The following is a 56,992-nucleotide window of genomic DNA, read 5'->3' on the forward strand; positions in this document are numbered from 1 at the left end:
CTCATAGTCGGCCTGGCGGGCGTGGTCGGCGGGCACCCCGGCCGGGAAGCGCCGGGCCAGGCCCCGGCGCACCTCGGCCCGCAGCCACGAGTCCTCGGTCTCGCCGTCGGGCACCGGGAACCGCGGCATGAGGTCGCGGTGGGCGAACACCGACGCGTAGGAGCCGATCCGCTCGGCGATCTCCAGGGTCGCGTCGCACGCGCCGGGGACCTCGGCGTCCCACAGCCGGCGCATCTCCTCGGCGGTCTTGAGGTAGAAGTCGCGGGCGTCGAACTTGAACCGTTTCGGGTCGGCGAGGGTCGTCGCGGACTGCACGCACAGCAGCGCCTCGTGCGCGTCGGCGTCGCCGGGGTCTGTGTAGTGCAGGTCGTTGGTCGCGACCGGGGTCAGCCCGAGCCGCTTGCCGAGCCGCAGCAGGTCCTGCCGGACGCGGGTCTCGATGCCCAGGCCGTGGTCCATCAGCTCCAGATACAGGTTGCCGGGGCCGAAGATGTCGCGCAGCTCGGCGGCGGCCGCGCAGGCCCGTTCGAAGTCGCCGATGCGCAGCCACGTCTGCACCTCGCCCGACGGGCAGCCGGTGGTGGCGATGACCCCCGGGGAATACTCGGCCAGCAGCTCCCGGTCGGCGCGGGGCTTGTAGAAGTAGCCCTCGATGCTGGCGCGCGACGACAGCCGGAACAGGTTGCGCAGCCCGGAAGCGTCGGTGGCGAGCATCGTCAGGTGCGTGTAGGCACCACCGCCGGAGACGTCGTCCTCGCCGCCGCCCGCCCAGCGGACCCGGGTGCGGTCGCTCCGGCGGGTGCCGGGGGTCAGGTAGGCCTCGATGCCGAGGACGGGTTTGATCCCGGCGGCGACCGCCTGCCGGTGGAAGTCGTAGGCACCGAACATGTTGCCGTGGTCGGTCATGGCGAGCGCCGGCTGGCCGAGCCTGGCCGCCGAGGCGAACAGCGGCCCCAGCCGGGCAGCCCCGTCAAGCATCGAATACTCGGTGTGCACGTGCAGATGTACGAACGACCCCACGTCGCAGAACCTATCCCCGGGGTACGACACTTTGCGAGACTCGCAGCATGATCGACCGTGACCGTCTGGGCGCACTGCTGCGCCGCGAGCGAGCCGCCTTCGCCGACCGTAACCCGCGCTCCGCGCAGGAGTACGCGAAGGCGGGAAACCTGTTCGGCCGCGTGCCGATGACATGGATGAACAAGAACGCCGCCGGCTTCCCGCTCTACCTGGCGAAGGCCCAGGGCGCGACGCTCACCGACATCGACGGCCACGAGTACACGGACTTCTGCCTGGGTGACACGGCGGCGATGGCCGGCCACGCGCCGCCGGCGACCCGGCAGGCGGTGCAGGAGCAGTTCGCGAACGGCGCCTGCGCCATGCTCCCGACACCGGACGCCGCGTGGGTGGGCGAGGAGCTGACCAGGCGGTTCGGCGTCGCCCAATGGAGCTTCGCGCTCACCGCGACGGACGCCAACCGCTGGGCGATCCGCCTGCTGCGCGCCATCTCACAAAGACCGAAGATCCTCTTCAACAGCTACTGCTACCACGGCTCCGTCGACGAGTCACTGATCGTGACCGGTGACCAGGGGCCGCAGAGCCGGGAGGGCAACGTCGGCGCCCCCTGCGACGTGACCCTGACCAGCCGCGTCGCGGAGTTCAACGACCTGGAGGGCCTCGCCAGAGAGCTCGCCCACGGTGATGTTGCAGCGGTACTGATGGAGCCCGCGCTGACGAACATCGGCATCGTGCTGCCCGAGCGCGGATACCTCGAAGGCGTGCGGGAGCTCACCCGGAGGTACGGCACGTACCTGGTCAACGACGAGACGCACACGTTCTCCGCCGGCCCGGGCGGCGCCACGAAACGGTGGGGCCTGGAGCCGGACGTGGTCACGATCGGCAAGGCGATCGGCGGCGGCATCCCAGCGGCGGCGTACGGAATTTCCCAGGAAATCGCCCAGAAGCTCGATGAGATGAACGATCTGGACCTGGTCGACATGGGCGGCGTCGGCGGCACCCTCGCCGGCAACGCCCTGTCGATCGCGGCCACCCGCGCCACCCTGGAACACGTCCTCACCGACGAGGCGTTCGCCCGGATGGAGTCCCTCGCCCAACGGTTCGAGGTCGGCGTCAGGAGCGCCATCGACGCCCACCAGCTGCCGTGGTCGGTCAGCAGGCTCGGCGCCCGGGTCGAGTACCGCTTCGTGAACCCCGCGCCTCGCACCGGCACCGAGTCTGCGCAGGCCGCCGACGCCGACCTGGAGGACTACCTCCACGTCTACCTGGCGAACCGGGGCATCCTGCTCACCCCGTTCCACAACATGGCCCTGATGTCACCGGCCACCACCGTCGCGCAGGTGGACGACCACGCCACAAAGTTCTACACGGCGATCAGCGAGCTTCAGCGCGCGTAGGGATCCATCATCACGGCCGCCGCCCGCAGCCAGGCCCGCTTGGTCGCGGGCGCCAGCATCGTGTATTCGATGTTGGAGCCGCTCTCCAGGGCCGGGTCATAGGGCACGACCACCACGGCCCTGGTCCGGGTGCGGAAGTGCCCGGCCAGGTCGTCGATGAGCGGCGTCGGGTTGGGCGTCGGGCAGGACAGCAGGGTCACCGCGTTGGCGACCAGCTCGTCCATGCCGGCCTCGTCGAGCAGGTCGAGCATCCAGTCGGCGGTGAACGCCGCGTCCTCCCGGGGGACGCTGGTCACGACCAGCTGGTCCGCGGCCTGCAGGACGGTCTGCCAGTTGGGGCTCTCCACGTTGTTGCCGGTGTCGACGCAGATCACGTCGTGGGTGCGGCGCAGCAGCTCCAGGACGCGGCGCACCGTGTGCGGGTCGAGACGCTGCGCGAAGCGCGGGTTCTCCTCACCTGCCAGGACGTCGTACGACCCGTCGGACGCATGCCGCAGGTAGTCGTCGAGCTGGTCATACAGGTCATACCCGGCGGTGTTCTCGACCCGGACGAGGTCGGCGATGAGGTGCCGGATGGTCCGGGCGTGCCGGGCACTGCCGGCGCGCAGGCCGAGGGTGCCGCGCAGCTCGTTGTCGTCCCAGGCGATGACGCCCTTGCCGCGGACGCTGCCGATGGTGGCGGCGGTCAGCACGGTCGCGGTGGTCTTGTGGACCCCGCCCTTCGGGTTGGCGAAGGCGAGGACCTTCGGCTTCGGGATCTCCTGGCGCAGGACCTGCACCATCTGCTCGGTCGGGTCCGCCGGGCGGGTCTGATATTCCACCTGGGGACCTCGACGAGTGTCATAAGGGTCGGCGCGACGGACCGGCGGGGCGTCGGCGAGGGGGCGCGAACCGTTGGGATGCATTGGCTCGTCATCGTAGGGCCGCGCGGGCGGATATGGGGCGCTGGGGCGCTCGAACCTTCCGTCGTAATCCAGATCACTCGGGCTTGACCGGCCGAGCAACGCCCGGTCCAGCAGCGAGCGCCAACGGGCGGGCGGCTCCGACGACCTGTCCCACCTGGCATCGGCCCGCTCTGCCACGCTGGCCCTCCCTCACACCGCAGCGTCCACCCGCACCCCAGGCTACGGACCGAACACTCTTCGGACCACACCTGCGCGAGCATCCCCTGCATCAACTGTCCGACAGGCCGACGGGATATCCCCTCAAGATGCGACAGGCCCGGCGAGCTGGGTCTGCTCGGGCAGCGGCGGCAGGAACACCGTCCGGTCGAGCCGGCGCAGGTCGGTGATCGGGTCGACGGCGCGGGTCTCCGGCCGGGCGGCGACGGCGCGCAGCGCCGCGGGTGCCGCGTAGATCACCGCGGCGTACACGCATGAGCAGTGCTCGCGGTATGCGGTCGCCTCCTTGTCCGCGATGATCGCCCCGTCGAGGTAGACGGCCCGCACGTCGCCGGGCTGGTTGGCGGCCTTGTCCAGCAGCTGCCGGTAGTGCGCCGCCTCCTCGGTCTTGCGGGCGGCGGTCGCATCCATCGCCTTGATCACATCGGAGGGCACGTCGTAGGCGCCGAGGCGGACCAGCTCCGTCTGCTCGCCCGGCAGCGGCACCCGGGCGAAGACGCTGGACAGCGCGACACCGGACAGCACCGGGGTCAGCCGATCGGGGCCGAGATAGGCGGTGAACGAGACCAGTGCATACACGGACTGTTCACCCGAAAGGGCGGTGAGCTCGTCGGCGGCGCGCTGCACGTACACCGGGATCGAGCCACCCTCGTCGACGCCGACGCGCAGCACGTCGCCCAGTGAGGGGTCGCTGCGCTGGTGCTGCTGGGCGCCGTGCACGACCAGGAGGGTCGCTGTGACCGCGACCACCGCGATCACGGCAGTGAAGACGCGCAGCCGCACCGCTCCCCGGAAGAGCCGGGTGAGGACATTGCCAGCTGCGGGGAGCAGCCGCTGGTCGAGCCGCTGGAAGAAGTTCATCGCGCTTCGAGCGTCGCACAGGCAAGTTGCACGGGTCTTGACAGGGTTCCCAGTGAAGACTATCTATCAGTAAGGTTTCCTAATAGAAAGGTGTCCTCGTGAGAGCTCCCGCCATCGCGACCGCCCTCGGTGCCGCAGCCGCGCTCGGCGCCGCCGTCGCGCTCGTGGTCACCGCCCCCGCCCAGGCGGCCACCACGCTCCCCGCCCACGTCTTCGCCCCGTACTTCGAGGCGTACAACGGCGACAGCCTCAACGGGCTGTCCCAGCAGTCCGGGGTCAAGCACCTGACCCTGGCCTTCGTCCAGACCGCGACCCGCGGCTCGTGCACGGTCTACTTCAACGGCGACACCTCCATGCCGATCGCGTCGGGCACGTTCGGCGCCGACATCGCCGCGATCCGTGCCCGCGGCGGCGACGTCATCCCGAGCTTCGGCGGGTACGCGGCCGACAACGGCGGCACCGAGATCGCCGACAGCTGCACCGACGTGAACCAGATCGCCGCGCAGTTCCAGAAGGTGATCACCACGTATGACGTCACCCGCATCGACCTGGACATCGAGGACAACTCGCTGACCAACACCGCGGGCATCGACCGGCGCAACAAGGCGATCAAGCTGACCGAGGACTGGGCCGCCGCCAACGGCCGCACCGTGCAGTTCCAGTACACGCTGCCGACCACCACCACCGGGCTCGCCCCCAGCGGCCTGGCGGTGCTGCGCAACGCGGTCACCAACAACGCCAGGATCGACTTCGTCAACCAGATGACGTTCGACTACTACGACAACCAGCCGCACCAGATGGCCCAGGACACGATCACCGCCTCCAACGGCCTGCACACGCAGCTCGGGCAGCTGTGGCCGGCCAAGACGGCGGCGCAGCGGTGGGCCATGATCGGCGTCACCGAGATGATCGGCGTCGACGACTTCGGCCCCGCCGAGACGTTCACCATCGCCGACGCGACCACCGTGCTCAACTGGGCCACCCAGCAGGGCATCGCGGCGCTGTCGTTCTGGGCGCTGCAGCGCGACAACGGCGGCTGCCCCGGCGGCGCGGCGGCCGACAACTGCTCCGGCATCCAGCAGTCGACCTGGCAGTTCTCGCACATCTTCAACCCGTTCACCAGCGGCGGCGGGACGACGAGCCCATCGCCCAGCAGGACACCGAGCACCAGCCCGAGCACCAGCACCAGCCCCAGCACCCCGCCGCAAGGTGGGCTGGTGAACGGCGGCTTCGAGACCGGCGCCCTGTCCCCGTGGACCTGCTCGCAGGGCAGCGGCAGCGTCGTCGGCGCCCCCGTGCACGGCGGCACGAAAGCACTCAAGGCCGCGGCGTCCAGTTCGGACACCGCACAGTGTTCGCAGACCGTCGGGGTGTCGGCGAACCGCACGTACACCCTGAGCGCCTGGGTCCAGGGCAACTACGCGTTCCTGGGCGCGACCACCGGCACGGGTGACGTCAGCACCTGGACACCCGGCGGCTCGACGTGGACGAAGCTCACCGTCACGGTGAACACCGGTAGCTCGACCTCGATCAAGATCTGGCTGCACGGTTGGTACGGCCAGGGCGCGATCTACGCCGACGACGTGACCCTGGTGTGACGCTGGTGTGACGCTGGTGTGACCCTTGGCTGAGGCCTGACCGCCGCTTACGGAAGGCAGCGGTCAGGCAGCGAGCATGTCGAGGGCCTGCGCCAGATCCGACGGGTACTCGCTGACGAACGAGACGTACTCGCCCTGGCGCGGGTGGATGAAACCCAGCTCCCGGGCGTGCAGCCACTGCCTGGACAGCTTCAGCCGCGCCGACAGCGTCGGGTCCGCGCCGTAGGTGACGTCGCCGACGCACGGGTGCCGCAGCGCGGAGAAGTGCACCCGGATCTGGTGGGTCCGGCCGGTCTCCAGCTTGACGTCGAGCAGGCTCGCGGAGGGGAACGCCTCGATCGTGTCGTAGTGGGTGACGCTGGGCCGGCCGCCGGAGACGACCGCAAACTTGTAGTCGTGGCCGGGGTGCCGGTCGATCGGGGCGTCGATCGTGCCCCGCAGCGGGTCCGGGTGTCCCTGGACGACCGCGTGGTAGCGCTTCTCGACCTCGCGTTCCTTGAACGCGCGCTTCAGGGCCGAGTACGCCAGCTCGCTCTTCGCGACGACCATGAGACCGGTGGTGCCGACGTCGAGCCGGTGCACGACACCCTGGCGTTCGGCGGCGCCGCTGGTGGCGACGGTGATCCCCATCGCGGCGAGGCCACCGATGACGGTGGTGCCGGTCCAGCCCGGGCTGGGGTGCGCGGCCACGCCGACCGGCTTGTCGACCACGACGATGTCGTCGTCGCTGTGCACGATGCGCAGGCCGTCGACCGGGGTCGCCTCGATGACGACCGCGGACGGCGGCGCGGGCAGGGTGACCTCGAGCCAGGCACCGGCGGCGACCTTGTCCGACTTGGCGCGGACCTGCCCGTCCACGGCCACGTCGCCGGCCTCGACCAGGCCGGCGGCGACGGTCCGGCTGAAGCCGAACAGCCGCGTCAGCGCCTGGTCGAGCCGGGTGCCGTCGAGGCCGTCGGGGACCGGCATCGATCGGGTCTCACGCATCCGGGGCGGTGTCCTTCCCCGTGGCGCGCAGACCGTCGCGGCGCCGGCCGGTGAACTCCAGCAGGATCGCGAGGGCCACGCCGACGGTGAGCGCCGAGTCGGCGATGTTGAACACCGGGAAGTGCCCGGCGTGGTCGTCGAGGAAGCTGAACATGTCCACCACGTGCCCGTGGAACGGCTTCGGCGCCCGGAAGATCCGGTCGCCGAGGTTGCCCGCGGCGCCGCCGAAGACGAGGCCGAGGGCGATCGCCCACGGCACCGACACCGTCGTGCGGAGCATGACGAGGAGCCACCCGATGACCGCGGTGGCGATGATCGGGAAGACCCACGTCAGGTCGCTGAACATGCTGAACGCGGCGCCGCTGTTCCGCGCGTAGATCACGTAGATCAGGCCGCCGAGCACTTTTACCGGCTCGCCGTGGGCGATGACGGAGGTGGTCCACTCCTTCACCGCGAGGTCGATGCCGATCACCAGGACCCCGACGATGGCGAAGAGCCCCCAGGCTCTGCGCCGGTTGCCGCGAGGGGTGGTCGTGGTGATGTCGTCCTGGGTGGTCAGCGTCGCTCCTCCAACTGCTTACAGGTGACGCAGAGCGTAGCGGACGGGAACGCGGCCAGCCGCTCGACGGGGATCGCGTTGCCGCACTTCTCACACCAGCCGTAGCCGCCCTCGTCGAGCCGCTCGAGGGCGCGCTCGACCTGGTTGACCCGCTCCAGGATGTTGTTGGCGAGGGTGATCTCCTGCTCGCGCTCGAACGTCTTGGTGCCGGTGTCGGCCTGGTCGTCGCCGGCGGAGTCGGTGAGACGGTGCTGCTGGAGCTCGGCGATCTCGACCAGGGTCTGGTCGTGCTCCGCCTTGAGCTCGTCGCGCCGCTCGATCAACGCCACCCGGATCTTCTCGGTCTCCGCGGCGGTGCGCGTGCCACGGGCGGCCTTCGCGACGGCCGCCTTGGCGGCGGCGGTCTTCGGTTCGGCGGTCTTGGCCATCGTGGCTCCCTTGGCCGCACGAGCGGCGATCGGCGACGTGTTGGATGTGGTGCCTGAGCCGCCCGCGTCGTCCGCAAGCCCCCCAGTGTTGCCGCGCTTGCTCTGCGCCGACGTGGTCATGTTGCTGCTCCCCCGAGCCGCCGCTTGCCGAGTGCCGCGTTTCTGTGCTGTTGTCACAGTGGTCACTCGCGTCACATCAGCGGCGTCATCCTGCCCGGCGGTGCTCGCGGACGTGCCTTTCGGCATGCCACCCGCTCGCTCGGCCATGGCTCCCCCAGATGCAAAATGGGCGCGCGACGCGCCGTCGCGCACTCCAGTGGCTGGCAAGAATACGGAATGTACACGCGTCCGACAAACATGCCACACGCATTCCGACCAATTGGATCAGTTATTGGCGCCGATCCTCGCCATGTTCGGCAAACCAGCGGGCAAGTCTTCCTCGCCTGCTCACCGCCCGCAGCCGGCGTTCCGCCGCGTCTCGCACCTGCTCCGTGGCCACGATCAGCAGACTGTCCCGGGTCTTCAACCGTGTCTGGGGCTCTGGAACGAACGCGCCGCCGTCGCGAAGCACCAGTGTCACGACCGCGCCGACAGGCAATCGTAGCTCGTCCACGTGCACGCCGTTGAGCTTCGAGCCGGCCGGGACCTCCAGTTGCAGGAGGTCCGCGCCCATCCGTTCGAGGGGCGCCGACTCGACCTGCAGGTCGGTGGTCTCGCCGGGCGCGGTCACGCCAAGACGCTTGGCGACCGGTGGCAGAGTCACCCCCTGCACCGCCGTGTACACCACCACCAGCACGAACACCACGTTGAACAGGGTCTGCGCGCCGGGCAGTCCGGCCGACAGCGGGATCGTGGCGAGCACGACCGGGACCGCGCCGCGCAGCCCCGCCCAGGACAGGAACGCCTGGTCGCGCCAGCCGAACCGGAACGGGGTGACGCTGACCAGCACCGACAGCGGCCGGGCGAGGAGGATCAGGACCAGCCCGACGACCAGGGCCGGCACCACCGCCTTACCCAGCTGGCTGGGTGAGGCGAGCAGGCCGAGCAGCACGAACAGGCCGATCTGGGCGAGCCAGGCGAGCCCGTCGGCGAAGCCGAGCATGGCCCGCCGGTGCGGCAGGTGCGCGTTGCCGAGGACCACGCCGGTGACGTACACGGCGAGGAAGCCCGAGGCGTGCGCGACCGAGCCGACCGCGTACGCCAGCACCGTGAGCCCGACCGCCGCGAGGGGGTACAGGCCGGCGGACGGCAGCGCGGCCCGGCGCAGCGCCCACGCGCCGCCGAGTCCGACGACGAGCCCGATCACGGCGCCGGCGGCGAGCTCGTAGCCGACCAGGCCCAGCTGCTGCCACCACGGGTCGTGGCTGCCCTCCGGCAGCGACAGCAGCACGACGAGGATCACCACTGGGGCGTCGTTGATGCCGGACTCGGCCTCGAGGATCGCGGCCAGCCGCGGCCGCACCGGCATCCGGCGCAGCGTGGAGAACACCGCGGCGGCGTCGGTCGAGGAAAGCACCGCCCCGTACAGCAGCGCCTGCTGCCAGCCCACGCCGAGCGCGTAGTGGGTGATCACGCCGACGACGGTCACACTGACCGCCACGCCCACGGTCGACAGCACCACGGCCGGGCCGAGCACCGGGCGCAGCGTCGACCAGCGCGCCGTCAGGCCACCCTCGGCGATGATCACCACGAGCGCGCAGATGCCGAGGGTGCGGGTGAGCTCCGCGTTCTCGAACTCGATGCCGAGACCCGCCTCGCCGATCACGACGCCGAGCAGCAGATAGACCAGCAGGCTGGGCAGGCCGAGGCGGACGGACAGGCGCACCGCGCCCACGCAGACCAGCAGCACCGCCGCACCGATCAGCAGCGCCAGGTTGAACTCGTGACTCAACGGGCAGGGTCCATCAACGCGGCGATGGCGGCGTCGTGTCCCGAGGGCAGCTCGACCAGCTTGTCGCGGCTGGCGGCGCCGGCCTTGAGCCGCAGCGCCGACGGCCGCAGCCGCAGCGCGCCGGCGAGCGCCCGCAACGCGGCCTCGGTTGCCTGACCGTCGACCGGCCGGGCACCGACCGCGACGATCAGCGCGGGGCCGTAGGGGCCGGCGTGGCTACCGCCGACCGCGGTGCGCGAGGCACCCGGCTTGACGCGGATCGCGATGGTGGGCATGGTTCATTGTGAAGGTTCACCCGATCGAGGGCGATCGCCCGGACCGGCAGGCCTTCGGCGGCAACCGACCAGACTTTCGCCTCCGGCGATGCATGGCCCACCTTGACTACGCTCGGTGCCCGCGCCGTGACGCCATTGGAGATCGATTAGGCGGCGGTTGCTACGGTGATGAAACCGGATGCCGCCGCCCGACGTGTGCCGCCGAAGGTGCCTGCCCGTCCGGACGATCGTCTGAAGGCTTATCGGTCCCGGGCAGTCGCCCTCGATCGGAGGGCGTGACCGGCAAGGACCGCGTCGTGCCGGACCAATCGCCCCCAGTCGGACGCGAGCGCCAAGCGTGACCGGGGAGGACCCGCGTCGTGCCGGGGCAATCGCCCTTGATCGGAGGCGGGCGCCAGGCGTGACCGGGGAGGACTCGCGTCGTGCCGGGCATCGCCCTCAGTCGGAGGCAGGCGTCAGGCGCGACCGGCAAGGCGGAGGCGCGAGCGTCAGGCGCGACCGGCGAGGACCGCGTCGTTGGGCTCGCAGACGCTGCACGGGGTGAAGCCGAGCTCGACCGCCTCGCCGATCGGCAGCGGCTCGCTCTCCCGGCCGAGCAGGTGCACGCAGCCGCGCACGTGGTAGCGGGGACGACCGTCGATGACCAGCACCTCGTCGGTCATCGTGGAGACGCGGGCGATGTCGGCGGCCGACGACGGCTGGATCGGCGGCTCGTCCTCCGGGTCCTCGTCGTCGTAGTCGTCGCCGTCGACGGACCACTCACCGGCGGCCGCCGACGGGTACTCCTCGAACGGGGGCACCTCCGGCTGCTGCGGCGTGGCGCGCTCGTCCCCGGGCTGGTCGCGCACGGGCGGCATCATCGCGGTCTCGTCGACCGGCGGGAGGTTGGCGTCCGAGCGGGCGCTGCCGCCCAGGCGGGTCGCACCGCCACGGCCGTAGGTGGTGCCGCCACCGGCGGTGGAGCGGGCACCGGCGCCGACCGGCTGGCGGGTCTCCCGCGCCACGCCGCCGTCACCGTCCAGGCGCGACTCGAACGGGTCGTAACGCTCGTCCGAGGGCACCTGGCGGCCGATGCGGCCGGCCCGCGCCGACCGGGCGGCAGCGGCCTGGCGCCCACCGACGATGAGTGCGACCGCTGCGAGGAGGCTCGCCCCGATCGACGCCACCAGCAGGGCGTCGGCACCTTGCAGCAGGCCCACCACGAGCAGGCCCACGGCCACGACGATCAGCAGCAGACTTCCGACGATCACGGCCTACCCCTCCGCATTGCGATCCAGGCACATGGTGCACACATACCCGGGCGAGTGTTGTCTTTCGCCCGTACAACGAACGAGACGCCGGATAGCGACCGGCGCCCCAGCCGAAATCGGCTGGGGCGCCGCGTGTCGCATTGACCGGCGTGTCGGATCAGTGCTCTGTGCTGGTCACCTGCTGGACGGGGTCAGCGTCCGGCACCCTCGTAGCCGCTGGACAGACCTGCCGTGGCGAGGCCGGCACCGCCGGCGGCGGCGCGGGTCGCGCCCTCGTTGCGGGCGGCCATCTCGGCCTCCAGGCTCTGCTCGCGGCCGGTCAGGTCGCGCAGCTGGCTCTCCAGGTAGGCCTTCAGGCGGGTGCGGTACTCCCGCTCGAACTGCTTGAGCTCCTCGATGTGCTTCTGCAGCGCGGTGCGCTTGGCGTCGAGACCGCCCATCGCCTCCTGGTGGCGCTGGCGGGCGTCGCGCTCGAGCGCGTCGGCCTTCGCCCGCGCGTCGCGGGTGACCTCCTCGGCCTTGGTGCGGGCCTCGGACAGCAGCTTGTCGGCCTCGCGGCGGGCGTCGGACACGTGGTCGTCGGCGGTGCGCTGGGCCATCATCAGGACGCGGAGCGCCTGCTGCTCGCCGTCGCCGCCGACCGGCCCGCCCTGGGAGCGGATCTGGTCCAGCTCCTGCTGCATGCCGCGGGCGGCCTGCTCGGCGGACTGCTTCTCCCGCTGGACACGCTCGAACTGCGTCTTGAGGTCGGCGAGCTCCGAGGCCAGGCGCGGGTCACCGCCGCCGCCGGGACCGGCGGGGGCACGACCGCCACCACCGCGTTCGAGCTGCGCACGCAGCTCGTTGTTCTCCTCGATCAGCCGGGCGAGCTCGCGCTCGACCTCGTCGAGGAAGGCGTCGACCTCCTCCTCGTCGTAGCCCCGTTTACCGATGGGGGGCTTCTTGAAGGCGACGTTGTGGACGTCGGCCGGGGTCAGCGGCATCGAAACTCCTCGGGTCAGTTGCGGCCGCGTGGCCGCCGATCGGGGCGAGTCACGAGAACACCTCGATCAGTTGCCTTACCACGACGTTCATCAGCACGAACAGGATAACCAGCAGCACAAGCGAAGACAGGTCCACGGCCACGGTACCAATACGCAGCGGACGGATCACCCGCCTCAACGCTTTGAGCGGCGGATCGGTGACGCTCCACACCACTTCGAGCGCTGCCGCGGCACCCCGGCCCGGTTGCCAGCGGCGGCCGAACTGCATGACGTAGCCCATCACAAAGCGCGCGAGGAGCACCACCAAGAACAGGTAGAGCAGCAGATGCACGATCTGCAGGGTGATGGACACCACGGCCGTTGAGTCCTCGCATCAGTTCTGGTTGAAGAACCCGCCCTCGGCGATCTTAGCTTTGTCCTCAGCGGTGACCTGGACATTTGCCGGAGAGAGCAGGAAGACTCGGTTGGTCACCCGCTCGAAGTTACCACGCAGGCCGAATACGAGTCCTGCCGCAAAGTCGACCAGTCGCTTCGCGTCCGCCTCGTCCATTTCGGTGAGGTTCATGATCACCGGGTGGCCGTCACGGAAGTGCTCGCCGATGGTGCGGGCCTCGTTATACGTGGTCGGGTGCAGCGTGGTGATGGCGTAACGACGGTCCTCGGCGTCTTCCTCGACCACGGGCCGCTCCCTCGTCGACGGCTGCGGCGCCAGCGCCAGGTTGTCCCGTGTCGGGTAGCTGACGGTCGTGGGCCGGGTGATCGAGCGCACGGTGCTGCGGCTCGCGGTCGCGTCCCGCTCCGCCGCCGACAGCCGCTCGGATGCCGTCAGGCGCTCCGAGGCCGCCAGGCGCTCGGACGCGGTGAGCCGCTCCGACCCGGCGAGCCGATCGGACAACCGCTCCGACCCGGCGAGGCGGTCGGACAGCCGCTCGGAGCTCGCGAGCCGGTCGGCCAGCCGGTCCGACCCGGAGAGGCGGTCGGACGTCATGCGGGCACGCGGCGCCGGCACTTCGTCGACGTCGTCGTCGTCGTCGGCGAAGTCGTCGCCGTAACCCCGGTAGTGACGGTCGTCGTATCCCCGTTCGTCTTCGTCCTCGACGAGTCCGAGCCATACGCCCGCCCTGCGCAGAGCACCCATGCGCGCTCCTCCGTCCACCGCCATGCGGCACTTCCCCCCGTTGCCGGTGCCACCGATCACATGGTGTTGCACCGCCCCGCCGGCGCAGAACCACACCCGTGTAGTTTTTCCGTTCCCGCGGCCAGGCTACCCCAGCGGGGGTCGATTTCCGAGCAATGCGCTACCGACACGGACATGTGTCGAGCCGTGTGAAATCGCCGATTCGAGGTCGTCGCTCATGCCCGCGGAAATCCAGTCCGCGCCTGGAAAGGCGACGCGCAACCGCGCGGATACGTCGGCGAGTCGCGCGAATGCCGCGTCCGGTTCCCACCCCAGTGGCGCGACCGCCATCACACCTTTGAGTGTCAGAACGGGGCTGGCGGCGATTGATTCGGCCATATGTTCGATAATTCCGGTGACTGCACCGCCGCGATGTTCGTCGTCGTCGAGGCTCACCTGGACGAGCGCGCCGAGCGGGGTCTCGCGTTCGGCCCGGACCGCGGCGTCCACGAGGGCGTCCACCAGCCGCAGGCTGTCCACCGAGTGCACCACCGAGGCGTAGGAGACCACGGAGCGGGCCTTGTTGCGCTGCAACTGCCCGATGAAGTGCCAGCGCAGGTCCGCGGGCGCGGCAGCGGCCTTGGGGGCGGCCTCCTGATCCCGGTTCTCCCCCACGTCCAGGACCCCCAGTGACGCCAGCCGGGCCACGTCGGCGGCGGGGTACGTCTTGGTGACCGCGATCAGGCTCACCTCGGCGGGGTCCCTGGAAGCAGCCTTGCAGGCCGCGGCGATCCGCTCCCGGACCGCGGCGAGGTTGCGCCCGATCTCCTCGGTCCGTGCGTCGCTCACGTGGGTCCTCCGAACACGAGCATGTGGGTCCTCCGAACAAGAGCCGAAACGAAACCGGGTGGGTCCCGAGGGACCCACCCGATTCTTTCAGGCGCCGTTCTTGAGGAAGTCCGGCACGTCGACGTCGTCGAACAGCACCCGCCGGGGCGGCGGCGGTGCCTGGCGCTCGACCGGCGCCGGCTCCTTCGGCTGGTGGTGCGAGCGCGGCGGGCGGGCCTCGACCGGCCGGTAGGCCGGCGCGCCGCCGTCGAACCCGGCCGCGATCACCGTGACGCGGACCTCGTCGCCGAGCGCGTCGTCGATGACCGCGCCGAAGATGATGTTGGCGTCGGGGTGGGCCGCGTCGGTGACCAGCTGTGCCGCGTCGTTGATCTCGAACAGGCCGAGGTCGGAGCCACCGGCGATGGACAGCAGCACGCCACGCGCGCCGTCCATGCTCTGCTCCAGCAGCGGGCTGGAGATCGCCGACTCGGCTGCCTCCACGGCACGGTTGTCGCCGCGGGCGCTGCCGATGCCCATGAGAGCGCTCCCGGCCCCGCTCATGACGCTCTTGACGTCGGCGAAGTCGAGGTTGATCAGGCCGGGCGTGGTGATCAGGTCGGTGATGCCCTGGACACCGGACAGCAGCACCTGGTCGGCCTGCCGGAAGGCGTCCATCATCGAGATGCCGCGGTCGCCGAGCGCCAGGAGCCGGTCGTTGGGGATGACGATGAGCGTGTCGCACTGGTTGCGCAGCTCCTCGATCCCCGCCTCGGCCTGGACCTGGCGGCGCTTGCCCTCGAAGGAGAACGGCCGGGTGACCACGCCGATCGTCAGCGCGCCGAGCTTCCGCGCGATGTTCGCCACCACCGGCGCGCCGCCGGTGCCCGTGCCGCCGCCCTCGCCGCACGTGACGAAGACCATGTCGGCACCCTTGAGCACCTCTTCGATCTCGTCACGGTGGTCCTCGGCGGCGTTCTTGCCCACGTCGGGGTTGGCGCCCGCGCCGAGCCCCCGGGTCAGTTCCCGGCCGACGTCGAGCTTGACGTCGGCGTCGCTCATCAGCAGGGCCTGGGCGTCGGTGTTGATCGCGATGAACTCGACGCCCTTGAGGCCAACCTCGATCATGCGATTGACGGCGTTGACCCCGCCGCCGCCGATGCCGACGACCTTGATGACCGCGAGATAGTTGTGCGGATGTGTCATCGGACTGCCTTTCCTTTCGAGGTTGGCGAGCGCCGATCCTTCCCGGAGCCGTCGAACTGGTGAAGCCCGACCCCGCGACGGGCGGCGTCCGCCATGCAGACGCACTGGATGCGGGTCCCGCAAACCCTCACCCTTTACTAGAGGCTTATAGTTATGTCAACTAATGCCTTATCGCAAGGTAAGGGCCCGACTGTCGCGATCCAAGGACCGCCGCCCGGCGTGTCGGCTATTCGCCCACGATGCCGTCGACCAATTCCCTAACGGCGTCGAGGTGCCCGTTGTGACGGGCGGTCTCCTCGATCATGTGCAGAAGCACCCAGCGGACCGACACCTCGGCCCCGTGCCGCCGCCCCAGGCACACCGAACCAAGATCAACATCGGCCAGCAGCGCCCGCGAACGGTCGCACTGGCGACGGTAGGCGGCAAGCTGACCGACGAGCGTCGCGCCCGGGCGGCGGCGCCACTCCAGGTCCGGATCCTCCGCGGTCCACTGCGCCGGCACGGCGAGTCCCGCGACGATCTCCTCGAACCAGTACGACTCGACGGCCGTGAGATGCGACACCAGCCCGGCCGCACTGGTCAGCGACGGCGTCGGCAGCGGCGTGCGCCACGCCGACGACTCGGCCAGCCCCGCGCACTTCACGTGCACGGTCTCGCGGTGCCAGTCGAGCCAGCCGAGCAGCAGCGACCGTTCGTCACCCACGTACGGCACGTCGACGCGGCCGCTCATCGCTCCAGCACCACCCCGGGCGCGCTCACGTCGAGGGTCTTGCCGGGTTCGATCTTCGTGAACTGCAGCACCCGGATCTTCGCTTCGTTGTCGGCCGCGTCGCCCCAGACGACGACGCGGGACTCGGTGAGCTCGAGCCGGATGCGGGTCGGCGCGTCGGCGACGAGGGCCGTCATGGTGTCCCGCAGCCACGCCGGCAGCGCCGCCAGGACGATCAGCGCGGCCTTCGTCGCGGCGTCGCCGGGCCCGGGCGCGGCGAGGCGCAGCACGGGCAGCCCCGCCGGCGCCGAGCCGACCGGCAGGTACGCCACGCCGCCGGCGTCCAGGAGGGTGAAGCCGAGCGCCCGCGGCACCGCGGCGATCGCGGTCCGCTCATGGACGGCGAGCACCAGGGTGCGCGGGTAGTCCTTCGACGCGGTCACGGTGCGCACCGGCGGCAGCGAGCGCACCCGCCGCTCGACGGCGCCCAGGTCGAGCCGCGCGAGCGGGGTGCCGGCCGGGACCGCGGCGGCAGACCGGACGTCCTGGGCGGTGAGCGCCGACACGCCGGTCACCCGGATCCCGTGGACCCCGAGCGCCGGCGTGGCGTACACGATGGCGACGACCCCGCCGAGCAGCCCGACGACCCCCAGCCCGACCAGCCACGACAGCAGCACGCGCAGCCGGTGCTGCCGGGCCCGCTTCGCGAACCGCCGCTGCGAGGAGCCGGCGGGCGCGGAGCGGGGCGCGAGGACGAGCCGCCAGCCGCGCGTGGGGGTCAAGGGCGCCTCAGTCCTCCTCGGGCCGGTTGTGCCGGCCGACGTAGCCGGCGCCGGCGTCCTTGAGCGCGGCGAGGAGCTCGTCGCCCATCAGGGAGATCGGCGGCGCGCCCATCGTGACGACGACGTCACCCTCCTGGACGCGGGCGACGACCTCGCCGGGCACGTCCTCCCACGACGGCACGAACACCTTGCGGTCCTCGGGCAGGTCGACGGCCGCGGTCAGCGCGACGCCGCCCTCCCCCGGCTCCCGGACCTCGCCGGGGCCGAAGACCTCCATGATGATCGCCTCGTCGCCCAGGGACAGCGCCGCGGCGATCTCGGCCTGGAAGTCGCGGGTGCGGTACATCCGGTACGGCTGGAACACCACGATCAGCCGGCCGCCCGCGGCCACCTCGCGCAGCGTGCGCATCGCCGCGTCGATCGGGACCGGGTGGTACGCGTACTCGTCGTAGATCCGCACCCCGGCCTCGGTGCCCTTGAACTCGAAGCGCCGCCGCACGCCGGGGAACGTGGCCAGGGCCTCGATCGCCGACTCCGCGGAGATGCCCAGCCGCAGGGCGGTGAGCAGCGCGCCGGCCGAGTTGAGGCCGAGGTGGGCGCCGGGGACCGGCAGGTACACCTCGCCGAGCGGCACGCCGTCGTGGTGCGCCACGTACCGCACGCCCTGCGCGGACGAACGCACCTCGGACAGCCGCAGGTCGGCGTCGGGGGCGGTGCCGTAGGTGACGACGTCGCCGCCGGCGGCGCGGACCCGCACCGCCATCCGCTGGGCGCCGGGGTCGTCGGCGCAGGTGACCACGAAGCCGCCGGGCTCGGTCCGGGCGCAGAACTCGACGAACGCGTCCTCGAGGCCCTGCAGGTCGCCGTAGGTGTTGAGGTGGTCGGCGTCGATGTTGGTGACGACCGCGACGTGCGGGTTGTAGAGCAGGAACGACCGGTCGCTCTCGTCGGCCTCCGCCACGAACAGCTCGCCGCTGCCGTGGTGGGCGTTGGAGCCGACCTCCGAGATCTCCCCGCCGATCACGAACGACGGGTCGAGGCCCGCGTGCTGGAGCATCAGCGTGATCATCGACGTGGTCGTCGTCTTGCCGTGGGTGCCGGCGACCGCCACGCTGCGGCGCCCCACCATGGTCGCCGCGAGCGCCTCGGAACGGTGCATGAGCCGCAGCCCGCGCTCCCGGGCCGTGACGAGCTCGATGTGGTCCTTGGGGATGGCGGTCGAGTAGACCACCGTGTCCACGCCGTCGAGGTTGGACGGCCGGTGCTCGCGGAAGATCGTGCCGCCGAGCGCCTTGAGCGCCGCCAGCTGCGGCCACTCGCGCAGCTCGCTGCCGGACGTGGGGATGCCCCGGGTGAGCAGCAGCCGGGCGAGCCCGCTCATGCCGACCCCGCCGACCCCGACCAGGTGCACGGTCCCGAGATCCTCAGCTGTGAGCTGGCTCATGCTCCGACCACCTTCAGCAGGTACCGACGGAGGGCCTCGTCGCCGTCGCGGCGCCCGTAGCCGGCGGCGGCCCGGCTCATGCCGGCCAGGCGCGCACCGTCGCGGACGAGGGGCACCACGGTGTCGGTGACCCACTGCGGGGACAGGTCGCCGTCCTCGACGATCAGGCCGCCGCCCGCCTCGACCACCGGCAGCGCGTTGCGGCGCTGCTCGCCGTTGCCCCACGGCAGCGGCACGTAGATCGCCGGCATCCCGACCGCGGCGGTCTCGGCGCAGGTCATCGCGCCACCTCGGCACAACGCCAGGTCGCCGGCCGCGTATCCGAGCTCCATCTCCGACAGGAACTTGACCTTCACGTACGGCGCGGGCAGCCCGCTGGGCACCTCGACGTCGTCGTTGCGGGCGCCGATGATGTGCAGCACCTGCACCCCGGACCCGGTGATCTGCTTCGCCGCGCCGGAGACCGCCAGGTTGATCGACCGGGCGCCGGCCGACGCGCCGAAGACGAACAGCGTCGGCAGGTGCGGGTCGAGGCCGAAGTGCGCGCGGGCCCGCTCCCGCAGCGCGGCCCGGTCGAGGGTGGCGATGCTCTGCCGCAGCGGCACCCCGACCACCTCGGCGTGCGCCACGGACGGGATCTGCTGCGCCTGGTGGGGGAAGCCGAGCACGATGTGCTTGGTGAAGCGCATGCCCATCTTGTTGGCCACGCCGACCGGGACGTTGACCTCGTGGATGATCGTCGGCGTCTTGCGCCGCCAGGCGGCGATGTAGGCCGGGACCGACACGTAGCCGCCGAAGCCGACCACCGCGTCCGCCTCGACCTCGTCGAGGATCTCGCGGGTGGCCTTCGCGGACTTGTACATCCGGTCCGGGGTGCGGACCAGGTTCATGTTCACCGACCTGGGCAGCTGGAAGGCCGGGACGGTGCGCAGGTCATAGCCGCGCTGCGGGATGATCTCACCCTCCATCCCGCGCTCCGAACCGATACAGGTGATCCGCAGGCCGGGGTCGTGCCGGCGGAGGCAGTCGGCGAAGGCGAGCAGCGGGTAGATGTGCCCGCCGGTGCCTCCGCCGGCCAGCACCACGGAGCGCAGCGCTGCCATCAGGAGCTCCTTCCGCGGGTCCGCCCTCGGCTGCTGCCGTCAGGCACCAGGGGACGACCCGTCGCGCGTGTCGAGGGGACGTCGCCGTCGCTCTCCGAGCGTGCGCGCGGCAGCGGTGGCAACGGCGCCCAGAGTAGTCGCACCCACTTTCGCGGCGGACGGGCGTGCATGGCTCTGGCGCAGTCGGGCTCGGCGCGGGCCGCGGAGCTGAGCATCCCGGCCGCGCCGAGGGCCACGACCAGGGCGCTGCCGCCGTCGGAGATGAACGGCAGGGGCAGGCCGGTGATCGGCATGAGACCGACGACGCCGCCGATGTTGATGATCGCCTGCCCGACGAACCAGATGGTGATCGCGGCGGCGACGAGCCGACGGAACGGGTCCTCGACCCGGCGGGCGATCCGCAGGCCGGTGTAGGTGAGCATGCCGAACAGCACCAGGACGACGAGGCAGCCGACCACGCCGAGTTCCTCGGCGAGGATGGCGAAGATGAAGTCGTTGTGCGCGTTGGGCAGCCGGCCCCACTTGAGCTGGCTCTCGCCGAGCCCGACGCCGAACCAGCCGCCGTTGCCGATCGCCCAGAGCCCGCGCAGGTACTGGTACCGCCCGTCCTCGGCGTTGGGGTCGATGGACGGGTCGAAGAAGACCTTGATCCGGGCCAGCCGGTAGTCCTTCTCGGCCGGCAGCAGGATCAGTGCGAGCACGCCGGTGGCCACGAGGCCACCCAGCCAGCCGAAGACCGGCAGCCGCGCCCCGGCCGCCCACAGCAGCCCGGTGAACAGGACCACGAGGCAGATCATCGAGCCGAGGTCGTTGTACCCGACGAGCAGCAGCAGCACGACCGTCACCGGCAGCAGCGGCATGAACAGCTCCCGCCACGACAGGATCGTGCGGCCCTTGCGCACCAGCAGGTCGGCGCCCCAGACGACGAGGGCGACCTTCGCCAGCTCGGCCGGCTGGATCTGGACGCCGCCGAGGTGCAGCCACAGGTCCTCGGCCCAGATCGGCCCGAGGTGGATCCACTGCGTCTTCTCCCCCGGCGGGGTGCGGCTGGCCGACAGCCAGCCCATGAGATCGACGAAGCCCATGAGCACGAACGCGGCGATGAGCAGCGGCGCGGCCACGGCGCGGAACGTGCGCACCGGCAGCCGCTGGCAGACCCAGAACGCGACGAGACCGACGACGGCGAAGATCGTCTGCTTGAGCACCGAGCCGAACGGGCTGCCCGTGGCGGCGTAGTTGTCGACGCCGGTGACCGAGAACACCATCACCAGGCCGATGAAGACCAGCAGCCCGACGCTGGACAGCAACAGGTAGTAGGACGCGAGGGGGCGGTCGAGCAGCCCCCGCAGGGCGTCGACCCAGCCGAGGATCCCGCTGCCGGGCGGTGCCGGGGCCGCCGCCTGGGCGGCCGGGGTCGCAGCCGGGGCCGCCGGTGCCGGTGCCGCCGTGTCCTGCTCCCCATCGCCCCGCATGGGGACCATCATGCCGCCGGGACCCGCGTGGTCCGCCGACCACGGGATCCCGGCGTGTCGTGCCGTCGATGTGTCGCGGGCGTCAGCCGGAGCCGCTCATCACCCGCAGGAAGTCCGCGGCGAACAGGCCGAGTGAAGCGGCCATGCCGATCCCGGCGATGATCCAGAACCGGACCACGATGTTGACCTCGCTCCAGCCGGCCAGCTCGAAGTGGTGCTGCAGCGGCACCATCCGGAAGATGCGCTTGCCGGTCGTGCGGTACGAGCCGATCTGCATGATCCACGTCACGACGATGATGAAGAACAGCAGGCCCATCAGTGGCAGCAGCAGCACGGTCTTGGTCGCCACGGCGAGACCGGCGATGAGCGAGCCGAGCGCCATGGAGCCCGTGTCGCCCATGAAGATGCGCGCCGGTGACGTGTTCCACCACAGGAAGCCGACCAGCGCACCGACGGCGGCGCCGGCGATCAGGGCCATCTCCAGGGGGTCGCGCACGTCGTAGCAGTAGTTGGCGTTGTACTCCGGGTCGGCGCACCAGTGCCGGTACTGCCAGAACGCGATCGCCATGTAACTGCCGATCACCAGGATCGACGTACCGGTGGCGAGGCCGTCGAGGCCGTCGGTCAGGTTGACCGCGTTGGACATCGACATGACCACGAAGACGAAGAAGACGACCGCGCCGACCTTGGTGATGTTGAGCCAGTCGATGTCGTGCACCCACGACAGCTTCGGGCTGGCCACCGTGGTGACGACCGCGTCGCCGGTCTTCTCCGCCGGCACGTACAGCGCGATCGCGCCGAAGACCGCGCCGATCAGCGCCTGGCCGATGAGCTTGCCGCGCTTGTTGAGCCCGTCGCTGTTGCGCTTGGCGACCTTGAGGTAGTCGTCGAGGAAGCCCAGCAGGCCGGTGAAGACGAACAGGCCCAGCAGGACCACCGCGGTCGCGGTCGGCCCGCTCGGGCGCAGCTGCTGGTCCGGCAGCGTGGTCAGCGCGATGTGCCCGCCCGTGTACGCGATGAGCGTGGCGAAGATGAACACCACGCCGCCCATCGTGGGCGTGCCCTTCTTGCCCAGGTGGCCCTGCGGCCCGTCGGCGCGGATCGGCTGGTCGGCCTTGAGCCGGGTGAAGTACCTGATCGCGATCGGCGTGCCGAACAGCGAGATGAGGAACGCGACGAACGCCGCGACGAAGACCGCCCTCACTTCGACGCCGCCCGCAGGGCGTCGGCGATGTCCCACGTCCGGTACCTGGATCCCTTGACCAGGACCACGTCGCGGGGCCGCAGCTCGGCGCGCAGCAGCGCGACGGCGGCCTCCTGATCGGTCACGAGCACCGGGTCTCCTCCCCAACTCGCCACGACGGACGCACCGTGCAGGATCGGCGCGGCCTGCTCGCCCACGGCCACGAGACGGTCGACGCCGAGCTCAGCGGCGAGACGACCGACCTCCTCATGACCGGTTCGCTCATACTCGCCGAGCTCCGCCATGTAGCCGAGCACCGCGATCATCCGCCGGCCGCCAGCCACCGCGGTGAGCGCGTGCAGCGCCGCCGCCATGGACGCCGGATTGGCGTTGTACGAGTCGTCGATGACCGTGACATCGTCGGCACGGTCGAAGACATCCATCCTTCGGGTCGACAAGCCATCTAGATCGCCGAGTGTCGCGGCGATCGCGGCCGGATCCACACCGGCGTGCGACGCCACGGCAGCGGCGAGTAGCGCGTTGCCGACCTGATGCCGTCCGGCCCAGTCGAGCCGCACCTCGACCGGTGCGGCATCCGGGACGTGCAGCGTGAAGCCGAACCGGCCACCGCCGAGCGGCGCGACGTCCGTGGCCCGCACATCGGATATTTCCGATTCGCCCGCGAACTGCACCGGGGCGGCGCTGCGGGCGGCCATCCCGGCGACGCGTGGATCGTCGGCGTTGAGGATCGCGAGGCCGGCCGGGCGCAGCGCCTCGACCAGTTCACCCTTCGCCAGGGTGGTGCCGTCGAGCGAGCCGAACTCGGCGATGTGCGACGTGCCGACGTTGGTCACGACCGACACGTCCGGCGGCGCGATGTCGCACAGGTACCGCAGGTGCCCGGCCCCGCGCGAGCCCATCTCCAGGACCAGGAAGCGGGTGTCCGCGGTGGCCTTGAGCACCGTGTACGGCGTGCCGAGCTCGTTGTTCTCCGACCCGGGGGTCGCCACGGTCGGCCCGGCGGTGCGCAGCAGCGCCGCAATGAGGTCCTTGGTGCTGGTCTTGCCGGACGAGCCGGTGATCGCCACGACCGTCAGGGCGTCGCCGCGCCGGTCGACCAGGGCCCGGGCGAGCAGCCCCAGGGCGTCGCGCGGGTCGTCGACCACGATCGTGGGCACGCCGTCGACGGGCCGGCTGCCGAGGACCGCGACGGCGCCGTCGGCGACGGCCTTCGCGGCGAAGTCGTGCGCGTCGACCTTGGCGCCGGCGAACGCGACGAACAGGCCGCCGGGGGCGACCTTGCGCGAGTCGTACTCGACGGGCCCGTCGACGACCGCATCGGGATCCGCGCCGTGCAGGGTGCCGCCGACGACGGCGGCGATCTCGGCGACCGTGAACGGGATCATGCGGCGGCCGCCCGCAGCGCCGCGGCGAGCTCGACCCGGTCGTCGAACGGCAGGACCTCGCCGTCGACCTCCTGGCCCCGCTCATGACCCTTGCCCAGCAGCGCCACCACGTCGCCCGGCTTCGCCAGCCCGACCGCGTGGTCGATGGCGGCCCGGCGCCCGCCGACCTCGACGACCGTGGCGGTGCCGCCCTTCGTGCCGGCGAGCACCTCGGACCGGATGAACCCGGGGTCCTCGGTGCGCGGGTTGTCGTCGGTGACGACGACCAGGTCGGCGCCGAACGCGGCGGCCCGGCCCATCAGCGGGCGCTTGCCCCGGTCGCGGTCGCCGCCGGCGCCGACGACACAGATGACCCGGCCGCCCCGGGACGCGGCGAGGGTCCGCAGCGCGGCGAGGACCTCGACCATCGCGTCGGGCTTGTGCGCGTAGTCCACGACGCCGAGCACGTCGCCGGGGGCATCGACCCGCTCCATCCGGCCGGGCGAGCCGGGCGCCTGCGCGACGGCCTTCGCGGCGACGGAGATGTCGACCCCGACGGCGACGAGCGCGGCGATCGCGAGCAGCGCGTTGGCCACGTTGTGCCGGCCGGGCAGCTGCACGCCGGAGGCGACGGAGTAGTCGTGCCGGTGGACGGTGAACCGCTGCCCGTAGCCGTCGGGCGCCACGTCGGTGGCGCGGAAGTCGGCGACGGAGTAGCCGGCCGCCGAGTAGGTCCAGGACGCGGGCTTGCGCAGCCGCATCACCTGCGCGTCGTCGAGGTTCAGGATCTCGGTCGCGGCACGGCCGTCGAACAGGCGGGCCTTCGCCGCGTAGTACGCCTCGACGTCGGGATGGAAGTCGAGGTGGTCCATGCCGAAGTTGGTGTATCCGGCCGCGGCGAACCGGACGCCGTTGACCCGGCCGAGTTCGAGGGCGTGGCTGGAGACCTCCATGACCACCGCCTCGACGCCGCGCTCGAGACCGGCGGCGAACAGCGCGTGCAGGTCGGTCGCCTCGGGCGTGGTCCGGGCGCTGTCGATGGTGAGGTCGCCGAGGCGGGTCTCGACGGTGCCGATGAGCCCGGTGACCTGACCGGCGGCCCGCAGCCCGGCCTCGATGAGGTACGCGGTCGAGGTCTTGCCGGCGGTGCCGGTGATCCCGATCGTGGTCAGCTGCCGGGTCGGCTCGCCGTAGACGTGCGAGGCGACGTCGCCGAGGGCGGCGCGGGGGTCGTCCACGACGATCATCGGCAGGCCCGTGACCATGGCGGCGCCGGCGGGGTCGGTCAGCACCGCGACCGCGCCGGCGGCCCTGGCCTGGTCGGCGAACTGCGCGCCGTGGACCCGCGCACCGGGCAGGGCCGCGTACAGGTCACCGGCACGCACCGTTGAGCTACTGTGCGTCACGCCGGTGACGGCGACCTCGCCGTCCTGGGCCGCCATGGGCGCGCCTGCGAGGGCCGCCAGCTCGACGGCGAGCACAGGGCGGACACTCCTCGGGCGGGGATAGCCGGGCACGGGGTCAGACCCTACCCGTCCCACTGGGAAGTGCCAGAGCCGGTGTCACGGGTAGATCGTCAGCTTCGGCGCCACGGTGCCCGTCGGCACCACCCCGAAGTTGCTCAGGGTGACCGCCATCATCTCCTTGAACAACGGCGCGGCCACGGACCCGCCGGCACCGCCCGGCACGTGCGCGGTGACCGCGACCACGTACCGCGGCGCCTCCGCCGGCGCCATGCCGATGAACGACACCACGTCACCGGGGGCGTAGCCGCCGTCCTGGGGCAGCTTCGACGTGCCGGTCTTGCCGGCGATCCGGTAACCGGGGATCGCGGCCTGGTGGCCGGTCGCGTCGCCGAGGGTGGTGACGCCCTCGAGCATGGTGCGCAGCTGCTGCGCGTACACCGGATCCATCACCCGGCGGGTCACCTGGGCGGGCGGCTTCGTCTCCGTGCCGTCCGGAGCGATGATCTTGCGAACCAGGGTCGGCTGGACCCACAGGCCGTCGTTGGCGATCGCGCCGTAGACGGCGGCCATCTGGATCGCGGTCGTGGCCACGCCGTTGCCGATCGGGATCGAGCCCGGGCTGGAGCCGGTCCACTGGTTCGGCGGCAGGAGCTGACCGGGCGATTCGTTGGGCAGGCCGACGCCGGTGCGCTGGCCGAGCCCGAACTTGCGCTGGTACTCGTACAGCTTGTCCTTGCCGAGCAGGTCCGCCACGGCGATCGTGCCGACGTTCGAGGACAGCGCGAGGATGCCGGGGATGGTCATCGCCGTGCCGTCCTTCTGCGGCGGGTGGTCGGTGTAGGTCGTGTCGCCCTTCTTGACCTTGCTGTTGACGGTGATCGTCGAGGCGGGCGTGATCAGGCCCTCCTGCAGCGCGGCGCCCATGACGATCACCTTGTGGATCGAGCCCGGGTCGAAGACCGTCGCCGTGCACTGGTCCTTCAGGTCTTCCTTGTCCGACTTGCCGGGGTCGGCCGCGGCGAACGACGGGTAGCTCGCCATCGCCATGACCTCCATGGTCTGGCGGTCGAGCACGATCGCGGTGCCGAAGGTGGCGCCGAGCGCCGCCATCCTCGTCCCGAGCGCGTACTGCACCGAGAACTGCAGGTCGGCGTCGATGGTCAGCTCGACCGAGCTGCCCGGGCGGGCCGGCGTGAGCTTCTCGAACCCCTGCGGCAGCGGCTTGTCGAGGTCGCCGTCGCCGTGCTCGTAGACGTGCAGGCCGTCGACGCCGCGCAGCTGCTCGTTGTAGGCCTTCTCGATGCCGAGCTGGCCGGACAGATCACTCTTCTGGGTGTACCCGATGACGTTGGACGCGAGGTCGTAGCCGGGCACCTCGCGCCGTTCGTCGCGGGCGAACGTGATCGCGGCGCCGTAGCCCAGTCGCTGGATCTTCTCGCTGTCCTCGACCGAGATCTGGCGCGCGAGATACTCGAAGCGCGCGTCCGTCTTGCCGTCGGACCGTTTGTGCGGGGTCAGCAGCCGCACCAGATCGGACCGCAACACCCCGTAGCGGTCGAGGATCGCGAACAGCTGGTCGGCGGTCTTCTCCGGGTCCTTGATCACCATCGGGTCGGCGATGACGGTGCGGGTCTCCACCGAGTGCACGAGGATCTTGCCGGTGCGGTCCAGGATCGCCCCCCGCGACGCGGCCAGGGTGTCGTGCGCGAGCCGGTTCTCCAGGCCCTGGGCGGCGTAGGCGCTGGCGTCGGTGAGCTGCAGCTGCACGAGGCGGATGCCGATCGCGGCGAACATGAGCAGCGCCAGGACCGTGGCCAGGCGCAGCCGGCGGCGCGGTTCGGCCAGCTTCGGCGCGCGGGTGGTGCGTGGCATCCGCGGCACCCGCACCCGGCTCTGCTTGCGAGGTTTGCGGACCGGGGTCGTCTTTCGCGCCGGGGTACGGCCGGTGCCGCGCGCCGGGGTGGCCCGCTTCAGCGGTGCGGGGCCGGCCCCGGTCCGGCCGGTGCGGGGCTCGCCGTCGACGTCGGTGCCGGCGCGATGCACCCGCTGCGGGGTCCGGGCCTGCGTCTTGAGCTGCGCCCGTTCCGGCGTCCTCGGCGTCCTCGGCGGCTTGCCCGGCTCCGTCGCCGGGGGGCGCGGGGTGTCGGCGGCCCGGCCGGCGGCGCGGCGGCCGGTGTCGGTGCGGCCGCCCTGCAGGACCTCCAGGGCCGGCCGGAACGGGTCGCCCCGCCCCGAGCCGGCGTGCTCGACCGACGCGTCGCGCACGGAGCGGCCCCGGGGCGTGTACCGGCGCGCCTCGGACATCGTGCCGCGCACCGGTGGCTCGGCGGCGGGGTCCGTGCCGGCGCGGGAACGGGCGGCCGCACCGGCACCCCCCGCGCCGGCGCGACCGCCCGTCCGCTGCCGACCGGCGTCACTGCTGCTGCGACCGGCCTCCCGACCGGCGCCCCCGCGCCGCTCGATGCCGCCCCGCCGATCAGGAGTGTCGCCAGCCATCGTCCTGCAACTTCCCGTTGTTGATTTTGGCGTGCCGTTACCTGTCCGGACCCGGCAGCTACTTGCTCGGGCCCGGCATCTCGAGCTTGGACCCGTCGGGCAGCAGCAGGAAGGCCGGCGTGCGCGACGGCACGAGCCCCAGCTGCTTGGCCCGCGACGCGAGCGTCACCGGGGACTCCTTGCTGGCCAGGTCGCTGCGCAGCCGCTCCTCGTCCCGGTCGAGGGTGCTCTGCTTGGTCCTGAGCGCGTCGAGCTTGAACGCGTTCTCGGCGATCCGCGTGTTGAGCACGAGGATGCCGATCACGCCGAGGAGCACCAGCACGAGCACGAGCGCCACGAACGGCGCGCGTGGTGCGCTGACCGGTGCCGGTGGTGCCACCCGCAGCCGTGGCTGCTTCTCGTCGCGCGCCTCCCGACCCGGCTGGGCCGGCTTGACGGCCGGCTGGGTGGTCCCCCGCTCCGGCTGGAGCGCCGTCGCGCCGATGGTCGGGGCGTCGCTGTTCTGCTCAGCCTGGCGCGCCGTGGTCCGGCCCCCCGACCGCGATGCACCCTGCTGAGTCCTGCGCGGCCGATCGGCCGGCAGTGTCGTCACGTTCATCTCACACCTCCCCCAGAGGTTGTGCCTGTTACCGCTGCTTGCCGTCCTGCTTGCGGTCCTGCCTGCTGTGCTGCTTGCGGTTCTGCGCGGTGTCCTGCGCGGTGCCCAGCCCGGTGTCCTGCTTGGTGTCCTGCTTGGTGTCCGCGACCGGCTTGCGCTCCACGGCTCGCAGCCGCACGGACGCCGCCCGCGGGTTGGCCGCCACCTCGGCCGCGTCGGGGAGCTCGGCCCCCCGGGTCAATACCTTCAGCTCCGGCTCGCTGCCCGCTGGGACGAAGGGCAGCTCGACCGGCACCGTCGATCGGGTCCGCCCGGCGATCGCCTGCTTGACCAGGCGGTCCTCGAGCGAGTGGTACGAAAGCACGACCATCCGACCGCCCGGCTTGAGCGCGTCGAGCGCCGCCGGCAGCGCCCGCTCGAGCACGGCGAGCTCGCCGTTGACCTCGATCCGCAGCGCCTGGAACGTGCGCTTGGCCGGATGCCCCCCGGTCCGCCGCGCCGGTGCCGGAATGGAGTCCCTGACCAGCTCGGCCAGCCTGGCCGAGGAGTTCAGCTCCCCCTTCGCCCGCTCCCGCAGGATCGCCTGGGCGATCCGGGAGGCGAACTTCTCCTCCCCGTACACCCGCAGGACCCTGGCGAGGTCGCCGTGGCTGTAGGTGTTGACCACCTCGGCCGCGGTGATGCCCCGCGTCTGGTCCATGCGCATGTCCAGCGGCGCGTCCTGGGCGTAGGCGAACCCGCGCCCGGCCTCGTCGAGCTGCATCGACGACACCCCCAGGTCGAACAGCGCGCCATCGATCCCGCTGAGCCCCTCGCCCTCCAGCACGTCCTCGAGCTCGTCGTAGACGGCGTGCACGAGGCGGGTCCGGTCGGCGAAGGGTGCCAGCCGCTGCCCAGCGAGGCGCAGCGCCTGGGTGTCACGGTCCAGGCCGAGCAGCCGCACCTGCGGATGCGCCAGGAGCACGGCTTCGGCGTGACCACCGAGGCCGAGCGTGGCGTCCAGGTGCAGCGCGCCCGCGCGGTCCAACGCCGGGGCGAGCAGCTCGAGGCAGCGCTCGAGCAGCACGGGAACGTGAATGTCCCGCTCCCCCATCGTCGACCCCCTACTGCGGCGGGTTCGCGGCCCGCCGTCGTGCTGAACGTTGCTGTTCCCTGTGCGCCGTTGAGCTGAAACGTGATTCACGTTCCGCCGCACGGGTCGGGCGTCTTTCATCGGGCGGTCGTCGTCATGCTGGTGCGGTAGTGCACGAGCGCCGTACCGCCAGCTCCCCATCCGCCCACTCCGCCCTGGCGCCGGGGAAGTGGCGTCAGGACCTTGGAGCGGCTGGAGAGCTCGCGGTACGGCGGTCGACTCGGTGTCTGCAGTTGGACCTCACAGTCCGCCCGGCAGCACCCCCTCCTCGATGCCGGCGAAGTCGTCTTCGCTGTCGGCGAGGTAGGTGTCCCACGCCTGCCGGTCCCAGATCTCAACCCTGGTGCTCGCGCCGATGACGACGAGATCGCGGTCCAGCCCGGCATACTCGCGGAGATGCTGCGGGATGGTGACCCGGCCCTGACGGTCGGGGACCTCGTCGTGCGCACTGGCGAAGAACACCCGGCTGTAGGCCCGGGCGGCCTTGTGGGTCATCGGCGTCGCGCGAAGCTGCTCGGCGATCCGGCCGAACTCGGCGCCGGGAAACACGTAGAGGCAGCGTTCCTGTCCCTTGGTGATCACGACACCTCCCGCCAGCTCGTCCCGAAACTTGGCCGGCAGGATCAACCGGCCCTTGTCGTCCAGGCGGGGAGTGTGGGTGCCGAGAAACATCGACATCCACCCCTTCCCACCGCGAACGGTCCCCCCGGGGCCGGCCGAGCCCCCCGGCTCCGCCATCGCGCTCCACTGTACTCCACTTCCCTCCACCGTCAACGAGAAAACACCGGAAGTGACATCGGCGTGCATGAAGAAATCGCACGTCAAACGGGGTGTCGCCGGGGCACTGTCGAGTGGAGGGGTTTGGCCGACCGGTCACCCGAACGGTCGTTTCGGCTGGTCGTACATGCGGACAAATCGCCCATCAGGTCGGACTTTGCCGGCCCTTTATGGCTCCTTTAAGGTCCGGTCCGGGCCCGGTCCGGCCTCGGTGGAGGGAAGTGGGGCGTTCTGGGACGAGGGGCGGGGTGATGGAGGCGTTGGGTGCGCGATCGGCGGCAGGTAGGGTCTGGCGCATCGCTGGACGCCGGACGACCGTGGAAGTGAGATGACGGACCACAAGCTCCCGATGCGGGCGAAGCTCGCCACATCGTTGTCGCGCGGCGCTGCCGCACTGTCCCGCGCCACCGGCCGGGGGGACGGCTCCGTGATCGGCGGCCGCATCGCCCTGATGGTCGACCCCAACCTCCTCGCCGAGCTCGCGGCGGGCCGGGAGATCGCCCTGATCTCCGGCACCAACGGCAAGACCACCACGACCCGGCTCACCGCGGCCGCCATGGGCGTCCTCGGCGACGTCGCCACCAACAGCCTCGGCGCCAACATGCCCACCGGGCACACGTCCGCCCTGGCCAAGGCCGGCGCCACGCCGTATGCGGTGCTCGAGGTCGACGAGCACTACCTCAAGCAGGTCCTCGACGCGACCCACCCGAAGGTCGTCGCGCTGCTCAACCTCAGCCGCGACCAGCTCGACCGGGCCAAGGAGGTCGCCATGATGGCGGCCCTGTGGCGCGACGCGCTGCCCGGCCGCGACCTGCACCTCGTCGCCAACGCCGACGACCCGATGGTGGTGTGGGCGGCGGGCAAGGCCGTCGCCACCGGCACGAGCGTCACCTGGGTCGCCGCCGGCCAGCGCTTCCACGACGACTCCTGGGTGTGCCCCGAGTGCGGCGCCTCGATCGAGCGCAGCGGTGAGCAGTGGGCCTGCGTCGCCGGCAACCTGAGCCGGCCCGTGCCGCACTGGGCCGTCTCCGGCGACGGCGTCGTGGACAACACCGGGACCTACCACCACATCGAGCTGCAGCTGCCCGGCCGGGTCAACCGCGCCAACGCCGCGACCGCCCTGGCCGTCGCCGCCCACTTCGGGGTCCCGCCGGCCAAGGCCGTGCCGGAGCTGGCGAAGGTCGCCTCGATCGCCGGCCGCTACGCCGTCGTCGAACGCGACGGCCGGACCGTGCGCCTGCTGCTGTCGAAGAACCCGGCGGGCTGGCTGGAGGCCTTCGACATGGCCGACGACGTGCCGACCCTGCTGTCGATCAACGCCCGCGACCCCGACGGCCTGGACACCTCCTGGCTCTACGACGTCGACTTCTCGCCGCTGCGCGGCCGGCGGGTCCTCGTCACCGGCGACCGGGCCATGGACCTCGCGGTCCGGCTCGAGGTCAACGACGTGCCGTTCGAGCACGTGAAATCCTTCTCGCAGGCGCTCACGCTGATCCCGCCCGGCCGGCTCGAGGTCATCGCCAACTACACCGCATTCCAGGACATCAGAGCGGAGCTGGACCGTGTCAACTGAGTCGCGCCTGCGCCTGATCTGGCTGTACCCGGACCTGCTGTCCACCTACGGCGACCGGGGCAACCTGCTGATCCTCGCCCGCCGGGCCGACCTGCGCGGCCTGCCCGTCGAGTGCGCGGAGGTCCGCGCCGACCAGGCCGTGCCCGCCGACGGCGACGTCTACCTCATCGGCGGCGGCGAGGACGGCCCGCAGGCCCTGGCCGCCCAGCGGCTCATCGCCGACGGCGGCCTGCGCCGCGCCGTCGACCGCGGCGCCACCATCTTCTCCGTGTGCGCCGGCTACCAGCTGCTGGGCAACTCGTTCTACGCCAAGGGCGCCAAGTGCGCCGGCCTCGGCCTGCTCGACCTGGACTCCGATCGCGGCGAGACCCGCGCCGTCGGCGAACTGGCCGGGGAGGTCGACCCGGCCCTGGGCCTGCCGACCCTCACCGGCTTCGAGAACCACGGCGGCCGCACCCACCTCGGCCCCGGCGTGCGCCCCCTCGCCCGGGTCACCGCCGGCATCGGCAACGACGGCCGCTCCGAGGGCGCCTGGCACGGCCGGATCCTCGGCACGTACTCGCACGGGCCGGCGCTCGCCCGCAACCCCGGCATCGCCGACCTGCTGCTGCGCTGGGCGACCGGCATGACCATGGAGCCCATCGACGACCGCTGGCCGACCCGCCTGCGCGACGAACGCCTCGCTGCCGTCCTCAAGTCCTGACTCGCCGCCGTCCCTGGAGCCTGACTCGCCGCCGTCCTCAAGTCCGGGGTCGAGCGGCGACCTCAAGTCCTGGGTCGAGCGGCGTCCCGGACGGCACAGTCGGGCGAGGCGGGAGCCGGGTCAGCGGGAGCCAGTTCGGCGCCGGCTGACCTTCTTCAGCAACCTTAACCCCCGCCACCTAATCGATCTCCGGTCGCGTCACCCGCTGCTCACGCTCCGCACACTGTGCCTCGAGGAGCGTGAGCAGCGGGTGGTCAGACGACGATCGAGACCATCCGGCCCTTGACCACGATGACCTTCTTCGGGGTCTTCCCGGCCAGCTGGGCGGCGACCTCGGCCAGGGCGGCCTCGCGCACCGCGTCCTCCCCCGCGTCCGCGGCGATCTCGAACGTGCCGCGCACCTTCCCGTTCACCTGCACCGGGTACTTCACCGAGTCGGCGACCAGGAAGGCATGGTCCGCGACCGGGAAGTCGGCGTACGCGATCGACGTGTCGTTGCCCAGCCGCTGCCACAGTTCCTCGGCCAGGTGCGGCGCGAACGGCGACACCATGCGCACCAGCGGGTCGACGACCTCGCGGGGGGCGCCGGCGGCGGAGATCTGGGTGGCCCGGTTCGTCAGCTCGATCAGCTTCGCGATCGCCGTGTTGAACCGCATCTCCTCGATGTCGACGCGGACGCCGTCCACGACGCGGTGCAGCAGGCGGCGGGTCTCGTCGTCCAGCGCCGTGTCCACCACGCGGGTGGCGTCGGTCTGCTCGTCGACGACCAGGCGCCAGACGCGCTGCAGGAAGCGCTGCGCGCCGACGACCGCCCGGGTCTCCCACGGCCGGGACACGTCCAGGGGACCCATCGACATCTCGTACACGCGGAAGGTGTCGGCGCCGTACCGCTCGCACATCTCGTCGGGCGTGACGACGTTCTTCAGCGACTTGCCCATCTTGCCGTACTCGCGGGTGACCTTGGCGTTGTTGTAGTAGTACTGCCCGGGTGCGCGTTCCTGCACCTCCTCGGCGGGGACGGGCGTGCCGCGGTCGTCGCGGAAGGCGTAGGCCTGGATGTAGCCCTGGTTGAACAGCTTGCGGAACGGTTCCTCGCTGCTGATGTGTCCCAGGTCGAACAGCACCTTGTGCCAGAAGCGGGCGTACAGCAGGTGCAGCACCGCGTGCTCGACGCCGCCGACGTACAGGTCGACGCCGCCGACGTCGCCCGGTTCCTGCGGGCCCATCCAGTACCGCTCGTTCTCCGGGGAGGTCAGCTCGTCCTTGTTCGACGGGTCCAGGTAGCGCAGCTCGTACCAGGACGAGCCGGCCCACTGCGGCATCACGTTCGTCTCTCGGGTGTACAGCTGAGGGCCGTCGCCCAGGTCCAGGGTGACCTCGACCCATTCCTTGGCGCGTGACAGCGGCGTCTCGGGCATGCTGTCGGCGTCGTCGACGTCGAAGGTCCGCGGCGAGAAGTCCTCGACCTCGGGCAGTTCGACAGGCAGCATCGACTCCGGCAGGGCGATCGGCAGGCCGGTCGCGTCGTAGACAATCGGGAACGGCTCGCCCCAGTACCGCTGCCGGCTGAACAGCCAGTCCCGCAGCCGGTACGTGATGGCGCCGACGCCGTGGCCCTCGGCCTCCAGCCAGTCGATGATCTTCGCCTTGGCCTCGGTGACGCCCAGCCCGTCCAGGAAGGACGAGTTGATCGCGGGGCCGTCGCCGGTGAACGCCTTGCCTCCCGCGGCCTCGAAGCCGTCGGTGGGCTGCACGGTGCGGATGATCGGCAGGTCGAAGACCTCGGCGAACGCCCAGTCGCGCTCGTCCTGGCCGGGCACCGCCATGATCGCGCCGGTGCCGTAGCCGGCCAGCACGTAGTCGGCGATGAACACCGGGATGCGCACGCCGTTGACCGGGTTGACCGCATACGCGCCGGTGAAGACGCCGGTCTTCTCCTTCGCCTCGGCCTGCCGCTCCACATCGGACTTCCCGGCCGCGAAGGCGCGGTAGGCGGCGACCGCCTCGCCCGGCGTGTCGTGCCCGCCGGTCCAGACGTCCGGGATGTCCGACGGCCACGCGTCCGGGACCAGTGAGGAGACCAGCGAATGCTCCGGCGCCAGCACCATGTAGGTCGCGCCGAACAGCGTGTCGGGCCTGGTCGTGAACACCCGGATGGGGGTGCCGCCGTCGGTGGCGAAGTCGACGTGCGCGCCCCGGGACCGGCCGATCCAGTTGCGCTGCATGGTCTTGACCTTGTCCGGCCAGTCCAGCCGCTCCAGATCGTCCAGCAGCCGGTCACCGTACGCGGTGATCCGCATCATCCACTGCCGCAGGCTGCGCTTGAACACGGGGAAGTTGCCCCGCTCGCTGCGCCCGTCGGGGGTGACCTCCTCGTTGGCCAGGACGGTGCCCAGGCCGGGGCACCAGTTGACCGGCGCCTCGGAGATGTACGCCAGCCGGAACCCGTCGACGACCTCGCGCCGCTCGACCGGCGACAGGTCGGCCCACGCGCGGCCGTCCTCCACCACCCGCGCACCGGACTCGAAGGCGGCGATCAGCTCGGTGATCGGCCGGGCCTTCTGCGCCTCGGGGTCGAACCACGAGTTGAAGATGCGCAGGAAGATCCACTGGGTCCAGCGGTAGAACTCGGTGTCGGTGGTGGCGACGCTGCGGCGGTCGTCGTAGGCCAGTCCCAGCCGGCGCAGCTGGCCACGGTACCGCTCGACGTTGGCCTCGGTCGTGATCCGCGGGTGGGTGCCGGTCTGCACCGCGTACTGCTCGGCGGGCAGGCCGAACGCGTCGAACCCCATCGGGTGCAGGACGTTGTAGCCGGCCATGCGGAAGTACCGGGTGTAGCAGTCGGTGCCGATGTAGCCCAGCGGGTGGCCGACGTGCAGCCCCGAGCCGGACGGGTACGGGAACATGTCCATCACGTACAGCTTCGGCGCGCCGGCGCGCGGGTGGTTCGGGTCGCTGAGCGGGCCGGTCGGGTTGGGCGCGTAGAAGGTGCTGTGCTCGGACCAGTAGTCCTGCCAGCATGCCTCGATGTCCGCCGCCATGCCCGCCGTGTATCGGTAGGGCGGGATGTCGACCGCTCCGTCGGTCACTGCCTCGCTCATGAGCCCCTCGCCGCCTTCAGTCTCGCCGGATGTCTCGGGTAGTCGCCCGGCGCCATTGTCCGGGCATGAAAAAACCCCTCACGCAGGAGGGGTCGCCGTGCGGACGCAGTCAGTGCGTCAGCACGGCTCGCTAAGAAGCCGGACAACCCGTGTCATGTCTCGGAGTGTACCGCAGGGTGCCGCCGCGAACGCAGCGCGTTTCAGCTGGGAGGTGGTGGTGGGGCGCCACGCGGTTCAGCTGGGGTCCCGCGACGGGGGCGCGGCGCGGTTCAGCCGGGGTCCCGCGACGGGGGCGCGGCGCGGTTCAGCCGGGGTCCCGCGACGGGGGCGCGGCGCGGTTCAGCCGGGGTCCCGCGACGGGGGCGCGGCGCGGTTCAGCCGGGGGCTCCGCGACGGCGCGGCGCGGCTCAGTCCGGGGTGGCGACGGGGACGCCGCCGACGCACCTGACCTCGAACCGGAGCCGGACCCCGGCCAGGTTGAACTCCACCCGGGACCTGTCGCGGGCCCCGCTCTGCAGGGAGACCAGGGTGGCACCGGCCGCGGGCTCCGCGCCGGTGACGTTGACCTTGTTGCCGGCGCACACGGCGACGATGACACCACCGGGCGTGCCGAGCCGCACGGGGTTCCCGGCGGCGGGCGGTGCGGCCGGCGTCGCGGCCGGCGGGTTGCCTCCGGCCGGACCGCCGTTGCCGCTGCCACTGTTGCCCGCGCCGTTGCCACCGCCGGTGCCGCCGTTGCCGCTGTTGCCACCACGGTTGCTGCCGTTGCCGGGGCCGCCTGCGCTGGCGGTTCCGCCTTCCACGGCCGGGAGCTGGGCGCCGGTGGGGGCCGGGGTGCCGGACGGCGGGGCGGCGGGGTCGGTGCCGGCCACCCCGGTGCCCGCCACCCCCGTGCCCGGGCCGCCGCGGGCCGCCTCGGCCGAGACCTGGGGGCCGCCGGTGGGCCGGTTGAGCGCGAACGTCACCAGCAACGCCGCGATCCCGATCACCACGGCGAGCCCGGCGAGGACCCGCCGCCGGTCGCCGGCGTCGTCGCCGATCACGTCGGTGGCGCCCTCACCGGGCAGGCCGCCGGTGCGCACGACGCCGGTCGAGCCGTCGGTCAAGCCGTCGGTCAAGCCGTCGATGGCCGGTCCGGCCCCGACGGCGGGCGCGGTGGCACCGGCCGCGGGCAGCAGACCGGTTGCGCCGTCGACGTCCCAGAGGGGCACGGCGCCGGCCGGACCGGAGCGGGCGACGACCAGGACAGTGGCATCGACGGATGCCGTGGCATCGCTCGTGCCCTCCGCCGCCTCGGCGGCGTCGATCACGGGACTTTGCGCTGGTCGTACCGAATCAAGTTCTTCGGCACTTGGACGGGGTGACACACCCGCTGCCGCGGCGAGGACGGCCGCTGCCTCCTCCGCGGAGGGTCGGGCCGCGGGTGCCTTGACCAGGCAGCGCATGCACAGGTCGCGGACCTGTGCCGGCACGCCGGGCAGGTCCGGCAGCGGCTCCGGTGCCACGGTGACGTGCGAGCGCAGCATCTGGGTGGTGGTCTCGCTGTCCCAGGGCAGCCGGCCGGTGAGGCACCGGTAGAGGAGGAGGCCGAACGCATACACGTCGCTGGCGGGCACCGCGTCGTCACCGACGAGCCGCTCCGGGGCCAGATAGGCGGGGGTGCCGAGGACGAGGCCGTCGGCGTCCCGGCCGCTGCCCGCGTCGCCGGGGATGCCGACGATGCCGAAGTCGACGAGCTTGGCGGCGCCCGGGGTGAGCACGACGTTGGCCGGTTTGACGTCGCGGTGCACGAACCGCTCGGCGTGCGCGGCGGCGAGCCCCGCGGCGACCTCGGCGCAGACCCGGATGGCGGCGGCGGGGCGCAGCGGGCCGGCCGTGAGCCGCTCTGCCAGGGTGGGCCCGCGCAACAGTTCCATGACCACGAACGGGTGGCCCTCGGCGGTTTCCCCGTAGTCGTAGACATTGGTGACATTCGGGTGCGAAAGGCTTGCCGCGGCCCGGGCCTCGACCCGGATCCGGCGGCGCCAGCCGGCGTCGGTGGCGAACGTGCCGGCGAGGACCTTGACCGCGACGGACCGGTCGAGCACCTCGTCGCGGGCGCGCCACACGACCGACATGCCGCCCTCACCGAGACGGTCGCCCAAGCGGTAGCGATCGTTGAGGAGCTGCCCCTCGTCCACGGCCTCAGTCTGCCGCAATCACGGCCGGCCGCATCTCGGCAGTTCCGTTTGTTGGACATTTGCGGGGGTACGTGCGGCTCGCCGCCGGCCCGCCGGAAAAACGTGGCGGACAGTCACGGCCGTGATGTCCGCAATGACGGTTTCCGGTGCGGCGCGGTGCCAATTCCCCGGCTAGCCTGAGGGGATACAGACGGCTCGGCTTGCCAACCTTTTCGTGCAACCGGGCGGTTCACCTACGGGTCTTACACCTAACGGTGGCCACAGCAGGACACGAGGAGGCCAGTTGACCAGGCACCGCACGTTCGAGGAACTCGGGGCGCCGCTACCCAGCCCGGAGTTCCGCGCCGCGACCGATGCGATCGTCGCCAACATCGAGCAGGTGATCGAGGGCAAGACCGCCACCGTGCGGCTCGCGCTCGCCGTGCTGCTCGCTGAGGGCCATCTCCTCATCGAAGACGTTCCCGGCGTCGGCAAGACCAAACTCGCCAAGGCCTTGGCGAAGTCGATCGACTGTTCGGTGCGGCGCATCCAGTTCACCCCGGACCTGCTGCCCAGCGACGTCACCGGCGTCAGCGTCTACAACCAGGAGACGCGCGACTTCGAGTTCAAGCCGGGCGCGGTGTTCGCGAACATCGTCGTCGGCGACGAGATCAACCGCGCCTCCCCCAAGACCCAGTCGGCACTGCTGGAGAGCATGGAGGAGCGGCAGGTCACGGTTGACGGCGCGACCTACCCGCTGCAGATCCCGTTCATGGTCATCGCCACGCAGAACCCGATCGAGATGGAAGGCACCTATCCGCTGCCCGAGGCGCAGCGCGACCGGTTCACCGCCCGGATCGCGATGGGTTACCCGGACATGGGTGCCGAGCTGGCGATGCTCGACGTGCACGGCCGCCACGACGCGCTCGACGACATCCTGCCCGTCTCCGACGCCACCCAGGTCCGCCGGATGATCGCCACGGTCCGCGACGTGCACGTCGCCGACGCGGTCAAGCAGTATGCGGTCAACATCGTCACCGCCACCCGCGAGTCCGGCGAGCTGCGCCTGGGCTCGTCACCCCGCGCCACGCTGCAGCTGCTGCGCACCGCCCGCGCCGTCGCCGCCCTCGAAGGCCGCGAGTTCGTGCTCCCCGACGACCTGCAGGCCCTGGCCGTGCCGGTCCTCGCGCACCGGGTCATCCCGACCGCCGAGGCCCAGCTGTCCCGGCGCACCACCGACGCGATCATCGCCGAGCTGGTCCACCGCCTGCCGCTGCCGTCGGACCGGCAGCCGCGTTCGCCGTATGACACCCGCACCGCGCCGCCACGCGGTGGGCAGCAGCAGTTCGGGGGTCGCTGAGCATGCGGGAGGCGCTGCGGGGGCTCACCACACGGGGCCGTAGTTTCCTGGCCGCCGCCGCAGCGGCCCTCATCGCGTCGCTGATCCTCGGCGAGCGTGACCTGCTCCGGGTGGCGGTGCTGCTCGCGGCGCTGCCGTTGCTGTCGGCCGCCTACGTCGGGCGGACCCGCTACCGGCTGTCCTGCAGCCGCACCCTGGACCCGCACCGGGTCCAGGTCGGTGCGAGCGCCCGGGTCATCCTGCGCCTGCAGAACCTGTCCCGTCTGCCCACCGGCACGATGCTGCTCGAGGACCGGCTCCCATATGCACTGGGCAGCCGTCCCCGCCTGGTGCTGGAGAAGCTCGGTGCGCACCAGGCCAGTTCCGTGGCCTACACGGTGCGCGCCGACGTCCGCGGCCGGTATGAGGTCGGCCCCCTGGTCGTGCGGCTCACCGACCCGTTCGGGCTGTGCGAGCTGACCAGGGCGTTCCCGTCGGTGGACCGGCTCACCGTCATCCCGCAGGTGGTGCCGCTGCCGTCGGTGCGCCTGGCCGGCGAGTTCGCCGGTTCCGGCGAGAGCCGGGCCCGGTCCGTGGCCGTGCACGGCGAGGACGACGCCGCGACCCGGGAGTACCGCTACGGCGACGACCTGCGCCGCGTCCACTGGCGCTCCACCGCCCGCACCGGCGAGCTCATGGTCCGCCGCGAGGAGCAGCCGTGGGAGAGCCGGGCGACGGTCGTGCTGGACACGCGCTCCACCGCGCACCGCGGTGAGGGCCCGACCGCCAGCTTCGAATGGGCGGTGTCGGCCGCCGCCAGCGTCGCGGTCCACCTGCGGCACGCCGGCTACAAGATGCGCCTGGTCACCGACGGCGGCGTCGACGTCGACGCGACGGAGATCGACGGCGACGGCCCCCTGCTGGACCAGCTCGCCGACGTGCGGCTGGCGCAACGCGGCGACATCGGGACGCTCATCGAGCGGGTCCGCCGGCGCAGCGACGGTGGCCTGATCATCGGCATCTTCGGGCTGCTGTCCTCGGCCGAGGCGGAGCTGCTCGCCGGGTTCCGGACCAACAACGCCACCTGCATCGCCCTGTTCATCGACTCCTCCACGTGGCTCAACCTGCCGACCGCGGCCCGCGAGGAGGCCGACAAGGCACACGGCGTCGCCTCCCTCGCGCTGCTGCGCAGCGGCTGGCGGGTCGTCGAGGTGCCGCACGGTGCGAAACTCCCCGGATTGTGGCCACAGGCCGGACGGGGGTCCCAGGGCTTCGCCTGGCGGGCCGCGTCGGCGGAGAGCGTCGCCGGAGGCGTGCGGTGAACCAGCGCAAGCACCTGACCCTGATCGCCGCCGGGGCCGCGTTCCTCTCGGCACTGCCGCTGTGGAACGTCTTCGAGAGCAGCACCTGGGCGATCCGGTCGTTCCTCGTGGTCGCCGCCATGTGCGGCGTGGCGCTGCTCGTCCGCAGCCTCCGCGCGCCGACCTGGGCCCCCTCGGCCGCGATGGCCGGGGCCGCCCTGCTCGGGCTGACCTGGCTGTATCCGAGCTCGCACGAGTTCATCGGGATCATCCCGTCCCCGAGCACGATCAAGCACTTCGGCTCGCTGCTGAGCACCGCGTCGACCGAGATGAGCGAGTTCGCCACGCCCGTCGGCGACCGGCCCGGGTTCCTGTTCCTGGCAACCCTGGGCGTCGCGGTCGTCGCGCTCGTCGTCGACCTGTTCGCCGTCGTGCTGCGCCGCCCCGCCCTCGCGGGCCTGCCGATGCTCGCGATCTACTCCGTGCCGGTCACCGTGACCACGGAGAGCACCAGCTGGTTCCCGTTCGCGCTCGGCGCCGTGGGCTTCCTGTGGCTGCTGGTCACCGACAACGTCGACCGGGTCCGCCGCTTCGGCCGCCGCTTCACCGGCGACGGCCGCGACGTCGACCTGTGGGAGCCGTCCCCCCTCGCCGCCGCCGGCCAGCGGCTCGGCGCGGTCGGTGTCATCGCCGCGGTGCTCCTGCCGCTCATCCCGTTCGCCATGCCCGGCGGCGTGATCGACTCGATCGGCGCGGGCGCCGGTGGTGGCGGCGGCGGGATCGGTCCCGGCGGCAAGAACGGCAAGCAGGTCAGCATGTTCGCCCTGCTGTCCGGGCAGCTCAACCGGGACAAGGCCGCCGACATGGTCAAGGTGACCAACGTCAGCAACGACCCCAACCCGTACTACCTGCGCTTCAACGTCCTCGAGGAGCTCACCAGCCGCGGCTTCAACGCCAAGCCGATCACCGGCGGCAAGCCCGTCGGCTCCGGCCTGCCCGCCCCCGGCTGGGACCCCTCGGTCAAGACCACCACCCAGAAGGCCAGCATCGAGATCACCAACGAACTGGCCATCTACTTCCTGCCGATCTACACCTGGCCGACGAAGCTCGAGAAGATCGACAACAACTGGTCCTTCGACCCCACCACCGCCGTCGTGTTCTCCAGCAAGCAGACCACCGCGAAGAAGAAGTACACGGTCGAATACACCCGGGCCGAGATCACCCCCGACGACCTGCGCAAGGCCCCCGCCGTCAAGGAGAACGACGCGGCGCTGCGCGGCATGATGACCGCGCCGGCCAACAACGTGGTCAAGGAGAAGGTCGCCGAGCTCACCAAGGGCCAGACCACCCAGTACGACAAGGTCAAGTCGATCTACGAGTACTTCACGTCGGCCAACGGCTTCGTCTACGACACCAGCACCGGCGGTGACAGCAGCGGCACCAGCATCGCCGACTTCCTCAAGAACAAGCGCGGCTACTGCGCCCAGTACGCGGCCGCCTTCGGCTGGCTGCTGCGCGAGGCGAAGATCCCGTCCCGCGTCGCGTTCGGCTTCGCCCGCGGCGGCACCCGCCAGGGCCAGACGATGACGCTGACGAACTTCAACCTGCACGCCTGGACCGAGGTGTACTTCCAGGGCTACGGCTGGCTCCCCTTCGACGCCACCCCGTCCCAGGCGATCGGCGGCTCGGTCGCCACGTCGTACCTGCCCAGCTCGACCGGCGACAGCACCGACCCGGCCGACGAGAACCTGCGCAACCGCCCCGGCGCCAACCCGACCAGCAGCGCCGACGCGGGCGCCGTCAGCGACCCCGGCAACAACCCGGGCGACACCGGCGGCGTCGGCGGCACGGCCGACGGCACCTCGCTGCTGCAGTCGCTCGCCACCGTCGGCGGCTGGTCCCTCGGCGGCCTGCTCCTCCTCGCCCTGCTGCTGTCGCCGGCGCTCGTCCGCGGCCGGACCCGGCGCACCCGCCTGCAGTCCGCGGCCGCCACCGGTCCCGACTTCCAGTCCGGCCCGAGCCTGGACAAGGCCGCACCCGGCGTCATGGTCCTCGTCGCCAACGAGCAGGCGGCCCGCTCCCAGGCCCACCACGCCTGGGACGAGCTCGTCGACACCATGGTCGACTACCACGTCCCGACCGACGACGCCGAAACCCCACGGGCGACCGTCACCCGCCTGGTCACCAAGGAACGCCTCCGCGACCGGGCCGAGCAGGGCGTCCGCCTCCTCAGCACGGTCGAGGAGCACGCCCGGTACGCCCGCAACCCCCTCACCGGCGGCCAACTGCGGTCCGCGGTCGACGACGTCCGCACGGCGTTCGCCGCCCGGGCCAGCCGCAAGACCCGCATCCTGGCGGTCATCCTGCCCCCGTCCGTCCTGCGCCGCTGGCGCGCCGCCACCTCCCAACGCTCGAGCGCCGCTTCCCTGCGCCTGGGCCAGGGCTGGGACAAGATCATGCGGGCCATCAGCGTGCGGCGCTTCGTCGCCCGCCGAGCCGACCGCTGACGCCGCCAGCCCCGCCCGTGACCACGGGCGGGGCTGGCGCACACCGGCCGCCGTCGACATCGCCCATGATCCGGTCGAGTTCGTGCACCCCTGGCTACCTCACCTCTTCCGGATCATGAGCTGAGTTCCGCTTGCCTCAGTTGTGATGCTCTCGGTCGTCCGGTGATCGAAGCCGCGTACTGGATGTGTGAGCGGCCGGGCGGCGGCTTCGATCATCGGGGAGATCCACTCACCGCCGCAGGACACGCGGGCAGCCAGGCTGATCCGGACCTCGGCAGCGTCGGGTCGGGCGGCAGGCATGCGGCGTCGTTGCCGGATTCCCCACAACCCGAAGGATCCCCCGGCGCCTGACCCAGGAAATCGTTCGGCTTGTCGCGCTACCACCCGCTCGACAAGACCTTTCACAGGTCGAAGTTGCCCCGTGCGGTTCGCACCTTGATCACCACCATGCGGCGCTCGGGGCCCCGGTTGGCGGACGTTACGGGCTCGGTGTCCCGGTGTCTCAGTGAACGATCCTGCGGTCGTGATCGAAGGAACTTGCTGGTCGTGTGGGCGACCAGACCGCTCCTTCGATCACGAGCGTCCAGTGCTGAACGTTGTTCCTTGCGGGGGAAATAGACGACATATCCGGACCTTCGTCCGGACCGGAGCGCTGGGATGCTGACCGCCCGCGCGGCACGGCACCTGCAGGAGCACTCCGGTTGGGATGTTTGTGGACAGCGACGAAAGGGCGGCGGTGGCCCGGCAAGCTGGCGAAGGGCGAAATGGCCTCAAGCTGGGCAGATCCGACTTCCGGCCGGCCGACCGGAAGCGGCCACGAGGCGGCGAAGGGGCCGAAGCAATGAGACGGCAACCGCAGGCGGCGGGGCCGAGAGTCCGAGGAGTAGAGGAGTAGCGGACGGCCGAAGCCGACCAGAGCGGCGGCAACGCAGGCAGGCCAGGACGGACACTGCGAGCCCGGGATGGGCCAAGGTCACCGAGCAGACCGAACAAGCCGACGCTGCAGGCAGGCCCGACGAACCGACGAACGACGAACGGGCGGGCTGGCGGGCTGGCGGGCTGGCGGGCTGGCGGGTCGAAGTTGAGCGCGGCGACAGCAACGCAGCCAGGACGGGACGGACGCTACGTGCCCAGGATGGGCCGAGGTCACCAGGCACACCGAAAAACACGCGGCAAGCAGGCCGGACGAAACCGACGAAACCGACGGGCTCGCGGGCTGGCGGGTCGAAGCTGAGCACCGGCGACGGCAACGCAGGCAGGCCAGGACGGACACTGCGGGCCCAGGATGGGCCGAGGTCACCGAGCAGACCGAAATAGACCGCCGCGGCAAGCAGGCCCGACGAACCGATCGGTGGGCCGGTGGGTCGGTGGGTCGAAGCCGAGCACGGCGACTGCGACGCAGGTAGGCCGGGACGGACACCGCGGGCCCGGAATGGGCCGAGGTCACCGAACCAGACCGGAACGAACCAACGCTGCAAGCAGGCCGGACGACCCGAGGAAGCCGACGAAAACGACATACCGACAAACCGGCGAACCAACGGGCGGGCTGGCGGGCTGGCGGGCCGAAGCTGAGCACGGCGACGGCAACGCAGGCAGGCCGGGATGGGCCGAGGTCACCGAACCAGACCGAAACTAGCCGACGCGGCAAGCAGGCCCGACGAACCGACGGGCGAGCTGGCGGGCCGGCGGGTCGGCGGGTCGGCGGGTCGGCGGGTCGGCGGGTCGGCGGGCTGAAGCTGAGCACGGCGACGGCGACGCAGGCAGGCAGGGACGGACACTGCGGGCCCGGGGATAGGACGAGGTCACCGGGCCAGACCGGAACGAACCGACGACGGCGAGCGGACCGGAGCGAACCGACGGCGGACGGGCCGGAGCGGGGCAAGGCGGCGGACGGGCGTGGGGCAAGGCGGCGGACGGGCGTGGGGCAAGGCGGTGAACGGGCGGGGCGGGGCAGTGTGGTGGGTGGGCCGTGGCGGGGCGGGTCAGGGCAGACGGGTGGGCGCGTCGACCAAAGCGTCGACGCGCCCCCACCAGGCCCGGTTGGTCAGGCGTCGCCCTCAGGACGGCGGCGCCAGCGCTCTTCCAGGCGGTCGACCAGTCCGGCTCTGCGTTGCCGGGTGCGGCGGGTGGCGGTGCCGCCGACGGCGTGCAGGTCGGTGCTCTGTCCTCGGCGGTATGCCTGGACGCCGAAGAACAGGGCGCCCAGCATGACGACGAAACCGCCGACGCCGAGAAGTGGGATTGAGATGGCGACGCCGTAGACCAGTAGCGCCATGCCGGCGAGTAGGAGCACCGCGGCGGCGATCATCCGACGCTTGGCATGGAACCGCGGGTCGGTGGCTCGCACCGCCGAGGCAAACTTGGGGTCCTCGGCTAGCGACCGCTCGATCTGCTCGAACAGCCGCTGCTCGTGTTCCGAGAGCGGCACGGCACTCCTCCCCGGTCGCGAAGGTCGACCCTGATGGACCGACAGTCCGGCACAGCCCGTCGGGCTGCGTACTGGCAAGTTTACGAGGGGCTCACCGGGTCGGAAAGCGGGACGATGGTCCGGCCGTGCCGATTTTCCGCCGAGTCTGGCTCTATCTGTCTCCATTGTGTCGTGTCGGCGGTCCTTCTGGGGAGTTGGGGGCCGGTGCGGCGCCATTTCCGTCCTGACGGAGGCCGTCGCCGCGCAGAAGGCTGGCGGGTTTGACGAGGCCGGTGCCGAAGCGGGCGGCGACCGCGTCGGCGGCGCGTTCGGCGTCGCGCCAGCCGTGGTCGCGCTCACCGAGCGTCATCTGCCGTGGCGCTCCGTCGGCGGAGGTGAGGCCTTCGACGCGGACGCCGATGAGGCGGATGCGCTCGCCGGGGCGGGCGGAGGAGAACAGGGCCCAGGAGATCTCGAAGATCTCGCGGGCGACGTCGGTCGGGACATCAACGGTCCGTGACCGGCTCAGGGTCTGGAAGTCGGCGAGTCTGATCTTGACCGAGACGGTGCGGCCGGCCTGGTCGGCGTGGCGGAGGCGCTGGGCGACCTTGTTGGACAGGGCGAGCATCGTGCGTCGGATGATTGACAGGTCGCTCACGTCGATGTCGAACGTGGTCTCGGCGCCGATCGACTTCTCCACGTGGTCGGGAATCACCCGCCGGGGGTCCCTCGCCCAGGACAGCTCGTGCAGGTGATGCGCGGCGGCGTCGCCGACGGCGGCGCGGAGCATGCCGAGCGGGGCGGCGGCGAGGTCGCCGACGGTCTTCAGGCCGAGCCGCTGCAGGGTCTCCGCGGTGCGCTCGCCGACGCCCCACAGCGCGCTGACGGACAGCGGGTGCAGGTATTGCAGGGCGCGCTCGGCCGGGACGACCACCATGCCGTCGGGCTTGGCGCGGGTCGAGCCGAGTTTGGCCATGAACTTGGTCGAGGCGACCCCGACGGAGCAGGTCAGCCGCTGCTCGGTGGCGACGCGGTGGCGGATGAGGGCCGCGATCCTGGCGGGCCGGCCGAGGAGCTTGCGGGCGCCGGCCACGTCGAGGAACGCCTCGTCGAGCGACAGCGGCTCGACGAGCGGGGTCACGTCGCGGAAGATCGCCATGACGGCCCGGGAGGCTTCGGTATACGCGGCGAAGTCGGGGGGCAGGAAGATGCCGTGCGGGCAGAGCCGCTGGGCACGGCTGCCGGGCATGGCGCTGTGCACGCCGTATTTGCGGGCCTCGTAACTGGCGGCGGACACGACGCCGCGCGGGCCGGCGCCGCCGACGATGACGGGCTTGCCGCGCAGCTCAGGGCGGCGGCGGATCTCGACGGAGGCGTAGAACGCGTCCATGTCGACGTGCAGCACCGTGCAACCGGTGTCGTCGGCGTCGGGGCCGAACTCCCCCGCGCCCGAACCGTCCCTCGGCACCACCTGACTGCGCCCCACACGCGAACCTTAACCACACCCCCCGACAAAAAACGCCGGCACGGCCGGGAACAGCCGAACACCTGAACGAATTGACGAGAAGTTAGGTATGCCTTACCTTCCTGGCATGGGCCTCCTCGCGCTGACCTCGCCGCTGGCGCCGGTCGTCGCGGCCGTCGAGGGCCTGCGGCTGCAGCATCCGGACCTGGTGCGGTGCGTCGCGCCGGGGGTGATGACCGCGGGCGGCGACGGCTGGCGGCCCGGCACCAACCGGTGTGCCGTCGCCGTGCTCCTGGTCGCCGGCTGGACCAGGGCGCGCCGGGTGCCGCTGCCGGCGGACGGCGAGCTGTTCCTCAACCGGGCCGGTCAGCTGGGGATCCGCCGGGCACGGGTGGCGGTGCTGGTGGACGACCCGGTCGCGGGCGCGCCGGGCGTGGTGGTCGCCGCGACCCGCGAGGAGCTGTTCAGCATCGTCCTGGAGCACGCGGTCGACGCCGGCCCGGAACTCCAGGCCACGATGCGCCGGCTGACGAGAGCAAAGGCAGCCGCCTGACCCCGCAAAGACCACCACGCGCCGACCGACGAGCGCAAAACCTAACTGCGCGCCACCAGCAGCGGGATCTGCATCTCCGCCGCCGTGCTCGACCCGTGATACGCCACCATCTGCGACAACCGCGGCGGCTCGTGCTCCGACGCCATGATCACCCACCGGTCGTGGCAGATGACGACCACGTCGCCGACGCGGGCCAGGTGCTGCTGCGGGATCGGGCCGAACCAGCCTGCCGCCACCGCCTGCTCCCGGTTGAGCACGGTGGCTCCGGCGCCGAGGACGCCCTGCCAGGTGGCGATGACGTCGGCGCGGGCGCCGGGGATCGTGTGCAGGTAACGGACCCGTGGCTCGCCGGCCACGACGGCCACCCCGGCCCGCAGGCGGGCGTCCTGGTCGAGGTCGAGGCGCCGGTCGGCGGGGACGTCGATCTGCCCGTGGTCGGCGGTGACGACCAGCCCCGTGTTGGGGGGCAGCCCGTCGACGAGGCGGGTGAGAAGCCGGTCCGCGTTGCCGACGGCCGTGCGCCACTCGCCGGTGCCGATGCCGTGATCATGGCCGGCGCGGTCGACGTCGGGCAGGTAGCCGTACACCAGGCGCGACGTGGAAAGGGCGGCCAGCATCGCGGTGGCGACCTCGTCGTAGGCGACCCCGGCGCCGAAGCGGGCGCCCCGGTAGGCGGAGACGGACAGGCCGGTCCGCTCGAACAGCGGGTTGCTGACCACGGTCGGGGCGAGGCCGGCGTTGACGGCCCTGGTGAACGCGGTCGGCAGCGGCTGCCACTGCGCCGGGTCGGGCCGGCCGTCCCAGTGCAGGTGGTTGACGAGCTTGTCGGTGCCGGGCTGGTTGAGCACGATGCCGACGATGCCGTGGGCGCCGGGCGGAGCGCCGGTGCCGAGGGTGACGAGGCTGACCGGGGTCGTCGACGGGAAGCCGGCGGTGATCGCCCGGGCGGTGCCGAGCCGGCCGCCGAGGAAGTCGGTGAGGGTCGGCGCGTGCGGCGCGGCGACGCCGAGCTGGTGCCAGCCGAGGCCGTCGAGGACGAGCACAGCGACCCGGTCGACGCCGGCCAGGACGGCACCGAGGCCGAGGGCGTCGCGCTCGTAGGGCATCCCCAGGACGCTGAGCACGCTGGGCATCACCTCGGCGAGGCTGCCCTGCCCGTAGCGCGGCGCGACCTGATCGAGCAGGCCCATCAGCCCGACCGGCGGGCGAGGAGGTGCAGCTGCGTGGCGATGTCCCGATACGGCGACGTCCCCGCGAGGGCCAGCTCGAACGCCTGCAGCGCGTCGGGCTCGCTCTCCGCGACGCTGCCCGGGACGAGGTCGGCGATGATCCGGACGCCGTGGATCTGCTCGACCGCGAGCCCGCAGCCGGATAGCAGCGCCGTGGCGGTGTCGACGTCATACCGGCGGCTGAGCCGGTCGCGGGCGTCGCCGCGGCCGTCGGGGCTGGCGACCAGCAGCGCGGCGGCGGCGAGGTGCCCGCCGATGGCCTTGGCGAGGACGGCGGCGGCGCGGTTGGCGACGACGACGCTGGCGACGCCGCCGGGGCGCAGGGTGGTGGCGAGCGCGGTGACGACCTTGTGCGGGTCGTCGACCACCTCGAGGAGGCTGTGGCAGAGCACCAGGTCGACGCTGTCGGGCGGGACGAGGTCGGCGAGGCCGTCGCCGTCGCCCTGCACGGCGGTGATCCGGTCGGCGACGCCGGCCTCGGCGGCCCGGCGGGTCAGCGCGGCCAGGGCGTCGGGGCTGGGGTCGACGACGGTGACGCTGTGCCCGGCGCGGGCGAGCGGCACGGCGAACCCACCGGTGCCGCCGCCGACGTCGAGCGCGGTCAGGGGGTGGTCGGCCCCGGCGATCTCACGACGCAGGACCTGCCAGACCACCGCGGTGCGTGGCGACGCCACTGAGGACTCCACCCCCACGACCTTAGTACCCGCCTACGACACGACCGGGAGGTATACCTGACCCCCGGAAGCGACGAATTCAGCGGACTTGGCCTGCATCTCCAAGGACAGCGACTGGCTGATCTTCATGGAGCAGAACTTGGGACCGCACATGGAGCAGAAGTGCGCGGTCTTCGCGGCCGAGGCCGGCAGCGTCTCGTCGTGGTAGGACCGCGCGGTGTCCGGGTCCATGGCGAGGTTGAACTGGTCCTCCCAGCGGAACTCGAACCGCGCCTTGGACAGCGCGTCGTCCCAGGCCTGCGCGCCGGGGTGGCCCTTGGCGAGGTCGGCGGCGTGTGCGGCGATCTTGTACGCGATGACCCCGGCCTTCACGTCGTCGCGGTTCGGCAGCCCGAGGTGCTCCTTCGGGGTCACGTAACAGAGCATGGCCGTGCCGTACATGGCGATCATGGCGGCACCGATGGCGCTGGTGATGTGGTCGTACGCCGGAGCGACGTCCGTGGTGAGCGGCCCGAGCGTGTAGAACGGCGCGTCGTGGCACCACTCCTTCTGCAGGTCCACGTTCTCCTTGATCTTGTGCATCGGCACGTGGCCGGGGCCCTCGATCATCACCTGGACGTCGTGCTCCCACGCGATCCTGGTGAGTTCGCCGAGGGTACGCAGCTCCGCCAGCTGGGCCTCGTCGTTCGCGTCGGCGATGGAGCCCGGGCGAAGCCCGTCGCCGAGGGAGAAGGCAATGTCGTACCGTGCAAAAATCTCGCACAATTCCGAAAAATGCGTATACAGGAAGTTCTCCTCGTGGCGCGCGAGGCACCAGGCGGCCATGATCGAGCCGCCGCGGGAGACGATGCCGGTGACCCGTCCGACCGTGAGCGGCACGTACCGCAGCAGCACCCCGGCGTGCACGGTCATGTAGTCGACGCCCTGCTCGGCCTGCTCGATGATGGTGTCGCGGTACGCCTCCCAGGTCAGTTTGAGGGGATCGCCGCCGACCTTCTCCAGGGCCTGGTAGAGCGGCACGGTCCCGATCGGCACCGGCGAGTTGCGCACGATCGCCTCGCGCGTGGCGTGGATGTGCTTACCGGTGGACAGGTCCATGACCGTGTCGGCGCCCCACTTCGTGGCCCAGGTGAGCTTCGCGACCTCCTCCTCGATCCCGGAGGACACCGCGGACGTGCCGATGTTCGCGTTGATCTTCACCAGGAAGCGGCTGCCGATGACCATCGGCTCGCTCTCCGGATGGTTGACGTTGTTGGGCAGGATCGCCCGTCCGGCGGCGATCTCCTCCAGGACAACTGACGCCGCGACACCTTCGCGGATCGCGGCGAACTCCATCTCCGGCGTGACGATCCCCTGCCGCGCGTAGTACAGCTGGGTGCGCTCGACACCCCGCTCGGCGATCCACGGCGCCCGCAGCGGCGGCAGGCCGACGGGCGGATCGTTCAGCGGACCGGACGTGTCGTAGAGCCGCACCGGCGGGTTGCCGCCGGACAGTTCGATCTCCGCGAACGGCACCTGGATGTCGTCGCGGGACCCCTGGACGTGGACTTTGCGCTTCATGGCGACCTCTCTTGGGCACGGCGAAGCCGGCACGCCGATAGGCGCACCTGTTCGCGTTTCGGCAGGTGTACTGAGTGAGGCAGGCCGGTTAGGTGAGGAACGGTCCCCAGGCAAGGGGCCCGTGCCCGGCGCCGAGCCGCCAGCCGGCCGATGCGGCAAGGGCCGCGTGGACGTAGTCCTTCGCCCCGGCGAGGGCCTCGGCGACGGGCTGGCCGAGGGCGAGCCGGGCCGCGGTCGCCGCCGCGAAGGTGCACCCGGTCCCGTGGTTGTTGGCCGTGTCGATCCACGGCGAGCTGAGCAGTTCGACGGTGCCGCCGGCGTACACGACGTCGACGGCGTCGCGGCTGCCACGCAGGTGGCCGCCCTTGACCACGACGCAGGCCGGCCCGGTCGCGGCGAGGTCCTCGGCCGCCTTGATCGCGTCGTCGACGTCCAGGACGTCCCGGCCGAGCAGCACCGACGCCTCCCGCAGGTTGGGCGTGACCACGGCGGCGTGCGGGAACAGCAGGTCCAGGTACGCCCGTTCGGCGTCGCGGGTGAACAGCCGGTCGCCGGAGGAGGCGACGAGGACCGGGTCGACGACGAGCCCGGGCAGCCGCGCCGCATAACCGGCGACCAGCGCGACGGTCTCCGGAGTGGCGAGCATGCCGGTCTTGACCGCGGCGACGGGCAGGTCGGCGAGGACCGCGTCGAGCTGCGCGCCGACGAACCCGGGGTCGACCGCGGAGATCCCCCTGACCCCGGCGGTGTTCTGGGCGGTCAGCGCGGTGATGACGCTGGTGCCGAAGACCCGGTGCGCGGCGAACGTCTTCAGGTCCGCCTGGATGCCCGCGCCCCCGCCGGAGTCGGACCCGGCGATCGTCAGCGCGACGACGGGGTTCATGCCGTCACCTCCGCTGCGCTCCGGCGCCGACCTGAACTGACCCTGCGCCCCCGATGAGCGGTCCCTCCGCTGCGCTCCGGACCGCTCATATCGTCATCAGCTCCTTGACGAACCTCGCCGGGTCCTCGGCCCGCATGACCGCGCCCATGACCGCGACGCCGGAAGCGCCCTGGTCGAGGCAGTCGCGCACCCGCTGCGGCGAGTCGACGCCGCCCAAGGCGTACACCGGGACGGGGACGACCAGCGCCATCCTGGCGAGCGCGGCCAGCCCGAGCGGGGGTCCGTAGCCGGGCTTGGAGCGGGTCGGGTAGATCGGTGACAGCGTCGCGAACCCCACCCGGGCGTCCGCGGCGGCGACGAGGTCGTCGAGGTTGTGGCACTTGCGGAACGCCGTCGTGTCCTCCGCGAGGACGAGGCGGCCCTTGACCCCGTCGAGCATGACCCGCAGCCGGTCGGCGAGGTCCTGGCGCTGCGCCGCCGGAAGGTCCTCCTCCCCGAGGACGACCAGCCGCGCACCGCCGTCGATCGCGCGGTTGACCACCTCGTCGAGGGGCCGCTGCGCCTGCCGCCGGTCGGTGAAGAGGATGAGCGGCGTCACCATGGCAGTCCTCCGGTCGGGCTCGAGGCGGTCGCGTACAGGCGGCGCGGGATCCTCCCGGCGGCATGGGCGAGGCGGCCGGCGTCGACGGCGAGCCGCATCGCCTCCGCCATCCGCGCCGGGTGCTCGGCGCGGGTGACCGCGGAGGCGAGCAGGACCCCGTCGCAGCCGAGTTCCATGGCGAGCGCGGCGTCGGAGGCGGTGCCGATCCCGGCGTCGAGGATGACGGGCACGGTCACCTTCTGCCGGATGAGCGCGATGTTGTGCGGGTTGCGGATGCCCAGCCCGGAGCCGATCGGGGCGCCGAGCGGCATGACCGCGGCGCAGCCCGCGTCGGCGAGGCGCTGGGCGATGATCGGGTCGTCGGTGGTGTACGGCAGCACCGTGAACCCGTCCTCGACGAGCCGCTCCGCGGCGGTGACGAGCTCGACGGCGTCGGGCAGCAGCGTCTCCTCGTCGCCGATGACCTCCAGCTTGACCCACGCCGTGTCGAACGCCTCGCGGGCCAGGTGGGCGAGCTTCACCGCCTCGGTCGCCGTGTAGCAGCCGGCGGTGTTGGGCAGGACCCGCACGCCGCACCGTTCGACGACGTCGAGCAGCGAGGGCGCACCCGGGTCGAGCCGGCGCAGCGCGACGGTGACGAGCCCGGTGCCGCTGGCCCGGATCGCCGCCTCGAGCGCGGCGTGGCTGGTGGCGCCGCCGGTGCCGAGGATGAGCCGCGACGGCAGCTCCTCGCCGGCGATCGTCAGCCGGCTATCCACCCTGGACCGCCGTGAGGACGTCGATGGTGTCGCCGTCGGCGGGCCTGGTCTCAGCCCAGCTCGCCTTCGGCACCACAGCGCCGTTGAGCGCCACGGCGACGCCGCGGGGTTCGGCGACCCCGGCAAGGTCACGGACCACGTCGGCGATGGTGGCGCCGTCGTCCGCGTCGGCGGTGACGGCGTTGACCACGAGCTGCATGCGGCTCACTCCTGACTCCCTGCGCCGGCATGATCCGGATCAGGTTCGACGGTCGGGGGCTGACAGCCCCCCTCTCAGCCCGGTCACACCGGACTCCCGTGGGGTACGCGCTGAGGGTAACCCCGCCGCGGCCGTCAGGTAAAGCGACCCGCCGCGTACGGGGTGATGTCCACGTCCGTCGATCCCTTGGTGACCAGGTCCGCGACGACGTGCGCGGTGACCGGCGCGAGGAGCACCCCGTTGCGGTGATGCCCGCCGGCGACGTACACGTTGTCGGCCAGGTGTCCGATGACCGGCGCGTTGTCGGGGGTGCCGGGCCGCAGCCCCGCCAGGGTCTCGGCGAGGGCCAGCTCGGCGACGCCGGGCAGCAGGTCCGCGGCCGGTCGCAGCAGGTCGAGCACCCCACCGGCGGTCACCGTCCGGTCGGCGCCGCGCTCCTCCTCGGTCGCCCCGACGACCAGCTCCCCGTCGGCGCGCGGCACCAGGTACACGTGCCGGCCGTGCGCGACACCCCGCACCACGCGCGTGAGCAGCGGCTCCGGCCCCCGCAGCCGCAGCAGCTGGCCCTTCACTGGCCGCACCGGCAGCCCGGTGGACCCGGCGAGCCCGATGCCGTTGGCGACGACGATCACATCGTCCCGCAGGGTGGACAGGTCGGCGACATCGCGCCGCTCGTGCCGGACCGGCAGGCTTCGCAGCGCGGCGAGCAGCAGCCGCGGATCCACCTGATGGTCGCCGCCGGCCCTGGCCCCGCCGCGGACCCTGGGACTGAGCAGCGGCTCGAGCTCCCGCAGCTGCCGGCCGCCGAGCGGCTCGATCGGCGTGCCGGCCCGCCGGTAGTAGTCGACGAGCCGCCGCACGTCGGTGAGGTCGTCGTCGGTGAGCGCGACGAGGAGCGTGCCGTCGGTGCGGTAGCCGAGCGGCATCCCGGTCGCGGCGCCCAGCTCGGCGGCGAACCCCGGCCAGCGCCGCATCGACTCGAGCATCAGCTCCTGCAGCGCCTCCTCGCCGAAGTTCGCCTCGGCGGTCGGTGCCAGCATGCCGGCCGCGACGAGACCGGCCCCGCGCGCCGGGTCGCCGTCGTACACGGTGACCTGCACACCGCGCCGCAGCAGCTCCCACGCGACGCTGAGCCCGACGACCCCACCCCCGACGATCCCGACCTTCATGCCCGCCCGCCCTCGTCAGCCGCCGCGGTCTCCCCGGTCTCCCCGGTCTCCCCGGTCTCCCCGGTCTCCCCGGTCTCCCCGGATAAACCCAGGCGCAAGCGCCCGGATTTATCCGACATTTCGTATATGTCGCGTGCGGAAGGAGCGCCCTGAGCAGAGGAGGTGCCGTGGGCAGAGGAGGTGCCGCGGGCAGAGGAGGTGCCGTGGGCAGAAGCGGAAGGAACGACGTGCGCGGCGAGCACCGCCGCGAACCGGGCCGCCTCGGCCGCTGGATCGGCGGCACCGCTCATCGCGCCGACCACCGCCACCGCGTGCGCCCCCACCGCGAACAGCTCCGCCGCCCGCGATGGCGTGACACCCCCGATCGCGATCACCGGCACGTCGACCGCCTCGACGACCGCCCGGATCCCCTCCGGCCCGATGGCAGCCGGCAGGCCGGTTTTGGTCGTCGTCGCGTACGCCGGACCGACACCCAGATACGTGGCACCGTCCGCGACCGCCCGGCGGGCCGTGTCAGGGTTGCGGGCGGTCGCGCCGAGGATCGCGTGCGGGCCCAGGACCCGGCGGGCTGCGGCCACCGGCAGGTCGTCGGCGCCGACGTGCGCACCGTGCGCCCCGGCCGCGAGCGCGACGTGCAGCCGGTCGTTGACCAGGCAGACCGCCCCCGCGGCGCGGCAGAGGGCAAGGACGCGGACCGTCAGGTCGTATGCCTCCCGGTCCGTGACCGCGTCCTCCGGCCGGACCTGCACGACGCCGAACCCGGCGGCCAGGGCGTGCCCGACGACGCCGAGGACGTCTCGCCCGGGACGGGTGTCGGTGATGAGATGGAGTCGTCCGAGCGTCAGCACCGCGATAGCTTTTCAGACATGAAGCAGGTGCGACTTGGCCGGACCGGGTTGAAGGTCTCCGAGATCTGTCTCGGCATGATGAGCTACGGCGATCCCGCATGGCGTGACTGGGTGCTCGACGAGGAGGCCGCGGACCCGTTCGTGCGGCGCGCCGTCGAGGCCGGGATCACGTTCTTCGACACCGCCGACGTCTACTCCCTCGGCGTCAGCGAGACCGTGACGGGGCGGCTCCTGGCGAAGTACTTCACCAACCGCGACGACTACGTGCTGGCCACCAAGGTGTTCAGCGTCATGAGCGACAAGCCCAACGACGGGGGGCTGTCGCGCAAGCACGTCCTGGCCGGCATCGACAACTCGCTGCGGCGGCTCGGCGTCGACCACGTCGACCTGTACCAGATCCACCGCTTCGACCCGGACACCCCGGTCGAGGAGACCATGGAGGCGTTGCACGACGTCGTGCGCGCCGGCAAGGCCCGCTACATCGGCGCCTCGAGCATGTACGCGTGGCAGTTCGCGAAGATGCAGCACACGGCCAGGGCCCACGGCTGGACCGAGTTCGTGTCGATGCAGAACCACTACAACCTGGTGTACCGCGAGGAGGAGCGGGAGATGCTGCCGCTCTGCGCCGACCAGGGCATCGGCGTCATCCCGTGGAGCCCCCTCGCCCGGGGCATGCTCGCCGGCAACCGGGGCCGCGGCAACGAGCGCCGCACCACGCGGTCCGCCAACGACGCCTTCTCGAACATGTACACCGACGACGACTTCGCGGTCGTGGACGTCAACGCCGAGGTCGCCGCCGAGCGCGGGGTCGCGTCGGCGCAGGTGGCGCTCGCCTGGCTGCTGTCGCGCCCGGTGGTCACCGCCCCGATCGTCGGCGCGACGAAACTGTCGCACCTGGAGGACGCGATCGCGGCCACGGAGCTGACGCTGGACGAGAAGGAGATCGAGCGGCTCGAGGCGCCCTACGTGCCGCACCCGGTCCTCGGCCACTGAACGGAAGGCCACTGAACGGAAGGCCACTGAACCGGAAAAGGCCGGCCCGAGGGCCGGCCTTTTCGCAGGGAACGCCTTAGTTGGAGGCGACGCCGAGGGCGGCGCTGCCACCGTCGGTGTGCAGCTCGGTGCCCGAGGCGAACGCGCTGTCGAAGCGGGCCTGCAGGGCGTCGAGCTGGTCGTACTCCGACGCGTGCGACGACTCCGAACCCTCGGCCGCGAACACGTGGTCAGCGTTGGCCTCGTTGTGGTCGTACGAGGTGAAGTCCGACTCCTCGTACTGCGCACCCGACGGGTCGCTGTACTCCACGTGGTGACCCTGGTCGAACGAGGTCGACTCGGCCGACGCGCTGTCCTGCTCGTACACGCCGAACTGCGAGTCGTAGTCGTTGTCCGCAGCGTGCACCTGGTGCAGCTGGTCCAGCGACTCGTGCTCCTGACCCGCCTCGACGTGGCCGTAGTCAACGCCGCCGTTGTCGCCGCTGTCCCACTCGCTCATTGCATCCCCCAGCTCATTGTCTCGTTGCTCTGTTGCCGTGAACGTTAGGCAATCCAGGAGAGCATTGAATCCCCGAAACGTGCCACCGCCCAGCGCAGTGCCAGGTAGGCGACAGTCCCGAACCGCGCCGGTGCCGGCGGCCGTGTCACCGGGCAACCGGGGACACCGTTCCAACCCGATGTTCCCGGTGTCATCAACCCCTCACCAGGCCGGTACCCAGCCCGGAACATAGAGCAGGACGGGCCCGGGGCAGGCGCTCCGGGCCCGCCGCATTACGCTGTCGGCCGTGATCGGGGTCCTGGCAGTCGCCATCTACGTGCTGTCGCTCGCCCTCGCGGCCTGGGCGTTCGTGGAGTTCTTCCGGCACCGCGAGCCGACCCGCCCCCTGTTCCAGGGGCTCGGCGTC

Annotated in this window: 47 protein-coding genes, 3 pseudogenes and 1 riboswitch (2 of these 51 cut by a window edge); of the genes and pseudogenes, 10 read left to right on the top strand and 40 right to left on the bottom strand. The window is 71.7% G+C overall.

Annotated elements, in window-relative coordinates:
* Positions 1-1,020: pseudogene (gene dnaE, locus ACFPIJ_RS19780) on the bottom strand (DNA polymerase III subunit alpha) (its annotated part extends 2,484 nt beyond the left edge of the window); the annotation flags it as partial.
* A gap of 47 nt (positions 1,021-1,067) precedes the next feature.
* Here dnaE and ACFPIJ_RS19785 point away from each other — a divergent pair.
* Positions 1,068-2,414, top strand: coding sequence for a transaminase (locus ACFPIJ_RS19785; RefSeq protein WP_380116620.1), 1,347 nt, complete (start codon positions 1,068-1,070; stop codon positions 2,412-2,414).
* On the opposite strand, the pseudogene ACFPIJ_RS19790 reads toward ACFPIJ_RS19785, so the two are convergent.
* Both ACFPIJ_RS19790 and ACFPIJ_RS19795 read right to left on the bottom strand, forming a co-directional pair.
* Positions 2,402-3,193: pseudogene (locus ACFPIJ_RS19790) on the bottom strand (MinD/ParA family ATP-binding protein); the annotation flags it as partial. The gene ACFPIJ_RS19785 and the pseudogene ACFPIJ_RS19790 sit on opposite strands and share 13 nt — an antisense overlap.
* Before the next feature lie 426 nt (positions 3,194-3,619).
* On the bottom strand, positions 3,620-4,396 hold the full coding sequence (locus tag ACFPIJ_RS19795; RefSeq protein WP_380116621.1) for a hypothetical protein: 777 nt from the start codon (positions 4,394-4,396) through the stop codon (positions 3,620-3,622).
* 98 nt (positions 4,397-4,494) lie between these two features.
* Here ACFPIJ_RS19795 and ACFPIJ_RS19800 point away from each other — a divergent pair, with 98 nt between their 5' ends.
* Positions 4,495-5,994 carry a glycosyl hydrolase family 18 protein gene (locus ACFPIJ_RS19800; protein WP_380116622.1) on the top strand — a complete coding sequence of 500 codons (1,500 nt, stop codon included), beginning with the start codon at positions 4,495-4,497 and terminating at the stop codon, positions 5,992-5,994.
* A gap of 63 nt (positions 5,995-6,057) precedes the next feature.
* Here ACFPIJ_RS19800 and ACFPIJ_RS19805 read toward each other — a convergent pair whose 3' ends face one another.
* The 23 genes from ACFPIJ_RS19805 to mraZ form a co-directional block, all read right to left on the bottom strand.
* The gene (locus ACFPIJ_RS19805; RefSeq protein ID WP_380116623.1) at positions 6,058-6,981 is read right to left on the bottom strand and encodes an RluA family pseudouridine synthase; all 924 of its coding nucleotides are present in this window, start codon (positions 6,979-6,981) and stop codon (positions 6,058-6,060) included.
* Complete coding sequence (lspA, locus tag ACFPIJ_RS19810; RefSeq protein ID WP_380116833.1) at positions 6,974-7,540, bottom strand: signal peptidase II; 567 nt, start codon at positions 7,538-7,540, stop codon at positions 6,974-6,976. The genes ACFPIJ_RS19805 and lspA overlap by 8 nt, the downstream gene beginning before the upstream one ends.
* Complete coding sequence (locus ACFPIJ_RS19815) at positions 7,537-7,968, bottom strand: TraR/DksA family transcriptional regulator (RefSeq protein ID WP_380116625.1); 432 nt, start codon at positions 7,966-7,968, stop codon at positions 7,537-7,539. The genes lspA and ACFPIJ_RS19815 overlap by 4 nt, the downstream gene beginning before the upstream one ends.
* 388 nt (positions 7,969-8,356) lie before the next feature.
* The gene (locus ACFPIJ_RS19820; protein WP_380116626.1) at positions 8,357-9,859 is read right to left on the bottom strand and encodes a potassium/proton antiporter; all 1,503 of its coding nucleotides are present in this window, start codon (positions 9,857-9,859) and stop codon (positions 8,357-8,359) included.
* Positions 9,856-10,134 carry a DUF167 domain-containing protein gene (locus ACFPIJ_RS19825; protein ID WP_380116628.1) on the bottom strand — a complete coding sequence of 93 codons (279 nt, stop codon included), beginning with the start codon at positions 10,132-10,134 and terminating at the stop codon, positions 9,856-9,858. The genes ACFPIJ_RS19820 and ACFPIJ_RS19825 overlap by 4 nt, the downstream gene beginning before the upstream one ends.
* Positions 10,135-10,622: 488 nt before the next feature.
* Positions 10,623-11,384: a hypothetical protein gene (locus ACFPIJ_RS19830; RefSeq protein ID WP_380116629.1), complete on the bottom strand. Its 762-nt coding sequence runs from the start codon at positions 11,382-11,384 to the stop codon at positions 10,623-10,625.
* Between the two features lie 191 nt (positions 11,385-11,575).
* Positions 11,576-12,367 (bottom strand): DivIVA domain-containing protein, encoded by a 792-nt coding sequence (locus tag ACFPIJ_RS19835; protein ID WP_203852887.1) that lies wholly within the window; start codon positions 12,365-12,367, stop codon positions 11,576-11,578.
* Between the two features lie 49 nt (positions 12,368-12,416).
* Positions 12,417-12,722 (bottom strand): YggT family protein, encoded by a 306-nt coding sequence (locus ACFPIJ_RS19840; protein WP_363517495.1) that lies wholly within the window; start codon positions 12,720-12,722, stop codon positions 12,417-12,419.
* Positions 12,723-12,740: 18 nt separating this feature from the next.
* The gene (locus ACFPIJ_RS19845; RefSeq protein ID WP_380116834.1) at positions 12,741-13,505 is read right to left on the bottom strand and encodes a cell division protein SepF; all 765 of its coding nucleotides are present in this window, start codon (positions 13,503-13,505) and stop codon (positions 12,741-12,743) included.
* Positions 13,506-13,631: 126 nt separating this feature from the next.
* Positions 13,632-14,333 (bottom strand): YggS family pyridoxal phosphate-dependent enzyme, encoded by a 702-nt coding sequence (locus ACFPIJ_RS19850; protein ID WP_380116630.1) that lies wholly within the window; start codon positions 14,331-14,333, stop codon positions 13,632-13,634.
* Positions 14,334-14,420: 87 nt separating this feature from the next.
* On the bottom strand, positions 14,421-15,518 hold the full coding sequence (ftsZ, locus tag ACFPIJ_RS19855; RefSeq protein ID WP_033356593.1) for a cell division protein FtsZ: 1,098 nt from the start codon (positions 15,516-15,518) through the stop codon (positions 14,421-14,423).
* 226 nt (positions 15,519-15,744) lie between these two features.
* Positions 15,745-16,248: a DinB family protein gene (locus ACFPIJ_RS19860; RefSeq protein WP_380116631.1), complete on the bottom strand. Its 504-nt coding sequence runs from the start codon at positions 16,246-16,248 to the stop codon at positions 15,745-15,747.
* Positions 16,245-17,009 carry a cell division protein FtsQ/DivIB gene (locus tag ACFPIJ_RS19865; RefSeq protein ID WP_380116632.1) on the bottom strand — a complete coding sequence of 255 codons (765 nt, stop codon included), beginning with the start codon at positions 17,007-17,009 and terminating at the stop codon, positions 16,245-16,247. The genes ACFPIJ_RS19860 and ACFPIJ_RS19865 overlap by 4 nt, the downstream gene beginning before the upstream one ends.
* A 7-nt stretch (positions 17,010-17,016) precedes the next feature.
* Positions 17,017-18,453 carry a UDP-N-acetylmuramate--L-alanine ligase gene (gene murC, locus ACFPIJ_RS19870; protein WP_380116633.1) on the bottom strand — a complete coding sequence of 479 codons (1,437 nt, stop codon included), beginning with the start codon at positions 18,451-18,453 and terminating at the stop codon, positions 17,017-17,019.
* Positions 18,450-19,556, bottom strand: coding sequence for a UDP-N-acetylglucosamine--N-acetylmuramyl-(pentapeptide) pyrophosphoryl-undecaprenol N-acetylglucosamine transferase (locus tag ACFPIJ_RS19875; RefSeq protein ID WP_380116634.1), 1,107 nt, complete (start codon positions 19,554-19,556; stop codon positions 18,450-18,452). Before ACFPIJ_RS19875 ends, murC begins: the two co-directional genes overlap by 4 nt.
* A complete protein-coding gene (locus ACFPIJ_RS19880) occupies positions 19,556-21,028 on the bottom strand; it encodes an FtsW/RodA/SpoVE family cell cycle protein (protein ID WP_380116635.1) in 1,473 nt (490 codons plus the stop codon). Before ACFPIJ_RS19880 ends, ACFPIJ_RS19875 begins: the two co-directional genes overlap by 1 nt.
* Before the next feature lie 82 nt (positions 21,029-21,110).
* Positions 21,111-22,232: a phospho-N-acetylmuramoyl-pentapeptide-transferase gene (gene mraY, locus ACFPIJ_RS19885; RefSeq protein ID WP_380116636.1), complete on the bottom strand. Its 1,122-nt coding sequence runs from the start codon at positions 22,230-22,232 to the stop codon at positions 21,111-21,113.
* Positions 22,229-23,617, bottom strand: coding sequence for a UDP-N-acetylmuramoyl-tripeptide--D-alanyl-D-alanine ligase (locus tag ACFPIJ_RS19890; protein ID WP_380116637.1), 1,389 nt, complete (start codon positions 23,615-23,617; stop codon positions 22,229-22,231). The genes mraY and ACFPIJ_RS19890 overlap by 4 nt, the downstream gene beginning before the upstream one ends.
* On the bottom strand, positions 23,614-25,113 hold the full coding sequence (locus ACFPIJ_RS19895) for a UDP-N-acetylmuramoyl-L-alanyl-D-glutamate--2,6-diaminopimelate ligase (RefSeq protein ID WP_380116638.1): 1,500 nt from the start codon (positions 25,111-25,113) through the stop codon (positions 23,614-23,616). The genes ACFPIJ_RS19890 and ACFPIJ_RS19895 overlap by 4 nt, the downstream gene beginning before the upstream one ends.
* Before the next feature lie 45 nt (positions 25,114-25,158).
* Positions 25,159-27,558: a peptidoglycan D,D-transpeptidase FtsI family protein gene (locus ACFPIJ_RS19900; protein ID WP_380116639.1), complete on the bottom strand. Its 2,400-nt coding sequence runs from the start codon at positions 27,556-27,558 to the stop codon at positions 25,159-25,161.
* Between the two features lie 58 nt (positions 27,559-27,616).
* The gene (gene ftsL, locus ACFPIJ_RS19905; protein WP_380116640.1) at positions 27,617-28,156 is read right to left on the bottom strand and encodes a cell division protein FtsL; all 540 of its coding nucleotides are present in this window, start codon (positions 28,154-28,156) and stop codon (positions 27,617-27,619) included.
* Between the two features lie 28 nt (positions 28,157-28,184).
* Positions 28,185-29,249, bottom strand: coding sequence for a 16S rRNA (cytosine(1402)-N(4))-methyltransferase RsmH (gene rsmH / locus ACFPIJ_RS19910; protein ID WP_380116641.1), 1,065 nt, complete (start codon positions 29,247-29,249; stop codon positions 28,185-28,187).
* A 279-nt stretch (positions 29,250-29,528) separates the two neighbouring features.
* Entirely contained in the window at positions 29,529-29,960 is a 432-nt protein-coding gene (gene mraZ, locus ACFPIJ_RS19915; protein ID WP_203852905.1) for a division/cell wall cluster transcriptional repressor MraZ, read from the bottom strand.
* 433 nt (positions 29,961-30,393) lie between these two features.
* On the opposite strand from mraZ, the gene ACFPIJ_RS19920 reads away from it, so the two are divergent.
* Together ACFPIJ_RS19920 and ACFPIJ_RS19925 are read left to right on the top strand one after the other, a co-directional pair.
* Positions 30,394-31,638: a Mur ligase family protein gene (locus ACFPIJ_RS19920; RefSeq protein WP_380116642.1), complete on the top strand. Its 1,245-nt coding sequence runs from the start codon at positions 30,394-30,396 to the stop codon at positions 31,636-31,638.
* Positions 31,628-32,341 carry a type 1 glutamine amidotransferase gene (locus ACFPIJ_RS19925; RefSeq protein WP_203852901.1) on the top strand — a complete coding sequence of 238 codons (714 nt, stop codon included), beginning with the start codon at positions 31,628-31,630 and terminating at the stop codon, positions 32,339-32,341. The genes ACFPIJ_RS19920 and ACFPIJ_RS19925 overlap by 11 nt, the downstream gene beginning before the upstream one ends.
* Positions 32,342-32,595: 254 nt before the next feature.
* Here the strand turns inward: ACFPIJ_RS19925 and leuS are convergent, their stop codons facing one another.
* Positions 32,596-35,442, bottom strand: a complete 2,847-nt coding sequence (gene leuS / locus ACFPIJ_RS19930) for a leucine--tRNA ligase (RefSeq protein ID WP_380116643.1) — start codon at positions 35,440-35,442, stop codon at positions 32,596-32,598.
* 407 nt (positions 35,443-35,849) lie between these two features.
* On the bottom strand, positions 35,850-37,622 hold the full coding sequence (locus tag ACFPIJ_RS19935; RefSeq protein ID WP_380116644.1) for a serine/threonine-protein kinase: 1,773 nt from the start codon (positions 37,620-37,622) through the stop codon (positions 35,850-35,852).
* A 283-nt stretch (positions 37,623-37,905) separates the two neighbouring features.
* On the opposite strand from ACFPIJ_RS19935, the gene ACFPIJ_RS19940 reads away from it, so the two are divergent.
* The 3 genes from ACFPIJ_RS19940 to ACFPIJ_RS19950 are packed head-to-tail and all read left to right on the top strand — an operon-like array spanning position 37,906 to position 42,748.
* Positions 37,906-38,961, top strand: coding sequence for an AAA family ATPase (locus tag ACFPIJ_RS19940; protein WP_380116645.1), 1,056 nt, complete (start codon positions 37,906-37,908; stop codon positions 38,959-38,961).
* Between the two features lie 2 nt (positions 38,962-38,963).
* Positions 38,964-40,262: a DUF58 domain-containing protein gene (locus tag ACFPIJ_RS19945; protein ID WP_380116647.1), complete on the top strand. Its 1,299-nt coding sequence runs from the start codon at positions 38,964-38,966 to the stop codon at positions 40,260-40,262.
* Positions 40,259-42,748, top strand: a complete 2,490-nt coding sequence (locus ACFPIJ_RS19950; protein WP_380116648.1) for a transglutaminase TgpA family protein — start codon at positions 40,259-40,261, stop codon at positions 42,746-42,748. Before ACFPIJ_RS19945 ends, ACFPIJ_RS19950 begins: the two co-directional genes overlap by 4 nt.
* A 2,044-nt stretch (positions 42,749-44,792) precedes the next feature.
* Here the strand turns inward: ACFPIJ_RS19950 and ACFPIJ_RS19955 are convergent.
* Together ACFPIJ_RS19955 and ACFPIJ_RS19960 are read right to left on the bottom strand one after the other, a co-directional pair.
* Positions 44,793-45,176 carry a DUF3040 domain-containing protein gene (locus ACFPIJ_RS19955; protein WP_203852504.1) on the bottom strand — a complete coding sequence of 128 codons (384 nt, stop codon included), beginning with the start codon at positions 45,174-45,176 and terminating at the stop codon, positions 44,793-44,795.
* Between the two features lie 151 nt (positions 45,177-45,327).
* Entirely contained in the window at positions 45,328-46,641 is a 1,314-nt protein-coding gene (locus ACFPIJ_RS19960; protein WP_380116649.1) for a DNA polymerase IV, read from the bottom strand.
* Positions 46,642-46,729: 88 nt separating this feature from the next.
* Between ACFPIJ_RS19960 and ACFPIJ_RS19965 the strand changes: the two genes are divergently transcribed.
* A complete protein-coding gene (locus ACFPIJ_RS19965) occupies positions 46,730-47,173 on the top strand; it encodes a hypothetical protein (RefSeq protein WP_380116650.1) in 444 nt (147 codons plus the stop codon).
* A 41-nt stretch (positions 47,174-47,214) separates the two neighbouring features.
* On the opposite strand, the gene ACFPIJ_RS19970 is transcribed toward ACFPIJ_RS19965, so the two are convergent.
* From ACFPIJ_RS19970 to thiE, 9 genes and pseudogenes are all read right to left on the bottom strand, one after another.
* A complete protein-coding gene (locus tag ACFPIJ_RS19970; protein ID WP_380116651.1) occupies positions 47,215-48,363 on the bottom strand; it encodes an alkaline phosphatase family protein in 1,149 nt (382 codons plus the stop codon).
* Positions 48,363-49,094: a class I SAM-dependent methyltransferase gene (locus ACFPIJ_RS19975; protein ID WP_380116653.1), complete on the bottom strand. Its 732-nt coding sequence runs from the start codon at positions 49,092-49,094 to the stop codon at positions 48,363-48,365. The genes ACFPIJ_RS19970 and ACFPIJ_RS19975 overlap by 1 nt, the downstream gene beginning before the upstream one ends.
* A gap of 15 nt (positions 49,095-49,109) precedes the next feature.
* Positions 49,110-50,636 carry a phosphomethylpyrimidine synthase ThiC gene (gene thiC, locus ACFPIJ_RS19980; protein WP_380116654.1) on the bottom strand — a complete coding sequence of 509 codons (1,527 nt, stop codon included), beginning with the start codon at positions 50,634-50,636 and terminating at the stop codon, positions 49,110-49,112.
* Between the two features lie 88 nt (positions 50,637-50,724).
* On the bottom strand, positions 50,725-51,519 hold the full coding sequence (thiD, locus tag ACFPIJ_RS19985; RefSeq protein WP_380116655.1) for a bifunctional hydroxymethylpyrimidine kinase/phosphomethylpyrimidine kinase: 795 nt from the start codon (positions 51,517-51,519) through the stop codon (positions 50,725-50,727).
* Positions 51,520-51,604: 85 nt separating this feature from the next.
* Positions 51,605-52,120, bottom strand: a complete 516-nt coding sequence (locus ACFPIJ_RS19990) for a thiamine phosphate synthase (RefSeq protein WP_380116656.1) — start codon at positions 52,118-52,120, stop codon at positions 51,605-51,607.
* On the bottom strand, positions 52,114-52,878 hold the full coding sequence (locus ACFPIJ_RS19995) for a thiazole synthase (protein ID WP_380116657.1): 765 nt from the start codon (positions 52,876-52,878) through the stop codon (positions 52,114-52,116). Before ACFPIJ_RS19995 ends, ACFPIJ_RS19990 begins: the two co-directional genes overlap by 7 nt.
* Positions 52,871-53,077 (bottom strand): sulfur carrier protein ThiS, encoded by a 207-nt coding sequence (gene thiS / locus ACFPIJ_RS20000; protein ID WP_380116835.1) that lies wholly within the window; start codon positions 53,075-53,077, stop codon positions 52,871-52,873. The genes ACFPIJ_RS19995 and thiS overlap by 8 nt, the downstream gene beginning before the upstream one ends.
* Positions 53,076-53,186: riboswitch (TPP riboswitch) on the bottom strand. (Overlaps the previous gene by 2 nt.)
* Positions 53,187-53,211: 25 nt before the next feature.
* Positions 53,212-54,246: a glycine oxidase ThiO gene (gene thiO / locus ACFPIJ_RS20005; protein WP_380116658.1), complete on the bottom strand. Its 1,035-nt coding sequence runs from the start codon at positions 54,244-54,246 to the stop codon at positions 53,212-53,214.
* A 236-nt stretch (positions 54,247-54,482) separates the two neighbouring features.
* Positions 54,483-55,094 (bottom strand): annotated as a pseudogene (gene thiE / locus ACFPIJ_RS20010) (thiamine phosphate synthase); the annotation flags it as partial.
* Positions 55,095-55,112: 18 nt separating this feature from the next.
* Between thiE and ACFPIJ_RS20015 the strand changes: the two are divergent.
* Entirely contained in the window at positions 55,113-56,087 is a 975-nt protein-coding gene (locus ACFPIJ_RS20015) for an aldo/keto reductase (RefSeq protein ID WP_380116659.1), read from the top strand.
* A 76-nt stretch (positions 56,088-56,163) separates the two neighbouring features.
* Here the strand turns inward: ACFPIJ_RS20015 and ACFPIJ_RS20020 are convergent, their stop codons facing one another.
* Complete coding sequence (locus tag ACFPIJ_RS20020) at positions 56,164-56,586, bottom strand: hypothetical protein (protein WP_380116660.1); 423 nt, start codon at positions 56,584-56,586, stop codon at positions 56,164-56,166.
* A 286-nt stretch (positions 56,587-56,872) separates the two neighbouring features.
* Between ACFPIJ_RS20020 and ACFPIJ_RS20025 the strand changes: the two genes are divergently transcribed.
* Positions 56,873-56,992, top strand: the 5' portion of a protein-coding gene (locus tag ACFPIJ_RS20025; protein WP_380116661.1) for a hypothetical protein. The gene runs 246 nt beyond the window's last position; the window shows 120 of its 366 coding nt (coding positions 1-120); its start codon is at positions 56,873-56,875; its stop codon lies beyond the right edge, outside the window.

The organism is Dactylosporangium cerinum (genome assembly GCF_042653625.1).
Classification (GTDB): Bacteria; Actinomycetota; Actinomycetes; order Mycobacteriales; family Micromonosporaceae; genus Dactylosporangium; species Dactylosporangium cerinum.

What these genes read in the sequence shown, in the direction of transcription:
- thiS (WP_380116835.1), bottom strand. Translation starts at nt 53,077, where the DNA reads ATGCAGCTCGTGGTCAACGCCGTCACCGCCGACGCGGACGACGGCGCC.
- ACFPIJ_RS19880 (WP_380116635.1), bottom strand. Translation starts at nt 21,028, where the DNA reads ATGCGGGGCGATGGGGAGCAGGACACGGCGGCACCGGCACCGGCGGCC.
- ACFPIJ_RS19945 (WP_380116647.1), top strand. Translation starts at nt 38,964, where the DNA reads ATGCGGGAGGCGCTGCGGGGGCTCACCACACGGGGCCGTAGTTTCCTG.
- ACFPIJ_RS19965 (WP_380116650.1), top strand. Translation starts at nt 46,730, where the DNA reads ATGCCTTACCTTCCTGGCATGGGCCTCCTCGCGCTGACCTCGCCGCTG.
- ACFPIJ_RS19920 (WP_380116642.1), top strand. Translation starts at nt 30,394, where the DNA reads ATGACGGACCACAAGCTCCCGATGCGGGCGAAGCTCGCCACATCGTTG.
- murC (WP_380116633.1), bottom strand. Translation starts at nt 18,453, where the DNA reads ATGAGCCAGCTCACAGCTGAGGATCTCGGGACCGTGCACCTGGTCGGG.
- thiO (WP_380116658.1), bottom strand. Translation starts at nt 54,246, where the DNA reads ATGAAGGTCGGGATCGTCGGGGGTGGGGTCGTCGGGCTCAGCGTCGCG.
- thiC (WP_380116654.1), bottom strand. Translation starts at nt 50,636, where the DNA reads ATGAAGCGCAAAGTCCACGTCCAGGGGTCCCGCGACGACATCCAGGTG.
- ftsZ (WP_033356593.1), bottom strand. Translation starts at nt 15,518, where the DNA reads ATGACACATCCGCACAACTATCTCGCGGTCATCAAGGTCGTCGGCATC.
- ACFPIJ_RS19990 (WP_380116656.1), bottom strand. Translation starts at nt 52,120, where the DNA reads ATGGTGACGCCGCTCATCCTCTTCACCGACCGGCGGCAGGCGCAGCGG.
- ACFPIJ_RS20020 (WP_380116660.1), bottom strand. Translation starts at nt 56,586, where the DNA reads ATGAGCGAGTGGGACAGCGGCGACAACGGCGGCGTTGACTACGGCCAC.
- ACFPIJ_RS19890 (WP_380116637.1), bottom strand. Translation starts at nt 23,617, where the DNA reads ATGATCCCGTTCACGGTCGCCGAGATCGCCGCCGTCGTCGGCGGCACC.
- ACFPIJ_RS19835 (WP_203852887.1), bottom strand. Translation starts at nt 12,367, where the DNA reads ATGCCGCTGACCCCGGCCGACGTCCACAACGTCGCCTTCAAGAAGCCC.
- ACFPIJ_RS19825 (WP_380116628.1), bottom strand. Translation starts at nt 10,134, where the DNA reads ATGCCCACCATCGCGATCCGCGTCAAGCCGGGTGCCTCGCGCACCGCG.
- ACFPIJ_RS19845 (WP_380116834.1), bottom strand. Translation starts at nt 13,505, where the DNA reads ATGGGTGCTCTGCGCAGGGCGGGCGTATGGCTCGGACTCGTCGAGGAC.
- ACFPIJ_RS19815 (WP_380116625.1), bottom strand. Translation starts at nt 7,968, where the DNA reads ATGGCCAAGACCGCCGAACCGAAGACCGCCGCCGCCAAGGCGGCCGTC.
- ACFPIJ_RS19785 (WP_380116620.1), top strand. Translation starts at nt 1,068, where the DNA reads ATGATCGACCGTGACCGTCTGGGCGCACTGCTGCGCCGCGAGCGAGCC.
- rsmH (WP_380116641.1), bottom strand. Translation starts at nt 29,249, where the DNA reads ATGGGGGAGCGGGACATTCACGTTCCCGTGCTGCTCGAGCGCTGCCTC.
- ACFPIJ_RS19970 (WP_380116651.1), bottom strand. Translation starts at nt 48,363, where the DNA reads ATGGGCCTGCTCGATCAGGTCGCGCCGCGCTACGGGCAGGGCAGCCTC.
- thiD (WP_380116655.1), bottom strand. Translation starts at nt 51,519, where the DNA reads ATGAACCCCGTCGTCGCGCTGACGATCGCCGGGTCCGACTCCGGCGGG.
- ACFPIJ_RS19805 (WP_380116623.1), bottom strand. Translation starts at nt 6,981, where the DNA reads ATGCGTGAGACCCGATCGATGCCGGTCCCCGACGGCCTCGACGGCACC.
- ACFPIJ_RS19795 (WP_380116621.1), bottom strand. Translation starts at nt 4,396, where the DNA reads ATGAACTTCTTCCAGCGGCTCGACCAGCGGCTGCTCCCCGCAGCTGGC.
- ftsL (WP_380116640.1), bottom strand. Translation starts at nt 28,156, where the DNA reads ATGAACGTGACGACACTGCCGGCCGATCGGCCGCGCAGGACTCAGCAG.
- mraZ (WP_203852905.1), bottom strand. Translation starts at nt 29,960, where the DNA reads ATGTTTCTCGGCACCCACACTCCCCGCCTGGACGACAAGGGCCGGTTG.
- ACFPIJ_RS19900 (WP_380116639.1), bottom strand. Translation starts at nt 27,558, where the DNA reads ATGGCTGGCGACACTCCTGATCGGCGGGGCGGCATCGAGCGGCGCGGG.
- ACFPIJ_RS20015 (WP_380116659.1), top strand. Translation starts at nt 55,113, where the DNA reads ATGAAGCAGGTGCGACTTGGCCGGACCGGGTTGAAGGTCTCCGAGATC.
- ACFPIJ_RS19875 (WP_380116634.1), bottom strand. Translation starts at nt 19,556, where the DNA reads ATGGCAGCGCTGCGCTCCGTGGTGCTGGCCGGCGGAGGCACCGGCGGG.
- ACFPIJ_RS19860 (WP_380116631.1), bottom strand. Translation starts at nt 16,248, where the DNA reads ATGAGCGGCCGCGTCGACGTGCCGTACGTGGGTGACGAACGGTCGCTG.
- leuS (WP_380116643.1), bottom strand. Translation starts at nt 35,442, where the DNA reads ATGAGCGAGGCAGTGACCGACGGAGCGGTCGACATCCCGCCCTACCGA.